The 57,671-nt window shown below is 35.3% G+C and carries 49 protein-coding genes, 1 tRNA gene and 7 pseudogenes (2 of these 57 running past the window's edge); 35 read left to right on the top strand and 22 right to left on the bottom strand.

Features of this window, described 5'->3' with window-relative positions; genetic code table 11:
- Nucleotides 1-1,520, bottom strand: partial view of an AIR synthase-related protein gene (locus NMD99_RS04660; RefSeq protein ID WP_309165652.1) — the start only. 1,603 nt of this gene lie to the left of the window's left edge; the window shows 1,520 of its 3,123 coding nt (coding positions 1-1,520); the start codon lies at nt 1,518-1,520; its stop codon lies off the left edge, out of view.
- A gap of 107 nt (nt 1,521-1,627) precedes the next feature.
- Between NMD99_RS04660 and NMD99_RS04655 the strand changes: the two genes are divergently transcribed.
- The 5 genes and pseudogenes from NMD99_RS04655 to NMD99_RS04635 all read left to right on the top strand — a co-directional run bounded on the left by NMD99_RS04655 (nt 1,628) and on the right by NMD99_RS04635 (nt 6,726).
- Entirely contained in the window at nt 1,628-4,453 is a 2,826-nt protein-coding gene (locus tag NMD99_RS04655) for a WPE palindromic element domain-containing protein (protein WP_264687843.1), read from the top strand.
- A 19-nt stretch (nt 4,454-4,472) separates the two neighbouring features.
- Nucleotides 4,473-4,610, top strand: a complete 138-nt coding sequence (locus NMD99_RS04650; RefSeq protein ID WP_309165651.1) for a hypothetical protein — start codon at nt 4,473-4,475, stop codon at nt 4,608-4,610.
- Nucleotides 4,549-4,734, top strand: coding sequence for a hypothetical protein (locus NMD99_RS04645; RefSeq protein ID WP_264732356.1), 186 nt, complete (start codon nt 4,549-4,551; stop codon nt 4,732-4,734). Before NMD99_RS04650 ends, NMD99_RS04645 begins: the two co-directional genes overlap by 62 nt.
- A gap of 92 nt (nt 4,735-4,826) precedes the next feature.
- Nucleotides 4,827-5,063, top strand: a complete 237-nt coding sequence (locus tag NMD99_RS04640; protein WP_309165649.1) for a hypothetical protein — start codon at nt 4,827-4,829, stop codon at nt 5,061-5,063.
- 648 nt (nt 5,064-5,711) lie between these two features.
- Nucleotides 5,712-6,726: pseudogene (locus tag NMD99_RS04635) on the top strand (IS110 family RNA-guided transposase).
- 1,143 nt (nt 6,727-7,869) lie between these two features.
- Here NMD99_RS04635 and NMD99_RS04630 read toward each other — a convergent pair.
- On the bottom strand, nt 7,870-8,280 hold the full coding sequence (locus NMD99_RS04630) for a DUF1284 domain-containing protein (protein ID WP_309165647.1): 411 nt from the start codon (nt 8,278-8,280) through the stop codon (nt 7,870-7,872).
- Complete coding sequence (locus tag NMD99_RS04625; RefSeq protein ID WP_264687867.1) at nt 8,277-8,804, bottom strand: biotin transporter BioY; 528 nt, start codon at nt 8,802-8,804, stop codon at nt 8,277-8,279. Before NMD99_RS04625 ends, NMD99_RS04630 begins: the two co-directional genes overlap by 4 nt.
- 81 nt (nt 8,805-8,885) lie before the next feature.
- On the opposite strand from NMD99_RS04625, the gene NMD99_RS04620 reads away from it, so the two are divergent.
- From NMD99_RS04620 to dnaN, 6 genes and pseudogenes are all read left to right on the top strand, one after another.
- A complete protein-coding gene (locus NMD99_RS04620; RefSeq protein ID WP_253309416.1) occupies nt 8,886-9,473 on the top strand; it encodes a nitroreductase family protein in 588 nt (195 codons plus the stop codon).
- Nucleotides 9,454-10,242 (top strand): diaminopimelate epimerase, encoded by a 789-nt coding sequence (gene dapF, locus NMD99_RS04615; protein WP_253309959.1) that lies wholly within the window; start codon nt 9,454-9,456, stop codon nt 10,240-10,242. Before NMD99_RS04620 ends, dapF begins: the two co-directional genes overlap by 20 nt.
- A 995-nt stretch (nt 10,243-11,237) precedes the next feature.
- Nucleotides 11,238-12,109, top strand: a pseudogene (locus tag NMD99_RS08120) (transposase).
- Between the two features lie 305 nt (nt 12,110-12,414).
- Nucleotides 12,415-13,307, top strand: a pseudogene (locus NMD99_RS04595) (RNA polymerase factor sigma-32).
- Complete coding sequence (locus tag NMD99_RS04590; protein ID WP_164225010.1) at nt 13,300-13,797, top strand: invasion associated locus B family protein; 498 nt, start codon at nt 13,300-13,302, stop codon at nt 13,795-13,797. Before NMD99_RS04595 ends, NMD99_RS04590 begins: the two are co-directional and overlap by 8 nt.
- Nucleotides 13,798-13,920: 123 nt before the next feature.
- Nucleotides 13,921-15,078, top strand: a complete 1,158-nt coding sequence (gene dnaN / locus NMD99_RS04585) for a DNA polymerase III subunit beta (protein ID WP_253309419.1) — start codon at nt 13,921-13,923, stop codon at nt 15,076-15,078.
- An 88-nt stretch (nt 15,079-15,166) separates the two neighbouring features.
- Here the strand turns inward: dnaN and truA are convergent, their stop codons facing one another.
- Nucleotides 15,167-15,904 carry a tRNA pseudouridine(38-40) synthase TruA gene (truA, locus tag NMD99_RS04580; protein WP_096617503.1) on the bottom strand — a complete coding sequence of 246 codons (738 nt, stop codon included), beginning with the start codon at nt 15,902-15,904 and terminating at the stop codon, nt 15,167-15,169.
- A 141-nt stretch (nt 15,905-16,045) separates the two neighbouring features.
- On the opposite strand from truA, the pseudogene recA reads away from it, so the two are divergent.
- From recA to plsY, 6 genes and pseudogenes are all read left to right on the top strand, one after another.
- A pseudogene (recA, locus tag NMD99_RS04575) lies at nt 16,046-17,112 on the top strand (recombinase RecA).
- 164 nt (nt 17,113-17,276) lie between these two features.
- Nucleotides 17,277-17,969 carry a phosphatidylserine decarboxylase gene (locus NMD99_RS04570; RefSeq protein ID WP_253309960.1) on the top strand — a complete coding sequence of 231 codons (693 nt, stop codon included), beginning with the start codon at nt 17,277-17,279 and terminating at the stop codon, nt 17,967-17,969.
- The gene (locus NMD99_RS04565; RefSeq protein WP_182183504.1) at nt 17,966-18,736 is read left to right on the top strand and encodes a CDP-alcohol phosphatidyltransferase family protein; all 771 of its coding nucleotides are present in this window, start codon (nt 17,966-17,968) and stop codon (nt 18,734-18,736) included. Before NMD99_RS04570 ends, NMD99_RS04565 begins: the two co-directional genes overlap by 4 nt.
- Before the next feature lie 31 nt (nt 18,737-18,767).
- Nucleotides 18,768-20,111, top strand: coding sequence for an alanine/glycine:cation symporter family protein (locus tag NMD99_RS04560; protein WP_253309421.1), 1,344 nt, complete (start codon nt 18,768-18,770; stop codon nt 20,109-20,111).
- 1 nt (nt 20,112) lies between these two features.
- Nucleotides 20,113-21,579 (top strand): alanine/glycine:cation symporter family protein, encoded by a 1,467-nt coding sequence (locus NMD99_RS04555; RefSeq protein WP_253309422.1) that lies wholly within the window; start codon nt 20,113-20,115, stop codon nt 21,577-21,579.
- 12 nt (nt 21,580-21,591) lie between these two features.
- A complete protein-coding gene (plsY, locus tag NMD99_RS04550) occupies nt 21,592-22,167 on the top strand; it encodes a glycerol-3-phosphate 1-O-acyltransferase PlsY (RefSeq protein WP_309165635.1) in 576 nt (191 codons plus the stop codon).
- A gap of 1 nt (nt 22,168) precedes the next feature.
- On the opposite strand, the gene NMD99_RS04545 is transcribed toward plsY, so the two are convergent.
- The 3 genes from NMD99_RS04545 to NMD99_RS04535 all read right to left on the bottom strand — a co-directional run bounded on the left by NMD99_RS04545 (nt 22,169) and on the right by NMD99_RS04535 (nt 24,455).
- Entirely contained in the window at nt 22,169-23,407 is a 1,239-nt protein-coding gene (locus NMD99_RS04545; protein ID WP_309165634.1) for a hypothetical protein, read from the bottom strand.
- 52 nt (nt 23,408-23,459) lie between these two features.
- Nucleotides 23,460-24,371 (bottom strand): cation diffusion facilitator family transporter, encoded by a 912-nt coding sequence (locus NMD99_RS04540; protein WP_265017443.1) that lies wholly within the window; start codon nt 24,369-24,371, stop codon nt 23,460-23,462.
- Nucleotides 24,372-24,382: 11 nt separating this feature from the next.
- Nucleotides 24,383-24,455, bottom strand: a tRNA-Val gene (locus NMD99_RS04535).
- Nucleotides 24,456-24,852: 397 nt separating this feature from the next.
- Here NMD99_RS04535 and NMD99_RS04530 point away from each other — a divergent pair.
- From NMD99_RS04530 to NMD99_RS04475, 11 genes and pseudogenes are all read left to right on the top strand, one after another.
- Complete coding sequence (locus NMD99_RS04530; RefSeq protein WP_309165632.1) at nt 24,853-28,446, top strand: peptidase M2; 3,594 nt, start codon at nt 24,853-24,855, stop codon at nt 28,444-28,446.
- 497 nt (nt 28,447-28,943) lie between these two features.
- Nucleotides 28,944-29,108, top strand: a complete 165-nt coding sequence (locus NMD99_RS04525; RefSeq protein WP_309165630.1) for a hypothetical protein — start codon at nt 28,944-28,946, stop codon at nt 29,106-29,108.
- A 74-nt stretch (nt 29,109-29,182) separates the two neighbouring features.
- On the top strand, nt 29,183-29,662 hold the full coding sequence (locus tag NMD99_RS04520) for a collagen-like domain-containing protein (protein WP_309165628.1): 480 nt from the start codon (nt 29,183-29,185) through the stop codon (nt 29,660-29,662).
- A gap of 1,558 nt (nt 29,663-31,220) precedes the next feature.
- Complete coding sequence (locus tag NMD99_RS04515) at nt 31,221-31,742, top strand: cytochrome b (protein WP_253307207.1); 522 nt, start codon at nt 31,221-31,223, stop codon at nt 31,740-31,742.
- Nucleotides 31,743-31,747: 5 nt separating this feature from the next.
- A pseudogene (locus NMD99_RS04510) lies at nt 31,748-32,742 on the top strand (NAD(P)H-dependent flavin oxidoreductase).
- A 107-nt stretch (nt 32,743-32,849) separates the two neighbouring features.
- Nucleotides 32,850-34,030, top strand: a pseudogene (locus NMD99_RS04505) (hypothetical protein).
- Between the two features lie 101 nt (nt 34,031-34,131).
- The gene (locus NMD99_RS04495; protein WP_187297371.1) at nt 34,132-34,503 is read left to right on the top strand and encodes a hypothetical protein; all 372 of its coding nucleotides are present in this window, start codon (nt 34,132-34,134) and stop codon (nt 34,501-34,503) included.
- A 44-nt stretch (nt 34,504-34,547) separates the two neighbouring features.
- Entirely contained in the window at nt 34,548-36,902 is a 2,355-nt protein-coding gene (locus NMD99_RS04490) for a VirB4 family type IV secretion/conjugal transfer ATPase (RefSeq protein WP_264687856.1), read from the top strand.
- The gene (locus NMD99_RS04485; RefSeq protein ID WP_309165621.1) at nt 36,862-39,765 is read left to right on the top strand and encodes a hypothetical protein; all 2,904 of its coding nucleotides are present in this window, start codon (nt 36,862-36,864) and stop codon (nt 39,763-39,765) included. The genes NMD99_RS04490 and NMD99_RS04485 overlap by 41 nt, the downstream gene beginning before the upstream one ends.
- Nucleotides 39,766-39,876: 111 nt before the next feature.
- On the top strand, nt 39,877-40,041 hold the full coding sequence (locus NMD99_RS04480; RefSeq protein WP_265016560.1) for a hypothetical protein: 165 nt from the start codon (nt 39,877-39,879) through the stop codon (nt 40,039-40,041).
- Nucleotides 40,042-40,167: 126 nt separating this feature from the next.
- Complete coding sequence (locus NMD99_RS04475) at nt 40,168-40,380, top strand: hypothetical protein (RefSeq protein ID WP_253307210.1); 213 nt, start codon at nt 40,168-40,170, stop codon at nt 40,378-40,380.
- Here the strand turns inward: NMD99_RS04475 and NMD99_RS04470 are convergent.
- The gene (locus NMD99_RS04470) at nt 40,377-40,865 is read right to left on the bottom strand and encodes an SH3 domain-containing protein (protein ID WP_265017449.1); all 489 of its coding nucleotides are present in this window, start codon (nt 40,863-40,865) and stop codon (nt 40,377-40,379) included. The genes NMD99_RS04475 and NMD99_RS04470 overlap by 4 nt on opposite strands.
- Nucleotides 40,866-40,938: 73 nt before the next feature.
- Here NMD99_RS04470 and NMD99_RS04465 point away from each other — a divergent pair, with 73 nt between their 5' ends.
- Both NMD99_RS04465 and NMD99_RS04460 read left to right on the top strand, forming a co-directional pair.
- Nucleotides 40,939-42,249, top strand: a complete 1,311-nt coding sequence (locus NMD99_RS04465) for a pyruvate dehydrogenase complex dihydrolipoamide acetyltransferase (RefSeq protein WP_253310000.1) — start codon at nt 40,939-40,941, stop codon at nt 42,247-42,249.
- Nucleotides 42,250-42,328: 79 nt separating this feature from the next.
- Nucleotides 42,329-43,045, top strand: a complete 717-nt coding sequence (locus NMD99_RS04460; RefSeq protein ID WP_253307212.1) for a hypothetical protein — start codon at nt 42,329-42,331, stop codon at nt 43,043-43,045.
- A gap of 45 nt (nt 43,046-43,090) precedes the next feature.
- Here the strand turns inward: NMD99_RS04460 and NMD99_RS04455 are convergent, their stop codons facing one another.
- The 11 genes from NMD99_RS04455 to trmD form a co-directional block, all read right to left on the bottom strand.
- Nucleotides 43,091-44,311, bottom strand: coding sequence for a KAP family P-loop NTPase fold protein (locus NMD99_RS04455; RefSeq protein ID WP_253307213.1), 1,221 nt, complete (start codon nt 44,309-44,311; stop codon nt 43,091-43,093).
- Between the two features lie 3 nt (nt 44,312-44,314).
- Nucleotides 44,315-44,914: a recombination mediator RecR gene (gene recR / locus NMD99_RS04450; RefSeq protein ID WP_253310001.1), complete on the bottom strand. Its 600-nt coding sequence runs from the start codon at nt 44,912-44,914 to the stop codon at nt 44,315-44,317.
- A gap of 248 nt (nt 44,915-45,162) precedes the next feature.
- On the bottom strand, nt 45,163-45,579 hold the full coding sequence (locus tag NMD99_RS04445) for a hypothetical protein (RefSeq protein WP_253307214.1): 417 nt from the start codon (nt 45,577-45,579) through the stop codon (nt 45,163-45,165).
- Nucleotides 45,572-45,859: a recombinase zinc ribbon domain-containing protein gene (locus NMD99_RS04440; RefSeq protein WP_253307215.1), complete on the bottom strand. Its 288-nt coding sequence runs from the start codon at nt 45,857-45,859 to the stop codon at nt 45,572-45,574. Before NMD99_RS04440 ends, NMD99_RS04445 begins: the two co-directional genes overlap by 8 nt.
- An 89-nt stretch (nt 45,860-45,948) precedes the next feature.
- The gene (locus tag NMD99_RS04435; protein WP_264328685.1) at nt 45,949-46,437 is read right to left on the bottom strand and encodes a recombinase family protein; all 489 of its coding nucleotides are present in this window, start codon (nt 46,435-46,437) and stop codon (nt 45,949-45,951) included.
- A 31-nt stretch (nt 46,438-46,468) separates the two neighbouring features.
- On the bottom strand, nt 46,469-46,786 hold the full coding sequence (locus NMD99_RS04430) for a recombinase family protein (RefSeq protein ID WP_264687852.1): 318 nt from the start codon (nt 46,784-46,786) through the stop codon (nt 46,469-46,471).
- Nucleotides 46,780-46,956, bottom strand: coding sequence for a hypothetical protein (locus NMD99_RS04425; RefSeq protein ID WP_264687851.1), 177 nt, complete (start codon nt 46,954-46,956; stop codon nt 46,780-46,782). Before NMD99_RS04425 ends, NMD99_RS04430 begins: the two co-directional genes overlap by 7 nt.
- Before the next feature lie 705 nt (nt 46,957-47,661).
- Entirely contained in the window at nt 47,662-48,459 is a 798-nt protein-coding gene (locus tag NMD99_RS04420) for a phosphoribosylformylglycinamidine synthase subunit PurQ (protein ID WP_264687850.1), read from the bottom strand.
- Nucleotides 48,460-48,465: 6 nt separating this feature from the next.
- Nucleotides 48,466-49,716, bottom strand: coding sequence for a PstA family ABC transporter permease (locus NMD99_RS04415; protein ID WP_253307221.1), 1,251 nt, complete (start codon nt 49,714-49,716; stop codon nt 48,466-48,468).
- 249 nt (nt 49,717-49,965) lie between these two features.
- Complete coding sequence (gene rplS, locus NMD99_RS04410; protein ID WP_253307222.1) at nt 49,966-50,343, bottom strand: 50S ribosomal protein L19; 378 nt, start codon at nt 50,341-50,343, stop codon at nt 49,966-49,968.
- Complete coding sequence (gene trmD, locus NMD99_RS04405; protein WP_264328690.1) at nt 50,327-51,037, bottom strand: tRNA (guanosine(37)-N1)-methyltransferase TrmD; 711 nt, start codon at nt 51,035-51,037, stop codon at nt 50,327-50,329. Before trmD ends, rplS begins: the two co-directional genes overlap by 17 nt.
- A gap of 74 nt (nt 51,038-51,111) precedes the next feature.
- On the opposite strand from trmD, the gene purC reads away from it, so the two are divergent.
- Complete coding sequence (gene purC, locus NMD99_RS04400; RefSeq protein WP_253307224.1) at nt 51,112-51,834, top strand: phosphoribosylaminoimidazolesuccinocarboxamide synthase; 723 nt, start codon at nt 51,112-51,114, stop codon at nt 51,832-51,834.
- On the opposite strand, the gene purM is transcribed toward purC, so the two are convergent.
- Nucleotides 51,831-52,868, bottom strand: coding sequence for a phosphoribosylformylglycinamidine cyclo-ligase (gene purM, locus NMD99_RS04395; RefSeq protein ID WP_253307225.1), 1,038 nt, complete (start codon nt 52,866-52,868; stop codon nt 51,831-51,833). The genes purC and purM overlap by 4 nt on opposite strands.
- Nucleotides 52,869-53,001: 133 nt before the next feature.
- Between purM and NMD99_RS04390 the strand changes: the two genes are divergently transcribed.
- Both NMD99_RS04390 and NMD99_RS04385 read left to right on the top strand, forming a co-directional pair.
- A complete protein-coding gene (locus NMD99_RS04390; protein WP_253307226.1) occupies nt 53,002-53,295 on the top strand; it encodes a hypothetical protein in 294 nt (97 codons plus the stop codon).
- Between the two features lie 80 nt (nt 53,296-53,375).
- A complete protein-coding gene (locus tag NMD99_RS04385; RefSeq protein WP_373457540.1) occupies nt 53,376-53,654 on the top strand; it encodes a hypothetical protein in 279 nt (92 codons plus the stop codon).
- A 71-nt stretch (nt 53,655-53,725) separates the two neighbouring features.
- Here the strand turns inward: NMD99_RS04385 and NMD99_RS04380 are convergent, their stop codons facing one another.
- Nucleotides 53,726-54,544, bottom strand: a complete 819-nt coding sequence (locus NMD99_RS04380) for a transporter associated domain-containing protein (protein ID WP_309165617.1) — start codon at nt 54,542-54,544, stop codon at nt 53,726-53,728.
- A 402-nt stretch (nt 54,545-54,946) separates the two neighbouring features.
- Here NMD99_RS04380 and hemE point away from each other — a divergent pair, with 402 nt between their 5' ends.
- A complete protein-coding gene (hemE, locus tag NMD99_RS04375; RefSeq protein ID WP_264687846.1) occupies nt 54,947-55,963 on the top strand; it encodes a uroporphyrinogen decarboxylase in 1,017 nt (338 codons plus the stop codon).
- 69 nt (nt 55,964-56,032) lie between these two features.
- Nucleotides 56,033-57,226 carry a pyridoxal phosphate-dependent aminotransferase gene (locus NMD99_RS04370; protein ID WP_264687845.1) on the top strand — a complete coding sequence of 398 codons (1,194 nt, stop codon included), beginning with the start codon at nt 56,033-56,035 and terminating at the stop codon, nt 57,224-57,226.
- Between the two features lie 85 nt (nt 57,227-57,311).
- On the opposite strand, the pseudogene NMD99_RS04365 reads toward NMD99_RS04370, so the two are convergent.
- Nucleotides 57,312-57,671, bottom strand: a pseudogene (locus NMD99_RS04365) (IS256-like element ISWpi15 family transposase); it runs 871 nt beyond the window's last position.

Here is a 57,671-nt window from a genome sequence, read left to right as displayed (position 1 = left end):
AGACCAAGATCTCTTGCTTTTATGACGGCATTGGATAGTTTTTTTTGTGTTATGGGGTCACCAATTTGCACAATCGTTGAAGGGCTGTTTCCCGACAAAGCCTCTGAAGAAAACGTTGCACCGTGAATTCCATCTCTTCCAACTCTTCCACCAATAATTACGATTTTATCGCCATTTTTTGGTCCTTTAATGTGTGAAGGTGCATTATTTATATTGCGTGGAATAATTCCGACACTTCCAACAAAGACTAATGGCTTGCCACAAAATCTATCGTCAAAATATACCGATCCAAGTTGCGTTGGAATGCCAGAACAGTTACCAGCAACATTAACGCCATGAATCACTTCTTTCATTATATATTTTGGCGGTAAGATCTCATCAGTGCGCTCCTTGTCCCTATAAAATTTGCCTTTTGCTTCTTTGGCAAAGCAAAAGTAATAGGTATTCATTATAGGCTCCGCGCCTTTCCCGAAACCCACTATATCACGATTAACTCCAAGCACTCCGGTCATTGCTCCACCAAATGGATCAAGAGCTGAAGGGCTATTGTGAGTTTCAACTTTATCGACAATCAAGTAATCGTCATCAAAAATTATTCCTCCTGCGTTGTCGGAGAAAACTGACACGCATATGTCAGAATTTATCTCACGCGTTGCACGCTTAATATAATGAGCATATAGACCGTCTTTTATTTCATCAATAGGGGAGCAAAAAATATTGTGTTTACAATGTTCAGACCAAGTCTGTGCCAGAGACTCAAGTTCAATATCATATGGATTTCTACCGAGTTTTTTAAAGTAATCCTTTATAGCTTTCATTGCTGCCAGCGAGAGCCCTAAAGTGCCATTACCATCGATTCCATCTCTGCTGATTTTTTCAAGCTCTTGGTCACTCACATTGAGGTCAACAGACTTAGTACTATCCTCTGTCATCCCAACCCTACCTTCTGTCATTCCAGTGCTTGACACTGGAATCCAGTTTGCATTATACAATTGCTTGAAATTTTCTGGATCCCAGTGTCGGGGCACTGGGATGACACCAGGTGTTGTATTCGATTTACCATAATATTTCCAGCTATAGTTCTTACAGATAAGTGTGCAATATTCAGTGATAGGGTTGAATTCTTGCTTTATATCATCTTCGGTTGGCATGCTTCCTTTACCCAAAATCAGCTTTGAACTTCTTGCTTTGATATGAACGCCTTCATCAATGTGGCCCTTGCTAATTAAATACTCTCTAACAATTTGTTTCGCTGTGTTGCCCACATTGTCAGTCATACCAGGTAAAAAGCTTATTTCCAAGCCCCACTTTGCTTGTGGTTCTATGAAGTCATATTGAAGGTTTTCATTGTAGGAATAATAACGGCAGTCTTGTATGACTTTATTATAAAATAGCCCACAAATTTCTTCATGTAATTTTGATGGTAATTCTTTGCTTATGTAAATCAAGTAAACATTAACTATCCTTCTGCGGCCAACTTGTTCACATTTATTTAAAACTTCTATTCTGATGTTTGCCATGTAATATTGTGAAAGACTTTAATATATCATAGCATAAGAAACTGCGAGCACATTTATATTTTGAGTGATTTCTATATAATAAAATATTGTATTAATTGTTACTGTTAGTGGGAAGAGTTTTTACCGTTAATGTGGATGAGTCCTTTTTCAATGTATTGGTTCAGCACATATTTTCTGAATATGAAAGAGAAAAAATTCCCGAGATAAAGATCATACTTCCCTGCAAAAGGGATGTAATAGCGCTGCTGAGTGCGTTCAAGAATTATAACGCTAAAAAATGCATAATTTTGCCAGAGATAGTTTCACTGGAAAACATTGATGAAGAGGATTTAATATTAAATCTTGATAGAGTTAAAGTTATCAATCCAACAAAGAGGACGCTGCTACTCATTCAATTCATATTGGAGTGGAATAGAAAAAATAATGATAATTTCCCCATTGATTTAGCTTATAGCCTGCCATCATTGCTTGATAAAATTCAATCTACCCAAACAACGGATTGTTATCAATTCGATGAACATTCAAAAAAAATAGAGAATTTCATAAGCTTACTCATTGAGAGTTGGAATAAAATTTTAAAAGATTTAGGAGTAGTAGATATATTAGAACATAAGAGTGATTACATAAACAATATGATAATCTCTTTACAAAAAGACCAACATATAATCTTTGTTGGAATTGGAAAGGATAAGTCGTTAATTAAGGCTATATATGACCTGCCGTTTGGAAAAATAATTTTTCCTAATCTGAATTTGAAAATTAAAGAGAAAGATTGGCAATCACTTGATAAAAAACATTATCAATATTGCCTGAAAGATCTACTCGATTATTTAAATGTAGATAGAAGAGATGTGAGTTTTCTGCCAGAAGCGTGTTCTCCAGTGCCCAGACACTGGGATCCAGAAAACTTAACTTTAAATGAGCGCACCAGGTGGCTGTATAATGAAAACTGGATCCCAGTGTCAAGCACTGGGATGACAGAAGAAAGGGCTGGGATAACAGGAAGTCCTGAGGAATATCTAGATTACATTTTTGATACAACTGCCGATCTAAGCAAAGTTAGTAATGGACATATTGGCAATATTGAAGTCATCACTTGTGATTCCAGAGAGGAAGAAGCACAAGTGACATCATTAATTATAGAGAATGAAGGTTATGAAAACGTTTCTTTGGTTGTCTTTGATAAATTACTTGCAGCTCGTATAGCATGTTTATCAAGGCAACACAGTGCCATACCGGAAAATTATCCTTATATAACACTCCTACTTTATAGTATCGAAGTTTTGACCTCAAATTGGAGCAGTGTGTCATTACTTTCGCTCCTTAAACATAGGCTAGTGACTTTTGGTTACACTCAAGAAGAGTACACTCGGATTTTATCTGAATTTGAAATAGAGATATTACGCAACTTTAGTACAAATGGCCTTAAAGATATTATAGATGCTATTAATACCTATAAAAAGCTAAAACATAAAGAGGATATATTGCTTATTATCAATAGGTTAGAGGCTATACTTAATCTTTTACTTAACTCTATAAATTGCCCTATTTCTGATGTGGTGGCAACTCATTTGCAGTGTATTAATGTGCTATCTGGTATAAATTTTTCAGAGCTAAATAGTGAAATAGGTAATTTCACCTGTAATTTCTTGAATGCATGTGAGGGTATAGAAATTAAGTGCTCCTTAGAGTTATATAGCCAAATTCTGACCTTATTTTTAGAGAAAGAGTTTTTCTCTGTAGCAAATGACTTGAATAAATTCAGCTTATATCACAACAAAGTTGTAATACTCGCTGGATTTAATGAAGCGCCAAGCTTTCAAAGTCCGCTTTTGAATGCACTTACGAGAGAAAAATTTAACCTTCCTTCTGCGCAAGAAGAGCAGGGGTATTTTTTTTATACTTTACACAATTTGTTTTGTGCAAGTAAGGTTTATATTACAAGATCGCTAAGCCATAGAAAACCAATTCTATTGCAGCGTTTGGAAATTCTGCTCAAGGAGGGGAAACAGCCGTATCGCGATTGGCTGAGGATATTAAATACGCCTGAATGTACTGTTCCATGTACTCAGCCTATGCCAAAACCTCAAACCGAAGTTAGAAAAGAAAAAATGCAGGTGATGTCTTGCAGTGCAATAGAAAAGCTAATTCGTAATCCTTATTCATTTTACGTTGAATATATACTGGGCCTTAAACAATTAAGAGACTTGAATTTTAAGCCATCGATATTGGAATTTGGCACTATGGTGCACAACATTCTTGCAAGATATTTACGCAACAAAAAGTCGCCAATGAGCATTGCACGAAAAGCATTCTCGACTAGTCAGTTTAATTTTTCAAATATGTGGTGGGTAAGACTGCAAAGGATAATTCAATCTTTTGTCGAATTTGATGAAACTCGAAGCAATTATGTTGAGTTGGAAAAGAGTTTTACCTGTCCGATATTTCATATTCCAGCGCGTGACGCTGGAATCTATATTTCTTGTGATGATGTATCCCAGTATGAAACTGCTTGGATGACAAATAGAGATCTGATCCCACAAGAAATTTTACTGACAGCAAGATGTGATAGAGTTGAGTATCTACCAAGTGGGCAAGTAGCAATTATAGACTATAAACTTGGTTCACCACCTTCCAACGAAGAAGTGATGTCGGGGTTTTTTCCACAGTTAATTTTGCAAGCCTTAGCGGTAGAACATATAACAAAAAGAGAAGTTTCAGAACTTGCTTATTGGAAACTTGATTATGATAAAATAAAAGTTATTTCTATACAAAATTATAGATACAAAATGCAAGAATTAAAAAATGATCTGCCTGGTTTTTTATCTAATTATTTAAGTAATTCCACACCCTTTATTGCCTCTCCATATTTTGATAAATTCCTGAGATTTAATAGCTATAAACAGCTAGAAAGGGTAGGGGAGTGGTTGTAAATGGTGTCATCCGAGTAGCTTGACTACTTGGATTCAGGAAAAAGAATGGTGTCATGCAAGTAGCCTCCTTCTCCTGTCATCCCAGTGCCCCTATGATGTCATCCCAGTGCCCCGACACTGGGATCCAGAAAAGTTTGCTTGTAAGCAAGCAAACTAGCATAGAAAGTGGTTACAACATTTTCGATGAGATTATATGGAAAACTGGATCCCAGTGTCTGGGCACTGGGATGACAGCAGTCCTACGTCATACCGCGATTCATTCGCGGTATCTCTTAACATAGATCCCGCTAACAAGCAGCGGGATGACGGTTGTCAGGGTGTCATCCGAGTAGCCTCTTTCTTGTTATCCGAGTAGCCCCTTTTTGTCATCCCAGTGCCCCGACACTGGGATCCAGGAAAAAGAATGGTGTCATCCCAGTGCCCCGACACTGGGATCCAGAAAAGTTTGCTTGTAAGCAAGCAAACTAGCATAGAAAGTGGTTACAACATTTTCGATGAGATTATATGGAAAACTGGATCCCAGTGTCTGGGCACTGGGATGACAGCAGTCCTACGTCATACCGCGATTCATTCCTACGTCATACCGCGATTCATTCGCGGTATCTCTTAACATAGATCCCGCTAACAAGCAGCGGGATGACGGTTGTCAGGGTGTCATCCGAGTAGCCTCTTTTGTTATCCGAGTAGCCCCTTCTCCTGTCATCCCAGTGCTCTTTTTTGTCATCCGAGTAGCCCCTTTTTGTCATCCCAGTGCCCAGACACTGGGATCCAGGAATTTTATTAAGTTGGTAAGCATAAAAATAGATGTTTTACGTTAAAATACAACGTTTTCGATGAGGTTATATGGAAAACTGGATCCCAGTGTCGGGGCACTGGGATGACAGCAGTCCTACGTCATACCGCGATTCATTCCTACGTCATACCGCGATTCATTCGCGGTATCTCTTAACATAGATCCCGCTAACAAGCAGCGGGATGACGGTTGTCAGGGTGTCATCCGAGTAGCCTCTTTCTTGTTATCCGAGTAGCCCCTTCTTGTATCTTGTCAAAAGCATCTAATGTTTTAAGCTTAAGCATTAGGTGGAGAAGGGAGGAACTCTGTGCTTCTTCTTAGATATAAAATCTGTAGAGGAGATAAGAATTCCCTTCTCAAAAGTATAGGCTGGACGGTATCGTAGAAAGACCTGAATGGTTCTAATTCTGTATTCACAAGACTAGCCTTACTTTTCATTTTTAATGGTAACGTATGGGGTTATATATGATCAACAACTTTTTGGGCATAGATATATCAAAAGATCGCTTTGATGTTTTTCTCTCATTTATAAGCAAAAAAGGAAAGCGTGAAACTAGAAAAAGAAGCTTTAAGAACGATGGTTTCAAAGTCTACTGAATTTTCTACACAAACATAATGTAGAAAAAGTAAAAACCTGCATGGAATCTACTGGTTGTTATAGCGAAGCACTGGCTGAATTTCTACACAATGCTGGACATTTTGTAAGTGTTGTAAATCCTTATTGCATAAAATCTTATGCAAGGAGTAAGCTGATACGACAAAAGAATGATCAGACCGATGCAGAAGTTATTGCTGATTATTGCCAAAGACAGGAACCTTCTAGTTGGACACCACCTTCTCCTGAAATGAAAAAATTAAAACATCTTTATCGTTGCTCAGTTGCGTTAAAAGATGAGTTAACATTAGTAAATAACCACTTAGAAAAAAAGAGAGACTGCCTAAAGAAGTTGCAAATGCTTGGGAAGACCTTGCAATGAATATAGCTCAAAAAATAGAAACAATAAAAAACTCCGTACGTGAACTATTAAATCAACACAAAGAATTGTTGGAAAATTTTCAACTTCTATTGACTATTCCAGGCATAGGAGAAGAATCAGCAATAGCTATTTTAGCTGAAGTTTCTGATATAGAGGTTTTTAGAGATGCCAGGCAATTGGCAGCATATACAGGAGTTATACCACGAAATATGACGTCAGGTTCCTCTGTATATGCCAAACCCAGATTAAGTAAATCCGGTTCACAAACATTACGTAAGGCACTTTTCTTTCCTGCCATAGTAGCTAAGAATCACAATCCTATCATTATGAGCTTTTGCCAAAGATTAAAGGAAAAGGGTAAGCATAATATGGCCATCGTTGGTGCTGCAATGCGTAAGCTACTCCATATCATTTTCGGTATTCTGACATCCAAAAGTGCTTTTGATCCTAACCATATCAAAAACTACAGGGCTAGGAGGTTGACTGAAGGTTTAGTACTTTAAAATCAAAAATGCTTCCTATCTATCTTATGTAAAGTGGTATCTTACACAAATTTATTGAATGTTGTTGGTTAGTGGATATGTTGATAAGTAAATTAGTTTTATACGCACAAAACAGATGAAGTTTACTTATCAACATATCCACTAACTATAATCTGTGTACTGTTACACAATTGGAAGTATTTTTTGATTTTATGATGCAACTTGGGAAATTTTTATAATTTTTTTGTTGACTAACAAGACGGTATCTCCTGTCATCCCAGCACCTTCTTCCTGTTATCTGAGTAGCTGACACTGTACGAACATTGTCTATCAGGAAGGTGTCATGCAAGTAGCTGACACTGGTTCTTTTATGACGGTGTCATTCTAGTCTGGAATCCAGGAAACTTAATTGCAAGTAATGCATTGGGTTTGGTGAGTATAAAAGTGTTGTGTTATGGCTAACGCTGGCTAGGTTTTCCTGCATCATACCGCCGCGGTATCTCTAGATCCCGCTAACAAGTAGCGGGATGACGATTGTCAGGGTGTCATTCCAGCGCCCCTATAATGTCATCCCAGTACTCCTATAATGTCATCCCAGTGCTCCTATAATGTCATCCCAGTGCTCCTATAATGTCATCCCAGTGCTCCTATAATGTCATCCCAGTGCTCCTATAATGTCATCCCAGTGCGTGACACTGGGATCTCATTTCACTCTATAATAGCAGTGCTCCTTTCTTGTCATCCCAGTACTGATTAGCTATAAAATTTAAGAAGATATTTAAGAAATTTACCAAGCGGAAAAAAAGGCAAAAGAAGCCCCGTGGTGCGAGTTTTGACTCTATATTACTGTAAGTGGCGCTGTAATAATGTGCTAACGCTTAAAATAAGCGCGATTTGGCTGAATGTAGAAAAAATAAAAAAGACATGCAGCCGCTATAATTTTATGTAATCCGCCAATAAATACCCTGAGTTTTTACTGAATTTTGTCATTGAGCCTGCAGGTCAAAAACAAGTTTTGAGTCATGAATACCCTTATTATTATAATAAGGGGGCTGGCGGAGTTTGTCAAGCAAGTTTTTTTTCTACTGAATGACAGTTGTGGCTTGGGAGGTAGTGCAAGAAGTCTATTTCCACAAAAATGCTTCAATTTATCTTAACATTTTGTCAACTACCTTTATAGGAACGACAATTTAAAAGGGCATTTTTACATATTCCATATGGCTGCCAGTTGCACCCCTCACATGCGTAATCAAATTTCTTTAAAGACATTTTCTCTCTAATCTTTTTTACCGCCTCATTCCAAGTTAAAGTCTCGCCAATTTTTATTCCTAAAATTCCCATATGCCTTCTATCTAGCTCTAAAACTTTAGCTTGTTCGGTGCATTTACCTTGTTTAGTCTGGTTTGGGCAAGCACTACAAATACTATCAAGATTGCCAACTACTTTGATTTGAGTATTAGGATCACTCATTACTTTGCTTGCTATCTTTTTATAATTTTCTACAAAACCCTGAGAATACCCATATCCCCGAAACGCGAGGGTGCACATGAAATGATGAGGACGAAACCTTATCACTTTTTCAAATACTGCAAAACCGCTACGAGTAGAAAAATTTTTACCAAACCAGGAAGGATAAATGGTAAAACACCCACCATTATTGCTTGTCCCAGACCCAAGTAAACAGCAAGCCAACTAACACCACAAATAAAGATTACAACTGTACCAGCCAGACAACTTAAAGAATTGCGCGCGAGTAATTCACATTTAAGGCTTAAGAGTTCATTTACTTCACCCATCACTATGACAGCAGCTAAAAAGCCAATTAAATATCCACCTGTTGGTCCGAGAAAAATGTGATAACCACCAGAAAAATTCGCAAAAACAGGAAATCCTGCTGCACCAAGTGATAGATATGTAAGCACAGAATAGAATGCTGTTCTGCGGTTAAATTTAAGCCCAATAAGCATTACTCCTAAAGTTTGCAATGTGATAGGCACAGGCTGCAATGGTACGCTTATTTGAGCCATCAAGAATAAAAGTAAAACGCAAGACAATATTTCAGCCAGTGTTGATCTACTGCTAGATTGTGTTATAAACATACCTTCCCAATAAAAATAACTTATAAAATATAATATATATAAGAGGTTTTGCAATTTAAATTTTGCTTATATTGTGCTACAATGAATTATTTATGCACTATTAAATTAAAAATGATAAGTAAACAAGATCTATTATCGTTGATGAAAGCAAGACACAGCGGACGTTCATACGATACTACAAGAGCAATATCTCAGGAAGACATGGATATTTTAATGGAAGCTGTAAGGCTGACTCCCTCATGTTTTGGTGATGAACCTTGGAGATATGTGATATGCAACAAACAGAACAATCAAAGCGCATGGGAAAAGCTGCTAAATTGTCTTGATGAATCTAATCAAAAATGGGCAAAAGATGCACAAGTGTTAATCATATCTTTCAGTGCTAAAAACTTCCGTAAACGAGGTAAAGGAGAAAATCTTTGGGCTAGTCATGATACTGGTGCAGCAAATTATGCACTTATGCTACAGGCTGCATCTGTGAACTTAATGGCTCATCAAATGGGTGGATTTGATAGAGATAAAATAGTAGAAAGATTCAACATATCCGATGATTTTAATGTAATGTCAGTGATAGCGGTTGGTTACGAAGAAGAGGGTGCTGAAACAAGTAAGAAAAAAAGAAGACCAATAGAAGAAATATTTTTTTATGATGAGTGGCCAAGGTCCTAAAAATTTTATCAAGATGCACGGTACTGGCAATAATTTTGTTATCATAGACTCACGTTCAACAAACAATTTAGACTGGAACTATAGACAAATTGCTGATCAAAGCAGTTGTGATCAAGTGATAATTATAACAATGTCTAATGCTGCAGACTGCTTTATACATATCTATAATGCTGATGGTAGTCGAGCTGAAATGTGCGGAAACGCAGCACGCTGTGTTGGATATTTGATAATGTCAGAAAAAGGTACTGAGTATATCACTATTGAGCTGGTAAACAAACGCATTTTAGAGTGTTTTAAAGTTGGTGATAAATCCATAAAGGTTAACATGGGTAAACCTTTGCTAAAATGGCATGAAATTCCCTTGTCTACTGAGTGTGACACTCTTCACTTACCTATAGAGCTTGAAATGCTAAAAGATCCTGTTGCAGTAAATATTGGTAACCCTCATATAGTTTTTTTTGTTGATAACATAAGTGAAATACCATTGCGAAATTTAGGACCAAAGCTAGAAAATCACGTACTATTTCCTCAGAAAATTAATATTAGTATTGCACAAGTTGAAAAGTCTGGAGAAATAGCTTTAAGAGTTTGGGAAAGAGGTACAGGCATTACTGCATCATGCGGTAGTGCAGCCTGTGCAGCACTTGTTGCATCCACACTACGTGGATATCTGACTGCCCAACAGACTTCAGTAGATTTACCAGGAGGTAAGTTATTAATCGAATGGGCAAATAACGTATTCATGACCGGTGATATAGGATTTTTGTGATCGTTGTTTTCACAATGCAAAACTACTTGACAAACTCCGCCAGCCCCCTTATTATGATAGTGAAGGTATTCAGTTATCTTCATCTGTGCAGATTAAACAGCAAGAAAACAACGTAGTTGGCGTCTTATTTTTAATTTTTTGCACTATGTGCACCTTATGTCTTCACAACATTTCTGGGTTTTTACCTATATAAGCTGAAACGCGCTTATAAGTCGTTTAAGACAGTATAGTACGCCAATTTGCAGGATTAGAGAGTGACAACTAGCTAACACGGGATTTCTTTTGCCTTTTTTTCTGCTTAGTAAATTTCTTAAACATTTGAACTAAGGTGAGCTGCACTTAAAAGCAGCTAAATTGCAGTGTTTAAGACTTAAAAAAACGCCAATACAGAAAATAGACAATGACCAGGGCTTCTTTTGCCTTTTTTTTCGTTTGGTAAATTTCTTAACGTTTGTAGCTAAAAGAGCCCAAGAGAGGTGTCATCCCGCTGCTTGTTAGCGGGATCTATGTTAAGAGATACCGCGAATGAATCGCGGTATGACGTAGGAATGAATCGCGGTATGACGTAGGACTGCTGTCATCCCAGTGCCCAGACACTGGGATCCAGCTAAGTTAGTGAGTGTAAACAGTAGCCAACCTTACGTTAAAACACAACGTTCTTGATGAGATTGCATAAAAACTGGATTCCTTACATCATAGAGGCACTGCCATTATAGAGTGAACCAGTGTCTGGGCACTGGGATGACAAAAAAAGGGGCTACTTGGATGACAAAAAAGAGGCACTGGGATGACACCCTGACAATCGTCATCCCGCTGCTTGTTAGCGGGATCTGCTGAGATACCGTGGCGGCATGACGCAGAGCTCACGTTAGCTATACTTTTATACTCACCAACTCAGTATCCAATCTGGATCCCAGTGGGCTTTGTTGCATAGCAGCAGAAAAGCTAGTGATTACTGACTAAATTCATTATAAAATGACGATTTAAGGATAAATATGCCACAAAAAATGAGAGTCAGTAACCATAGAGAATATAACAAATTTCTAGAAAAAAGAGGAAATATTTTTCATTATATCAACGAAGCCATAGAAAATTGGTATGAAATTGGGCCAAAAATGTAGGGTGGCAACAATATTTACAGCAACAAAGTGGTAATTTTGATACATATAATAACCCATCTATTCAGAATAGGTTTGAGTGGGATTTTTAGAGGGATACATTGAACAAATAGGAAAAAATTTGCAGCTATTCACAAGCATCAAAAGAAACTTGATATTAAGATCAATGATTGCAGAGTTGATAAAAATAACATGGAAGATATCGAAATTGCTATAGACAGTACAGGAATTAGTATATACAACAACACACAGCAAAGAGAATAGCAAAGATAGAGAGTACCGCGGCTATAAACAAGTAAGAAAATTGCACATAATGTTGAGCAAACAAGTCATAGCTACAAAATACAGTAATGGCGTTTACTCTGATCACTATGGAGCATTGGGGAAATTTGATGTTAAATATGCTATAAAAGCTCTATAAGCTGTGTAATCAATATGGCATAAAAACGAAAATTCCTCCGAAAAACAACGCAGCAGAGCATCCAAAATTGGATTATATGCTTGATAGAAATGCCGCTATTCAGTTAATGAAATTACATGGTGAGAATGGTATAAAAAGATGGAAAGAAGAAGTAAATTACGGAAAAAGATCGTATATTGAAGGATTTTTCTCAAGGTTGAAGCGAATATTTGGGTTTAGTTTTAAGAATAAATCTGAGACAAATAGAGAGAAGAAACTGCTTATTAAATGCTACTTAATGAACAAATTTACTGCAATTGGTATGCCTAAATTTGAAATAGTCGCATAAAATTATTTACTCTGGAAAAAACTTACGTTGCTATGCAACAAAGCCCACTGGGATCTAGAAAAAAGAAATGTGGATTCCAGTGTCAAGGCACTGGAATAACACCACTTACTAAGTATTTAAACTATAATGTTCATCATTACACGCTGGCAGGATGTCATATATAGTGTTACCCAGGTAGCTGTGCTGGGGCTTATCGTCTTTAAGATCCCAATTAGATAGAAGGTTTATACTTTTTTCAAATCAAAGCTTGAATTTTTGCTTGAAAATCAATATATTATATATATGAAATTTTAATTTAAGTTGTTATGTTGACCCCAATGGCAAGCTTATGTGTTGATAGCAGAACCAATCTCATGCAATATATTGCTAGAGTGCAAAAATTTCCTATGCTGTCTCAAGAGGAAGAGGTACGATTAGCAAAAAATTGGAACCAATATAAGGATATTTCTTCTGCTCATAAATTGATTACCAGCCATTTGAATTTGGTAGTGAAAATTGCAATGAAATTCAAAAATTATGGACTATTGTTGATGGACCTGGTCATGGAAGGGAATATGGGTTTAATGCATGCAGTAAAAAAGTTTAATCCTGATTTAGGGTTTCGTTTTTCAACTTATGCAGTGTGGTGGATTGAAGCTTCAATAAAAGACTTTATATTGAAATCTTGGTCGTTCGTGAAAATAGGCACAACGCAAGCACAAAGAAGATTATTTTTTAGTTTACGTAAAATAAAAAAAGAATTTTACAGTATACAAACAGAGAGACTTTAAGCAATGAAGAAATAAAAGCAATATCTAATGAGCTTTCTGTATCCGAAGGAGATGTTCTGCAGATGAATTACCGTTTGGCTTGTAAGGATCAGTCGCTAAACGATTGCATAAAAATAGGTGATGACTCTAAAAGGGAGTTGCAAGATATGATCCCATGTAACTTGGTCAGTCAAGAAGTAACCTATCAGAATCATGAAGAAAAAGAATTAAAAGAAACAATTTTAAACAATGCACTAGCAAGCCTTAACGAAAGGGCAAGAGACATTTTTATCAGTAGATATTTGTCTGAAAACACTCAAACTCTAGATGAACTTAGTAAAAAATATTGTGTTTCAAGAGAAAGAATAAGACAGTTGGCTGAGCAGGCGATGGCTAAGGTAAAACAATATATACAATCAGAAAGTTTGAAATTTGGTTTGCATGCGTAGTTTTTTTATATTTCTAATATTTTTTTCAATAGGCGCTTTTGCATCGGTTAGTGATGTGCAATTGAAGGAAAAATACAAAGACTGGCTTGTATATACTGCATCAGAAGATGGAGAGAAAGTGTGTTACATTGTATCTTACCCTAAGACAAAAAGCGAGCATTATACAACCAATCGCAAGCCGTATGTAATGGTCAGTTATGTTGATAAAAAAGCAGATGAGGTAAGCGTTACCTCTGGTTTTCAGTATGATAAGGAGCCTGTAGCTCTCAATATCGACAAAAAAATTAAATATACACTGCCTATAATACAGGGAAGTTTTGCGTGGGCAGAGCATACAAAAATAGATCAAGATCTCATTCTAAAAATGAAGCAGGGATTATCAATGGTAGTTAATGGAAAAACAAAAACAGTGACCATTGATGATACTTATTCCCTACTTGGTTTTCAAAAAGCGTATCAAAAAATGCATGATTTATGTCATACAAAGTAAATCATTGTAACAAAATACCCAGCTATAGTATAAACTGGACTACTCTTTCAATGGAAATATAAATAGCACTTTACTTTATATAGGATGTGGATATCATTTAAAATATATTTTTGAGAGTTAGCAATGTCAGAGGTTGCAGGTGTAGATACAGAAATCAAAAAGCAAAATTCTGTGTGCGAGCAGATGCGTTTTAGCGTGAGCCGTACAAGTCTTTTAAATACATTATCCAGAGTAAGTGGAGTGGTTGAAAGGCGTAATGCAATAGATGTTTTGGCATGTATAAATATCAAAGCACAACACGGCAGCATAAAATTAATGGCAACTGATCTTGACATTTCAATGTTTGCCTCACTTGCTGCAACCGTATTAACAGAAGGAGAAGTAAAAATTTCAGCGCATACTTTACATGACATAGTGAAGAAGTTACCCGCTGATTTGGATGTCAATTTTGAAGTAAACAACCAAAGAAAATTATTGATGTCTTGCGGAAATGCAAACTTTTCTTTACCGAATGTAGTTTCAAGCAGCTTTCCTGCTCTTGAAGAAGACAATTATAAACATGATTTTATTCTACTAAATACGGACCTGATAGACTTATTAACTAAAACAAAATTTGCTGTATCACTAGATGATACAAGGTATAATTTAAATGGAATATATCTACATACAGACGAGCAGTTTCTGTACTGCGTTGCAACTGATGGTCACCGTTTATCATGTATAAAGAGACCAAAGCCTGGGAACATCAATGGCGAATTTGGTGTGATCATTCCACGTAAAACTGTTATGGAGCTGTTAAAAATATTGGACGACTGTAATGAAATTAATGTAAAACTCTCAGACAGAAAAATCAAGTTTACATGCGGTGAATATATTCTAATATCAAAATTAATAGATGGGACTTTTCCAAATTATAAAGCAGTTATTCCAGCATCTCAAGATAAGCATATGATTATTGAAAGTAAAAAACTTTCAGATGTTATAGATCGAGTTTCCGTTGTTGTATCTGATAAAGTAAAATCCATTAAATTCTCACTACAAGAAAAGCTGCTGACTCTGCATTCAAACTCTCAAGAGTGCAATGATGCAACTGAATCCATAGAAGTGGACTACAATGAAGCCCCTATAGAAATAGGGTTTAACTCGCGTTATTTACTTGATGTTCTATCCTGCATAAAAAATAAATGTAAGTTTAGCTTAGCCGATGGTAATAGTGCTACAATTATCACTGATGAAGACGATTCAAGTGTATTATATGTAGTGATGCCAATGAGAACTTAAACTTGTCATCCCGCTTCTTGTTAGCAGGATCTGGAGATACCGTGGCGGTATGACACTTATTTCACTAAGAACGTTACTTTTTATTAAATTAGTAATCTATCTTTACCAAATATAAGCCAAAAGGTGGTGCAGTAACTCCAGCTGCATTTCTTTTGCATTGGTTTAATATATTTAGCATTTCTTGTGGATTAGTTCTATTTTTTCCAAATTCAACTAAAGTACCCACAATGATCCTCACTTGGTTATGTAAAAAGGAAATAGCAGATATTTTGATGTGTATATGATTCCCATTTTGTATTATATCGATATCATCAATTGTTCTCATCGGATTTGCGGCTTGACAATCTTTTGAACGAAAACTTGAAAAGTCATGTTTTCCAAGTAGATGTTTAGCAGCTTCACGCATAATATTTACATCAAGTGGGTTAAACACTTGCCATACATAACCTGTCTCCAGAGCGGCAGGAGCATAGCGATTAACTATTCTGTATTCGTAATATCTTTTTTTTGCTGAAAACCGTGCGTGAAACGCATCATCTACAACTTCTGCATTCAGTACAACTATGGGAATTGATTTTAAATGATAATTTATTGCGTTTCTTATTCTATAAAGCTCAAATTCCTTTTCCATATCAAAATGAGCAATTTGTCCTAAAGCATGAACCCCTGCATCAGTCCTGCCACCGCAGTACAAAGTAACTTTCTCACCACTAAAATTAAATATAGCATTTTCTATGGCTTCCTGGATTGAATTAGCAGAATGTTGCTGCTTCTGCCAGCCAGAGAAACTACTACCATTGTATTCTATCGTTATTTTGTATCGCACTGCAGAGTCTATCTAACTTTCTATCTTAATATAATTTAGGTAGCTAATTTTTCTACGATAACGTTCTTCGTTATTAAAAAACCCTTGGCAGGTTGTTCACGTTTGATTATCATGGAAGTTATACAAGTTAATAAATGATCCATGGCAAACAACTCAGAAGAAAGAAATAATGATAAGCAAAAAGCATTAGATAACGCAATAAGCCAGATTGAAAAAGCATTTGGTAAAGGTGCAATAATGAAGTTGAAGCAAAACCCTGTAGAGAAAATAGACACAATATCCACAGGATCAATTGCGCTTGATTCGGCTCTAGGTGTTGGAGGTCTGCCAAAAGGACGTATAATTGAAATATTTGGTCCCGAGAGTTCTGGTAAAACCACTCTTGCCTTGCACGTGATTGCTGAAGCACAAAAAAAGGAGGATCATGCGCATTTATCGATGCAGAACATGCATTGGATGTCTTATATGCTCGTAAACTTGGGGTAAGCACTGATGATTTAGTAATTTCGCAACCAGACACTGGGGAACAAGCATTACACATTGTTGAGTACTTAGTGTGTTCTGGTGCGGTTGATGTGATAGTTATTGACTCTGTTGCAGCGTTAACTCCAAGAGCTGAAATTGAAGGTGATATGGGTGATCAACATATGGGGCTGCAAGCAAGGCTTCTAAGTCACGGGCTACGAAAGCTAACCTCTGCCGTTTCAAAAGCGAACTGTATATTGATATTTATTAATCAAATTCGTATGAAAATAGGAGTAGTGTATGGAAATCCTGAAACTACCACGGGTGGAAATGCATTAAAATTCTATACTTCTGTAAGGCTTGACATAAGAAAAGTTGGTGTAATAAAAGACAAAGAAAATATTACAGGCAATGAAACAAGAGTTAAAGTTGTAAAAAATAAAGTTGCTCCTCCATTTAGAGAAGCGAAATTTGATATAATGTACAATGAAGGTATATCAAAACTCGGAGAAATAATAGATATGGGAGCAAAGCTTGGTGTGCTTGAAAAAGCAGGTGCTTACTATTCATATAACAATACACGTCTTGGACAAGGAAGAGAGAATGTAAAAACTTACCTAAAAACAAACAAAGAAGTCGCAAATGAAATAGAAATGAAAATCAGAGATTTACTCAGAAATCATGATAATTCTATTATAATAGACGAGGATAGTGAGCAACTTTTAGAAGAATCAGTGTTCTGATCTAAACTTAGTTTGTGTTGGATGGGTTGTTACAGTATGACGGTGTGTGCTAATCTGTAATGTTACCTTGTATCAAGAGGACTTTGCTGAAGCAGTTAAAAAAAGCTTTTCATGAGAAATTATAAATGATAAATTGTTAACAATAGGTTATTGTGAATAAGATTATGTGTTTTAGTTTACCTAATATAAACAGGGAAGGTTATTTATTTATAGTCGTTGCCTTTATAGTAACGTGTATAGCATTCTCTATATCTTGGGGGTTTGGTGTTACGTGCTTGTTTCCGACATTATTGTGTACTTATTTCTTTCGCGATCCAACAAGAGCTGTGCCAAACAACAAGGATCTTATATTAAGTCCTGCTGATGGTGTGATTTCAAAAATTGAAGAAGTTAATTATCCTTTATCGGCAGAAAATGGAGAAGAGAAGAAGTTCACGCTTGTTAGCATATTTTTAAGTGTTTTGAACGTCCATGTGAACCGTATACCAATATCTGGTACGATAAAGGAAATGAATTATAAAAAAGGCAAGTTTGTATCCGCAATGAGCAATAGGTCTAGTAATGAAAATGAAAAGCAGGTTATTGTGATTGAATACGAAAAGGGAAAAGAAATTATTGTGGAGCAAATAGCTGGATTAATTGCACGTCGTATCGTTTGTAATTTAGGAGTATCCCAGAATGTGAAAGCAGGTGAAAGGTTTGGAATTATAAGATTTGGTAGTAGAGTGAATATTTATGTTCCTGCTGATATAGAAGTCAGAGTTTCAGAAGGGCAAACTGTTATTGGTGGTGAAACAATTATAGCAAACTTAAATAAGGAAAACGTTCAAGAGAAGCTTACTTTTGACGTTATATGAATAACGATGGAAGTAACAGTAGATTCTTACCTATTACTAAATTATTCCCAAACTTTATAACTTTATTGGGTTTATGTTCTGGTCTCACTTCACTTAAATTTACATTTAATGAACAATGGGAATTCTCAGTAATTTTTATCATCATTGCAGCAATAATAGATGGAATGGATGGCAGAATAGCTAGAATTCTAAAATCAACTAGCGATTTTGGAGCCCAGCTTGATTCTTTTGCAGATTTTCTAAATTTTGGTGCAGCGCCTGCATTTCTTTTGTATTTTTGGAAGCTAAACGAAATCAAAGTCATAGGTTGGATTTTAGTAATGATATACGTAATCTGCATATCAATAAGACTTGCAAGATTTAATGTTTCGCTACACTCAGAACAATCACACTGGGAAAAATTTTTCTTTTCTGGTGTTCCAGCTCCAGTGTGTGCTTTACTTTCTTTGTTACCAATAATTATTACCTTTCAATCTCATGAGAGTGAATACTTACTTCTCATAGAGCGATTTTTTAACACAAGAAACGTAGCTTGTTACTTTCTGGCCATTTCATTTTTTTCGATAAGTCACATTCCAACCTTCTCTGCAAAATATATTTATGTTCCCAAAAGCCTATCCTATATATTTGTGTCATTTTTTGGAGTACTTATTATATTTTTCATCAGTAAGCCCTGGATGACGCTACCAATTTTAGGTGTAGTGTATGTACTTACTATTCCAGTAAGCACTGGGCTTTATATATATTACTCGTATAAAGCTCGTTAGCTATAAGTTGTAATAAAAAGTAGTGAGCAGCATGATTGTAAAAATAAGTGAACTGTTAAATTCATTTCTGTACATAAAGATATTCAACATTCCATTTATAATTATTTGGGTAATTGCAACTGGGGTTTTTTGTACCATCCAATTCAAATTCACTAACTTTAGATTGTTCAAGCATGGAATACAGACGCTATTCAATCTAAAGTGTAATAACAATAACAATGGCATAATCACTCATATTCAAGCGTTTGCAACAGTAATTTCAGGAACAGTTGGTCTTGGAACAATATCAGGAGTTGCAATAGCTATCACAATAGGGGGCCCAAGTGCAGTTTTTTGGATGGTAATTACCGGAATACTTGGTATGTCGATAAAGTTTGCCGAGGTGGTGCTTGCATTCACCTATCGCTCTGAAAATGCAACTGGCGGGGCTTTTTATTACATGAAGTACGGGCTTGCAAAAATTGGATTTGCAAAAACTGGTAGATTTCTTGCCTTTACTTATGCGATTATGCTACTTATTGCAATGATTTTGGGCGGTATACCATTTCAAGCGAATCAGATAGCAGCATTGTCAAATAACCTCTTCGAATACAACGCATCTATTATTATATCCCTGCTTGTCTTTATTGTAATATTGGGAGGAATAAAGCGCATTGCTTTCGTTTCAACGAGCTTAGCACCAATTATGATAGTGCTATATATGGGTATGTGTATATATTTAATTTATGTAAACAGAAGTAATTTGCTGAATGCTCTATCCATAATATTCCAAGACATCTTCAATAAATCAGCTATAGGAGGCGGAGTATTGAGCGGATTAATAGCAGGAGTGAGAAGATCAGTGTTTGCTAACGAAGCAGGTACCGGAACAGCAGCTATAGCACATTCAGCTGTAAAAGAAGAAGATCCAATTAAAGTTGGATGCGTTGCAATGATTGCACCACTTATAGACACAATACTAATCTCATTTTTGACTGGTATCGTGATAATTATTACTGGTATGCATAGCACTGATAACGTGGGTGATATTACACTAATTAGTTCGGTATTTTCAACAGTTTTGCCCTTGTTCAGCAAGTTAGTTTTTCCGCTAATGATGTTTTCCTTTGCATTTTCTACAATAATAGCTTATTGTTACTACTGTGAAGTTGCTCTGCTGTATTTATTTGGTAATAAAAAAATACTGATACCGTTCCAAATTCTTATAGTGGTTTCAGTATATATCAGTTGTATGTCAAAAAATATAGAATTTATATCTTACCTAGGCGACAGTTTGTTCATGTGCCTTATGATTCCAAATGCTGTTGCAATATATCTACTAAGAAGGGAAGTTTTGAATACAATAGATTCTTATTACAATTCTAAAGGGTATTAACATGATTTATAGATTACTTTGTATGGTGTTATTTTGCCTATTGTTTAATGATGTGTACGCTGCTTCAGGTTTTTATGAAAGTTATGATGCTGTGTTGAATGGAATAAATAACTTCATGAATGAAGTGCTGTTTTTCAAAATCCTTTACGTGCCATTTATAATCTTTCTACTAGCTTTTGGTTATGTGTTTCTAACATTACGTTTTGGATTTCTCAACATAAGAATGTTTAAGCATGCGTTTGCTATTTTATGTGGAAAATATGACACGAATCACCATGATGGTCATATTACGCATTTTCAGGCATTTATGACTGCACTTTCAAGCACAGTAGGCCTTGGAACTGTTGCTGGAGTCGCAATTGCAGTTTCAATGGGAGGGCCAGGAGCGGTGCCTTGGATGATGATTACAGGTTTTTTTGGTATGTCAGCAAAATTTGCCGAAGTGACTTTAGCATTTAGACATAGAACAGAAGATCAGGAGCAATTGTTTAGTGGTCCCTTTCAGTATATAAGGAATGGTCTGGAGGAATTTGGATTTAAAAAACTTGGTATTGTTTTAGCTGCAATATATGCAGTATTCTTTGTATTATCAGGTCTTGGTGGAAGTGTAGCGTTTCAAACCAACCAAATGGTTTCAATATTATCTGGCTATTCAAGTTGGGTAGATGGTCACTCTTGGTTTCTTTCTTCCATAATCTCTGCGCTGCTTGCTCTAGTGATTATTGGCGGAATTAAAAGGATAGCTAGAGTATCTTCTGCACTAGTGCCTATTATGTCACTCATATATATATGTAGCTGCCTTATTATTATTGGATTTAATATCCACAATCTTGGTCACACATTTAAGATATTATTTTCCAGCATGATAGATTTTAATGCTGTTGGCGGAGGGATGGTAGGAGCATTTGTTGCTGGAATTCAAAGAGCAATTTTTGCCAGCGAAGCTGGTGTCGGCTCTGCTGCAATTACTCATGCAACAACTAAAGATGAAGAACCAGTAAGAACTGGGCTTGTTGCTATGATAGAACCGTGTTTTGATACAATGCTCACTTGCTGTTTAACTGGAATAACGATAGTAATAACAGGTGCATACCAGACTAGTGTTGGTGAAGGGATATTAATCACTCAAAAGGCATTTGAAACTGTTTCTTCATGGTTTCCTATACTTTTAACCATAGCTGCACCTTTGTTTGCATTTTCTTCAGTAATTTCGTTTGTATATTGTTGTGAAATGGGGTGGCTATATTTATTCGGTGCAAAAAGTATAGTGATATATCGCATAGCAGTAATAATTGTAGCGTTTTTTTCTGCTCTTTCTAAAGATATAATGGCTATTGCCAATATCGGTGGAACTTTGTTCTCTTGTTTAGCTCTCATCAATATGACAGCGCTTATACTGTTTAGTAATCAGATTAACGATGAAGTTCAGTGCTACCTAAAAAGGCTGAGGAATAATAAAATTAATTAGGTTCTTGGTATAATGGAAAAGCATGTAGTCCTTATACTATCCTACATATTAGGTTCAATACCGTTTAGCTTAATCATTACAAAAATAAAAGGGATAAACTTAAGAGAAGTAGGTTCAGGAAACATTGGCGCTACAAACGTTGCAAGAACAGGAAATAAATGTCTTGCTGCTCTGGCATTACTTCTGGATTCCTTAAAAGGATTCATCGCAGTTTATATAGCACAACAATTTTGTGATAATAACGATTTTTATATATATGTATCTGCAATTTTAGCAGTTTTAGGGCACATGTTTCCTATTTGGCTAAAATTTAAAGGAGGTAAAGGAGTTGCAACAACTCTGGGAGTGTTGATAGCGTTTAACATACCTGCGGCATTAGTGTTTATATTTGCCTGGATAGTGGTATTTTTTATCTTTAGATACTCTTCTCTTGCTTCTTTGACTGCTACTTCAACGGTTGTAGCATGGTCCTTTTTTTTTCAGAGGAATTTGTTCTTAACATTACTAGTTATAGGAACACTAGTTTTTCTCAAGCACTACAAGAATATTATGAATCTTCTGCAAGGCAAGGAACATAAATTTTTATAATTCATGTGCTGACCCTGTTGCTTCTTATATTATCGATGTTTGGGTCGGTTAATTTTCCTGGATTAATATATTCAAGATTTTCTATTGTATCTACTACATTCTGTTCACTACAATCCAAGCTAAACAAATTTCTCATTAAAGGTATCTTGATTTCTTGAATAAAATTAGAAGTTATTTGGTTACTGCTATCATCTGACTTATCCCAGGCATTGAGGATTTCTTTATGATTCTTCTTTTTTTGCAGCTCTTTCTTAATAAACTCACATGCCTCATCTTCTGCACATATTCCAATTCTATCTTCTACAAGGTATTCTACTCTAATACCAGGGTGTATTCCTTCTAATGACTTTAACATTGCACCAATAATACCAGTAAAGCAGGTTTCAGGAACAATTGTTCCTTTAGCATAGTTCATGGCATACATTAAAGACTTTACTAACTCTTGCCTTTTTACTGCAACTGATTCACTATCTCCACTATTACAAGCCTTTAGAACCAAATATAAAATTTGCCCCCCCATGAGTCCAGAAACATGAACTTGTTCATCATTATTGCACCATTCATTAAGAAAGTTAATAAATTCTTTTTTATTATTGTTTCCAAGCTCTTTTTCCCCTTCTACGAACTTAATAAACTTAACAAATTCATCATTATGTATAACACCATTAGGTTCTGGTATCTTCTCACCATATTTATCTTTTAGTGTATTAATACTGTCAATAATGCTATCATTTGCCATATGAGGCATCATATGTTCTTTCATAGCATTTATTACATTTTTTGTACCAACTAAATTCTCATACAAACCATCGGAAAGTAGCTTTAATGAAGCTTTAAGTAAGGCTATAGGGTTAAGTGTTGCTGGCCTTGTTTCGGGCTGCAATAGGATTATTCCAATTGCCAATGGTATCGGCGCCAGCAGCCAAGCTAATATTAAAGACTTAGAGAAAAAATAATAAATTGTTAGCCCAGCAATACATGAAACTGCGATTGACTTGATTATGTTACCTTGACCAAATATTTTCCAATATTCTTTATTACTTATTTTTTCCCCACCTTTTATTTTTTTATATCCAAGAAATGTTTTAATTTCTGTATCATATAGAGTAGATACTAAGCTAGCTATTATCGAAGTAGGAATGGTTACTATAGTTAACGCATAATAAAAAGATAAATAGAGAGCAATTCTAACTTTACTGGAACCACTGCAAGGAAATTGTATTTGAGAGATACCTATCATAGCTTACCTTCAACATCATTACGCTCTAGTAATAGCATAGTAATTTAAAACGTCAATGTTTAAGTATCTTATTATCCGCACACTCATCGTATTCGATCTCGACTGTAGAGTGTGCTATCTCGAACCTATTTAGTAGTATTTTTTTTATCTCATACAAAATATCAGTGTGTTGTGCATCTTGCTTTACTTTGGCATGCATGGTAATTATAAAATAATTATCAGACAGTGACCATGCATGTATGTGGTGCACATCTATCACTTCAGATAATTCTGATGTGATCTTACTTTTTATTTCCTCAGTAGATATCCCTTCAGGTGTGCCTTCAAGAAGTATGTGGCAAGAATTCTTTAGAATTTTGTAGCCACTATTCAAAATGATTATACTGACAAATACCGATAAAATCGGATCCACCATTTGCCATCCAGTAAACATGATAATTATGGATGCAAGTATAGCAGCTACAGAACCTAAAATATCTCCTATAACGTGTAGTACAGCACTTTTTATGTTTATATTGCTCTCGCATTTACTATGTAATATAAAAAAGACTATAATATTAGAGATCAGGCCAAGTGTAGCAATTACTAACATTACTTTCCACTCAACATTTACCGGAAAAATAAATCTTTTTATTGACTCAATTATAATGATTACTGCAATGAAGAATAAAGTTAAACCATTAACAAATGCTGCAATTATCTGCAACCGATGATACCCGTATGATCTTTGCAAATCAGATTTCTTAGCTGAAAATTTGTGTGCTAACCAGCTTAAAACTAAGGCAAAGAGGTCAGTGAGCATATGCCCTGCATCTGATAGTAGAGCAAGCGAATGTGAAATTATTCCACCTACTATTTCCATAAACATTGTTATCGCAACTATTATTATGGAATAGATTAAGCGCTTGGACTGTGCTGCTGAGTGTTTGCCGTTATGCACTGCTGTCATATAAAATCTTTTCATGAACAAAAACGTGGGTAACACTGGGTTCGAACCAGCGACCGCTTGCACGTCAAGCAAGTGCTCTACCAACTGAGCTAATTACCCATCGTGGTTTTAGTATAGTGCTTTGGTGGAATGAAAGTCAATTTGCTTTTAAATTCTTACCCTATCCTAATGTAACGTTAGAATTTAGATTTTTTTTGTGGTCAAGCTATAGAGCCTATAGCTAGTGCAGGTCAGGTTTTCCTACGTCATACCGCGATTCATTCGCGGTATCTCAGCATAGATTCCGCTAACACGTAGCGGAATGACGAGTTCATAGCTTACCAAATTATCGGTAAATCTAAATTGCTTTAGTTATAGCTATATCTTATATTGTTCATATTAAATTAATTACTTATATTTCTTCACTAAGATATAGATTATACCAATATGAAAATTCACACTTTTTTAGTAGAGATCACCTTATATTTGAAGAGTTAATAAATTAGAGGTTAGAATTATGACAATCAATCAACAAATAAATAAAAATATAACTAAAGAAGAATACTTTAACAATAACGGCAAAGGGTTTAATTCGCCACATGTTGTAGAAGTTAAAGATTTAAATATTAAAGTAGAAGTTTATTCTCATAATTTAAGAGCAAGTAAAATTGCAACAATTGAAAGTGAGATAAAAGAAACAGCTACTAGTTTTAAAGATACATTCAAGTTAGAACACAGCAACTCAGAACAAACATTTAAAATTTATATGTTTGATGACAAGGATGATTACACTCACCTTGGCGGAAGCGAGCGTTTCGGTTCTTACCTTGGAGATGAGGGTGGTAAATGTTACTACAAAGGGGAAGCTGATGTTTTTGCTGAAATGTATGTCTATCAGCAAGGTGGCGTTCATAACCTTCAGCATGAATTTGCACATGGTTTAACTTACTTGGCTACAGGAGGTAAGCACCTACCTACAGTATTAATGGAAGGAATTGCAGATTACTTTGAGCATCATTCAGATCATAAATTCAATTCTCAAGGATCAAGTATCGATAAAACTGAAGCTGCAAATTTGGATTTAGATAAAATTTTAAGTTTAGAATATTCAAAGGACAGCGAAGCAAATAGCCTGGTTTATAAAACAGGTCATGCGTTGATAATGTACTTACAGGAAAAAGATCCTAGTTTATTAAGAGACTACCTAGATGCTTTACGTCAAGGTAACTCAGATGAGTCAAAAAGTTTCTTGAAAGACATAAAAGGACATGATGCTGACTTCAAAAGTTGGCTTGCTGAGAATGATACAGAAACTGCTATGGAAGAAATTAATGCCCTACAAGTTACAAAAGGAGATTTTATAGCAACTGGTCAAGAAATAGTTGGTGGAGAAATTAAAAACATATCCTACTATAAAGCAAATATAGAAAAAATAGATGGAGAAAACGTTGGAAGTTTTTCTCCTGTAGAACATGTGTCGTTTTATGATTATGCTCGTGCTGTTAATAGGGCAACAAATGATAACCTCGATATATCAAAGGAATATCATTTCTTAAAGGCAGTAAAAACTGCTGATGGGCAGGTTAAGCTGACTTACTCTGACCAACAAGGTAATGAATATCAAAACAGTCAAGAGTATAAAATGCAAGCTTTAAGGATGCTATCAAAATATGGTGAAGATCTAAGAAAATCTTACTCTAATGGGAAAGAAGACTTAGAAAAAATACGTGCGAGCGAGCTAGAAGACTTAGATAAGCAGAAGGATATAGAATATGATGATGTGTTGAAAGGCCTGCGTGAACAGGAAGAAACACAGCATCATGATGCATACGAGCAACACAAAAGAGGAGAGATCTCTTATGAGAAATTTGTAGAAAAATGCAATTCAGCCAGCACTAATTATTGTAATGAAGATAAGAGATTATATAGTGCTACACAAGACAAATATACACAACTGAAAGATGCAATACTAGATAAGTATGAAAATTTAAAAAGTACCTTGCTTGATAAAACCATAAACACTGGCTTAGAACAAGTAAAAGCGACTAAGAACATCGATGTAGAAAAGATGTTAGAAGAGATGATCAATATCGATCCAAACTTAATCAGAGGTACTCACATTAATCTACAAGAAGGTAAGATTTTTTCTATGCAAGCTCATGGTCAAGGAGATATGGGTGCACTGTCTATATATGACGGAAATACAAAGCTTGGAGAATTATTGAGCGAATCAGGATTTTTTAAGCAAGTTGAAGGCCAAACTAAAGAAACTTTTGTTTTTGAGGACATATTGCACAACTTAAATGTTCAATATGATGGTGGTGCTTATATGGCGGTTACAAAAGAAAATGGTCATTATAAAGCTTCTCTGATAGATGGCAGAACAGTTGAACGCGATGAATACTTTGATGAAGCACATTTACATGAAAATGAATTGTTGCATCCTAGCACTGGACACATCCAAAAAGATTTAGATTCTCTGCTCCTTAGAGGTACCAAAATTTTGAATCATCAGGATTCAAAGCATGCACAATATTCTGATGAGCAAAAGGCAAATGGAGTAATCGTGGAAAAAGGAAAATTACTGGATAATAAGGGAACAGATAGGACAGACGACGATGTATACGAAGCGGTTGTAAAGCAAGGAGACGAGCGCTTACATGAATTCAAAAATATGGGCTTTTATATTACCGAAGAGGTGAAAAATGAAAGAGGTGAAATTACAAATGGAAGTAACTTGTTCATTCATGATCACGGAAAAAATGTGCGCTATGAGTTACCTGAAAAAGTTACTCATCTAAAGTTAGTGCAAAAGGATGGACAATATAAGTTAGCACCATCTGATTCTGAAGGGAGAGAGTATAATGGCATACCAGATGAATATAGATATATAGATCCAATATTTGCACATGAATATGAGAAGAGAGATTATTCCCATAAACATGTAAATGTGGGCCTTATAAACTTAGAGAAATATGGCTCTGGCAAACTTTTTGCTATAAAGTACGATCCAAATGATTACCAAATACAAAGAAACTCTAGCGGTGAAATAGTTAGAATAAAAGATCAAGCATATTTCACTAAAGTAAAACTATTTGATGGTGATACTGATGAAGAAATTGGAATGTTATCTAATAATTTCCATAACTTCAAAGGGAAAATATTCTTTTCTGCTGATTATAACTACAGTTATAACGACTTCCTCGCATCTGTTTCTCCTCAAGTTGAAATTGAGGACATGGGGAATGGAAGTAAAAAAATAACTTTCGATCAAGGTGATGGTGATATCGGTGACACTAATAGAGGCTACACGGACTATCAGAGAATATTCACAAAAGAGAAACAAACCGAAAGTCCAAAAGGGCAAGTAAGTGAAACTAAGACAGAAGTTGATACATCACACATAAGTCACAATACTACTAATGTTGTTGCACAAGCTGCTGAAGAGAGAACTGTATCAAACGACAATAGTGAAATGCAGTCTGATCAGCCAATTCCATCACAAAGTTTAACAAGAACGAAAAGAACAGCTTCAGTGGAGGAGAAAGAGCAAGAACAGGTAGTATTAAAAGACACAATTCTCAAAATAGAAAAGAGTCGCGAGCAGGACTCAGAAGGGAAGCACAAGGCAAATGTAACCATAGATTATAATGATGTGAAAGCCTTGTATGATAGAGCGGAAGGAGCAGAAAAGCAATCTGTGTTAAAGTTTTGGCACAAATTGGCTGAATCAGGATATAAGGTTGGTGCTTTGCCGGAAGACAAATACTATTTTGAAAAAGGCAAATTCGTAATCCACGATAGTGGCACAAAGAAGCTTATAGTGTTACCTGAAGATAAGGTGTCCATCAAAATAATGAAGGATGGTGATAGTTATAGTTTAGCTATATCAAGTGGTAATGGCAAAGTAATAAGCAGCATTAGTAAAATAGATAATCCAAATTACGAATTGCTGTCAGATTCAAGTCATTTCAATTTAGGGGAGCAAGATAATATTGTATTATCAGATCAACATCACGAATATAATCTTTATCTAGAGAATGGCTTTGTGAAAATGTTTGATTACACAAGCGACCACATTTATCACGACCACAACTCAGCCTACATCTAATACATACAAGGAGGCAAGTATAGCTGACCCAAGCAACACGTCATACCGCGATTCATTCGCGGTATCTCTTAGCCGCTAACAAGTAGCGGGATGACAGCAGTCCTACGTCATACCACCGCGAACCGTCATACCGCAGCGGTATCTCTAGATCCCGCTAACAAGTAGCGGGATGACGGTTGTCAGGCTAGCTGTCATCCAAGTAGCCCCTTCGGTGTCATGCGAGTAGCCCCTTCGGTGTCATCCCAGTGCCCAGACACTGGGATCTAGTTAAGTTGATGAGCATAAAAGTAGCCGTTTTATATTAAAGTACAACGTTTCTGATGATGGAAAAATGGATCCCAGTGTCATGCACTGGGATGACAGGAGAGGGGAGTGGGATGACAAGAGAAGAATTCTAAAATGAAAAGTTTCAAGGAAATCTTATGTAAAATCTAGCATTAACGAAAATTATACTATTTTCATGCATGCTATGGTTTTTGTAATTAATGGAGGGTGATATGTCGGCTAGTTTAAAATTTGAAAGCGCTGTAGGAACAGCAGCAACAGATTTAAGTCATGTTAAAATTATAACTTTAGCAGATAAGAAGGGTAATAAATATACTTTAGACGTAACAGGAGATGATCTTAAATTGGAATATACACCAGATAAAAACCTGCAGTAGAGTACAAGGTAGATGGTTTAGCAACAGCTCTTGGAAGTTTACTTAGTACAAAAGATAATAATAAATCAGTTCTAGTGGGTACATTAGGAGAATTTCTTGGTAGCTCAGACAAAGCAAAGTATGATGGTACAAATGACCAAACAGCAAAGGCGTTCTTAGGAGGTAAAGGGCTACAAGGAGCAGATGGAGCTCAAGGCCCAAAAGGAGAGAAAGGGGATCCAGGAAAAGATGGTAAAGATGGAGTTCAAGGCCCACAAGGAGAGAAAGGCCTACAAGGAGAGAAAGGGGATCCAGGAAAAGATGGTAAAGATGGAGTTCAAGGCCCACAAGGAGAGAAAGGCCTACAAGGAGAGAAAGGGGATCCAGGAAAAGATGGTAAAGATGGAACAAGTCCATCAGCTGCTGAAATAGCTGCTGATCAAGCCTTACAAAAGCATATAGCAGCGATAAATATAAAAAGTCCAGAATTTAAAGAAGCTGTGCAAGAGGAAATGTCACAACCGTCCTTTGACATTCCACCAAGTGATGATGCTGCACTTAATTGGACTTGGTAATACAGCAAGTAGTCACGCTACTTGGATAACACCTAACACCCCACAATGTCATTCCAGCGCGTGACGCTGGAATCTAGGAAAGTTTGCTTGTAAGCAAGCAAACTTATTTGGTGAGTATAAAAGCATAGCTAACGCGAGCTCTACGCCATACCGCCACGGTATCTCTAGATCCCGCTAACAAGCAGCGGGATGACGATTGTCAGGGTGTCATCCCAGCGCCTCTCTATAATGTCATCCCAGTGCCCATACACTGGGATCCAGATTGGACACTAAGTTGGTGAGTATAAAAGCATAGCTAATGCGAGCTCTACGTCATACCGCCGCGGTATCTCTAGATCCCGCTAACAAGCAGCGGGATGACGATTGTCAGGGTGTCATCCCAGCGCCTCTATGATGTCATCCCAGTGCGTGACACTGGGATCTCATTTTACTTTATGATGATGTCATGAAAGTAGCCTCCTTCTCCTGTCATCCCAGTGCTTGACACTGGGATCCAGATTGGACACTAAGTTGGTGAGTATAAAAGCATAGCTAACGCGAGCTCTACGTCATACCGCCGCGGTATCTCTAGATCCCGCTAACAAGCAGCGGGATGACGATTGTCAGGGCGTCATCCCAGCGCCTCTATGATGTCATCCCAGTGCCCAGACACTGGGATCCAGATTGGACACTAAGTTGGTGAGTATAAAAGCATAGCTAACGCGAGCTCTACGTCATACCGCCGCGGTATCTCTAGATCCCGCTAACAAGCAGCGGGATGACGATTGTCAGGGTGTCATCCCAGCGCCTCTCTATAATGTCATCCCAGTAGCCCCTATAATGTCATCCCAGTGCGTGACACTGGGATCTCATTTTACTTTATGATGATGTCATGAAAGTAACTGACACTGGGATCCAGAAGACTTAATTTCAACCAAATAATAAAGGCTAGATCCCAGACTGGAATGACATCATAGGGGCACTGGGATGACAGCAGTCCTACGTCATACCGCGATTCATTCCTACGTCATACCGCGATTCATTCGCGGTATCTCTTAACATAGATCCCGCTAACAAGCAGCGGGATGACACCTCTCTTGGGCTCTTTTAGCTACAAACATTAAGAAATTTACCAAACGAAAAAAAAGGCAAAAGAAGCCCCGTGGTGCGAGTTTTGACTCTATATTACTGTAAGTGGCGCTGTAATAATGTGCTAACGCTTAAAATAAGCGCGATTTGGCTGAATGTAGAAAAAATTTAAAAGACATGCAGCCGCTATAATTTTATGTAATCCGCCAAAAAATACCCTAAGTTTTTTACTGAATTTTGTCATTGAGCCTGCAGGTCAAAAACAAGTTTTGAGTCAGAAATACCCTTAATACTACAATAAGGGGGTTGGCGGAGTTTGTCAAGGAAGTTTTGCATTTAATCCGTTTATGGCTTAGGTGCCGGCCAGCTACTTGACTCCCGGCTGGGTCGAATTTGTATAGCTACATTGTCGGTAAATCTAAATTGCTTTAATAATTTTGATTGAAAAATAGTTTTTCTATTATATAAATGCTACTTTAGGGTAATCAAAATGGAAGACGATAAATATAGCCTAGGTTTAAGAGTTATCCATTGGTTGATGGCTGTTTTTATTATTGGTATGCTTTGCTCTGGACTTTATATGAAAAGCTTACCACTTAGCAATGAGATTAAGTTCAACATATACGCTATTCATAAGGCTTGCGGTATCACTATTCTTGGACTAATCATAGTACGCATATTTTTTCGCGTCTTTACTTATGTTCCACGACTTCCAGCAAATTTTTCTCGATTTGTAATCAATGCAAGTAAAACAGTACACTTTGGTTTATATTCTTTAATGGTGCTAATGCCACTATCTGGCTATGTTATGTCTTCTGCTTCTGGCAAAAAGATCAAGTATTTTTTTCATATCCCTTTGTTGATTAATCAAAACAAAGATCTAGCTAACACGGCTAATCAGCTACATTCGATGCTTGCATGTTTTATGGTACTCTTTATAATCTTGCATATACTTGGCGCTTTGAAACACACATTTATAGATAAGCAAAACATTTTTAAACGTATGATATAGGTTATATGTTAAGTAGCCTCTGGAAAAAAGGAACAGATTTTCTTGGTAGTGAGTTTGCGATAATGGGTGGTGCTATGAGCTGGGTTTCAGAGAGAAACTTGGTTTCGGCAATCTCAAACGCTGGTGGTTTTGGTGTAATTGCATGTGGTGCAATGTTTCCAGACCTATTGAAAAAAGAAATCATAGAGACACAGAAATTAACTAACAAATCATTTGGTGTAAACCTAATTACTATGCACCCAAAGTTGAGTGAGTTGATAGATGTGTGCATTGAAACGAAAGTGAGCCATATAGTGCTTGCTGGCGGATTACCAACGAAGCCTAATATAGAAAAAATCAAGAGTGCAGGCATTAAAGTTATGTGCTTTGCACCAGCATTAAGCCTTGCGAAAAGGTTAGTAAAAATGGGAGTAGATGCGTTAATAATAGAGGGAATGGAAGCAGGCGGGCACATAGGGCCAGTTAGCACTTCTGTTCTCGCACAAGAGATATTGCCTCATTTAAAAAATGAACAAATACCAGTGTTTGTTGCAGGTGGAATAGGAAGAGGTGAAATGATAGTTAATTACTTAGAAATGGGGGCAAGTGGCTGTCAAATAGGTACATTATTTGTCTGCACTAATGAGTCAATTGCCCACAAAAATTTTAAGAAAGTGTTTATTAAATCAGCCGCACGTAATGCAATACCTTCTGTACAGATAAGTGCTGATTTTCCTGTAATTCCAGTAAGAGCTATAGCCAACAAAGCAAGTGATGATTTTATGAAGCATCAAAAAAAGTTATTGATGAATACCAAAAGGGACAGATCTCAAAAGAAGATGGGCAGCTTGAAATAGAAAAGTTCTGGGCTGGAGCTTTAAGAAGAGCAGTAATTGATGGAGATGTTGAAACGGGATCTTTAATGGCCGGTCAAAGTGTTGGCATGGTTGATAGGGAAAAGCCTGTAAAAGAAGTGATAGACATATTAATTCAACAGGCAAACAATTATATTGAAATGTAGAAGTAGAAGAGCAAATAATTATCCATAATACGGCATAATTGCCCAGTTTTAATGTAAAATTAACGCTAAAAAGGTATCTATACATTTTATTATGTATGGAGAAGTCTATGCCAAGTTCTAAAAAAGATATTAACCAACAATTGCGCGACACTATATACAAAAAGGTAACAAAAAAAACACATAGTAATCAAAGTCCAAAAAAAAATGGAGATGGAACTATCGCAAAATGCATAGAGTTGTTCAACAAAGGAGCTGACCCTAACGTATTAATTCAATTAGAAAAATCACTGAGAGAGCAAGAAAAATATCAAAAATACTATAATTATTACACCGAGAAATTTCTTCCAGCATTGGAAGTAGAAATAACAAACTCAAAAAAACTAACTACAGCAAAAAGAACGGAAATAGAAAAAATAATTATGGAACTAATAACTTTAGATGTTGTTAGCAAGAGCAGCAGTGTAAGCTCAATACCAAGTGCTGTTAAAGAAAATATTGAAGATCAAATGCAGCTAGGACATATTGAAGAGCAAAACAACACACAAGAAACACCCTTGAATATAGCTGAGAAAAAAAGTGGTGATAATAAAATACTTAGTAATTTAGGTATTACAGAAGAAATACTTGAAAAAGATAGCAAGGTTGTGGAAGAAATAAAGGAGCATAAGCAGACTTCTGAACTCAGTAATGATAATGATTCAGATAGTAGAATAGATTCACCTAGAAAGAGTGAAGAAAGTTTGGAATTACCAGTAAGGAGCAGTATAAGCTCTACTGAAGAAGATAGTAATCCACAAAAAGCAGAAACTGAAAATAAAGTGCTGCTAGAACAGACCACAGAAAAAAAGCCAGCTCAGGTGTCATACCAGTGCGTGACACTGGGATCCAAAAAAAAGAAAATATGGACCCAAGTGGTCAGGCTACTCAGAGGACAGGTAGTCAGCCAGTGAAATCTGAAGAACAAAAGGACAAAAAAAATACCATTACAACCATGCAGAAACCTCCTGTGAATGAGAAAAAGGGTGAAGATACTCCACTTAAACAACCCAATAACAGAAATCTTCACGTTGCACTTGTAGCAGGTTGTGCTCTCTCTACAATAGGGTGCATTGTTGCAGGAGCAATGACATCAGGACTGGTAGGAGCAGGACTACTTGCTATGGCTGCAGTGTTTGCTATAGCAGCAGTAGCTGAATTGCATTCAAACTTCCTATCAAGTAAATTAACATCCATTAATGTGGAACCTCTTGTTGATGATAAAAAGCTTACAGCATGTTCACATCTGTAAAAATTAAATATGTGTTACTTGTAGTGGATAAGTGAATTCAGTTCTTGCCTATTGATATAAAAGTTGTTATATTTGAGGAATATTTAAAGGGTATTTAGTTGATGCGCATTCAATTGAATAAAGTTTTGGTTTTTATAGCCTTATTAAGTTTCATTTTTGCATCATATTCTAGCGAAGCTTCGGTGAGTGATGAATTAAAGGATGTACAAGAAACAGTAAAAGATTTTATTTCTTCATTTTCAATTAAAGATACTGTAGAAAATATGAGTCCTTCAACAATCATAGGGTTGTGTATAGCTGCGGTGATACTTGCAGTAGTGTTCAGAGGTCTAATCTTTTTTATGATAATGTTTGGTGTACTGATCATGATGTTTGGTAGTACAGAAAAGGCAACAGACTACTTAAAAGAAAAATTTAATTTTGCAAAAGATATAAAATTACAATCCGATAGCGAAAAAAAAGATAAAAATTAAGATAGTATTTTTATCTTTTTTAATTATCTTTATTGAATACGCATATGCAGCTAAAAGTACAAGCAATTAACTCTAAGTTTGAAAAAAAGAACAACTTAGCATTACTAGAGAGCATTGATTTAGATTTCATTCCTTATGCTTGTCATTACAATGAAGAAACTATACTAACAAAACAGGGAGAGTTGTTAAAAATAATCAAGTTAGAAGATTATTCTTCTGTTGATAATTACAGCGACCTTAGAACTGAAATTAGAAAAAGCATATCAAAAAATATTAATAGCCTATATTTTACCGTTTGGATTCATACTGTCCGAAAGCGCAATAAATTGAGCTTAAAATGGAATAAAACTGAAGACTTCTCTGATAAGCTACATTCAGCGCGGTTTGATAAACTCACTGATAGTAAATTACAGTATATAAATGAATTATATATTGTAATATTGTTTAGCGATTTTGGTAAGCATACTAATAATTCATTTTTTTTTAATAGAATAAAGAATAAGCATAAGCTGTCTTTACAAGAAAGCCACCAGGAGTTGCAAAAGATAACTGACTTAATTCACGATGATTTAGGACCTTTTGGAGCTAAAAAACTGGGTCTAAGATTTAGTGAAGGTAAAATATATTCTGAAATGATAGAATTTCTCCACTATATTGTTACATTAACGCACAAAGATTATCCAATACATGAAAGGGACCTGTCGCAATATATTAGAAATTTTAAAATAGCTTTTGGTTTCAATACGTTTCAGACAATCTTTGAAAATCAACAGAAATTTGGCTCTGTTTTCAGCATAAAGGAATACCGAGAAATCTCCTTAGGCAATATAGATAGGTGCTTGCAGCTTGAATCTGAATTTATCATTACAGAAATAATGATATTTACTAGTAATAGTAAGGCAATAAAAGAATTTAATAAACAAATTAACATGCTGCAAATTAGTGAGGATAATACCTTACTTAAAAGCTCAGGAATTGAAGAAATAATAGAGCTTGAAAAGACCTCTAGTCTAGACTTCTGCCAACAGAAAATTATTTTTACAATATTTGCAGACGATAGGAATAAGTTAGCCGAAAATATTAGTGATTTATCTTCTATAATGTCATTAATTGGCTTCATGATATTTAGAACTGATCTACATATGGAAAGTCATTTTTGGGCACAACTTCCGGGCAATTTTACCTTTATTACACAACCGAAAAATATATTAGCAAAATATGCTTGCAGTTTTGCTATGCTGCATGATTTTACGTCAGGTACATTAAAAGGAGGAAGGTGGAAAGAAGCGGTAACAGTTTTTTTCTCAAAAGAAGGAAATCCTTACTTCTTTAATTTCTATGGAAAAAGAAATAATGGCCATACTACGATACTTGGAGCTCCAAATTCAGGCAGAACTTCACTCATTAATTTCCTATTATCAGAATCAAGAAAGTTTAACCCAAGAATTGTCATATTGGATAACACTGGAAAGTCGATAATTTTTACTAAAGCAGTGAGTGGTAAATATTATATAATCGATCCGAAGTATAAGGACAAAAGCCTAAAATTTAATCCACTAAACATTGAAGATAGTGCTTCCAATCGCAATATGTTGGTTGAACTGATCAAAAGAATGGTAGCCGATACGAGCTTGGTGGACGTAGAAGAAAAGATAAGAAAAATTGTGGATTCTATATTTGCTATACCCAAGGAGTCACGTTCTATTGCGCAAATTTCTGAGGTGCTTTTGCTCCTCGGGGGTAAAATAAGTAGATGGTGTGACGGTGGTGAGTTTGCTTACTTATTTCAAGATGGTAATGAATCAGATATTGACTGGGAAACAAAAATTATATCTCTCAACACCGCAAACCTCACAAAACGAAAAGAATGTATGTCCGTGATACTTTACTATTTTTTATATTCTTTTGAGGCAAAATGTGATGGCTCGCCTGCAATACTTGTTTTGGATGAAGCATGGGAGATAAGTAATATCTTTCCTACAGAGAAAGAGTTTGATAACTGGATGCAAAGAATGACGGAACTAAATGTTGTAGTAATCCTAAGTACTGAAAACTTAAACCTCGCATTTGCTAGCAAATTTACTCAATATTTAGATAAACATGTTGATACAAGGATCTTGATGCCAAACGTCAATGCAAATAGGTTATACATGAAAGCATTTTCTTTATCGAAAGAGGAGCTGAATATAATTCTGCAGACGCCAACACAGGAAGGTTTATTTTTGATAAAGCAGTATAAAGGGTTAGTAACTTTAAATTTAGATTTAAAGAATATGCAAGAAATACATGTACTTTCAGCTAACAAAGAGACGATAAAGTATATGTACGAGGCAATAAAGGAAAAAGGAGAAGAAGTTAATGAGTGGTTACCGGTGTTTTATGAGAAGTGTAAAGCTTAATTTCTTATTGATGTTCTTTTTGATACTTGGTCTTTCGTATCAAGGATATGCTGATTGTCCGAATTTTGTAACGAGTAATACTTGGTTCGAAGCAATAGTTAGCGGAGATTGGGTAAAAGAAATTAAAGTACAAGCAATAAAAGATCAAGGAGTTGATGGCTATTTTAATCCTAAAATTAGAGTATGTGCTTATGATGGAAAAAGTTATTGTTATGACTTACAAAGCGGGGAATCCTGCCGCCAAATATATGGAACACAAAGTACAGGTGGGGGTGTTTCTGCTGCAGCTTTTATTGACTGGGGAGGGGATAAAATGCTGAATGGTGGAAAAATTCATGGACAGGTGACACGGGGTCTTGAGTGGGAATGGGCAGATGGTGTTACTGATGAGGAAAAAAGAAGATTCGCTAACTCTCCTAAAATATGCGCTTGCAGTCAAAAGGGTGCTTGTATATCAGGTATTTCTGCATGTGGTTCTAGAGTTTTTTCAGGGGAAAATATCTTTCGCCCTGGAGAAATGGAAAATGTTTGTGATACTTGCTATCAGGAAAAAGTAAAATGTGCCCCTGTGCCACTTGCACCTGGCCCCCCTCCGTTCTGTGAGCAACTTGCGATGTCACCTCCACAAGTTAGAATTGTTCCTATAACAGATGAAGACAATGATTACTTTAACCCTAAAGTTAAGGTAATCATTGGTGATCTGAAAGGAGGAGACGGAGAGATTGGAGAAAAATTAGATTTCCCTAAAGGGTATGGAGAAGATAAAGCTGAGTGGCGCTCTATTTTAGACAAAGATGGCATCACGTACTACTTCAAAACTTATAGAGAAAAAGATAAGCTCTGCGCTGAATACCTTGGAACTCAAAGTATAGATGAAAAAAATCCACAGTTCGTCCGCTGTTTCCCGGCACCACCTACTCCAGAGCCTGAAGTAGTAGAGATAGTAAAAAGTAACACGCCTGGAAAACAGAGTAACACGTTAAAGATAAGAATGAAGATGAGTGAGAACACTTGTACTTATGAAGCACGTGGAACCTACAGCAATGGTTTATGTACTTTTAATGTTAATGCTGGTTCTTCTACAAACATTGGCCCTCTATCTTTAAAGGTAGTAAAACCGAGAATAGTTAAAAAAACAACTGATAGTAATAACGAAAAAAGTTATATTGATAATATTATAGAAGGTATATTAGAAAGTAATCCGCAACAATTTAAAGTTCTGAAAGAATATGACTATGTTCCTGATATTGAAACAGAATGTAAAGAGTTTCAAGGAAATAAATGCAAATTGAACAGCTTAGGACAACCAGAAGTAGAAATAAAATATAAAGAAAATTCTAACAGTAGAATGCTTTGTCTTTCTGGATGGCAGCCAGAACCAGAAGAGTTTGTTCTTGAAAGAGAAAATAAAATAATACCACTAAAATTAATGGGAACAAAATATATTAAATACAATGCTGTTTATTCAAAGGAATCAAATCGGTTCTATTATCTTCCAAGCAAGGAAAGGGAAACAGTCGACCTCTTAAAAATAAAAAGACTTCAAGATCAGTTGGATAAAATAATATTTAATAAGCAAGGGTATGTTTTCTTCCCTGACGACAATAAACAGGAAAAGGGGAAATGCAGTTACTGTGTAAAAAGAAATGATGAGATAGACAAGGCATTTAAATCTGGTAAAGGACTGAAAGTAGTATACAAATTGACGGATGTAGAGCATAGAGAAAAATGTAATCAAGGTGATGATGGTTGCATCTGCTCTGATGGAAAATGCAGCCGTTCAAAACAATATTTGAATAAAAATGAAAATGATAAGCCATTCTACTTAAGGTATGAGGAAGTGGATTGTAAAGATAAGGATGGTAAAGTATTAAGAGATGAAAAAAATGAAGTACAAAAGTGTACACAATTAAAAGATCAACTGATTAAAGCAGATAGAACAGAGGTCTTTTACGCTGATAAATTGTGTAGGTTCGATTTAGAAGGTCTCAAAAAGAAATTAAAAGAAAAATTAAAAGAGATAATCAAGGAACAGCTGAAAAATAAGAAACCAGATCTTGAAAAAAATAATGAAAAATCCTATGATCATGAAAATAAAGATGTTTATACAGATGACTTATCAATAAAATTTGATCGTGTTGAAATAGAAGCGTGGGGAAGTGGTGAAGCAGGTCATATAAAAGATACACCTATTAACTGCGAATCTTCTGTATGTTCCACTGAAAGTAGAGCAGGAATGCCAGGCGATTATATTAAAGCTAAACTGAAAATTGACCCTAATTATCCTGTAATTAAGGTGAAAGTTACAGAGGGAGGGGGTAACCAGGAAAATAACTCCTCAGATAAGGACGGAGGACCTATTTTTATAAAAATGTGTCGTTCAGACAAACAAGATTGCAAGCCATTAATCACTGTTGCAGGTGGAGGTATGTATAGAACATATGGTCCTGAACGTACAAGTTATCGGGACACAATAATTCATGAACCGAGTTTAGAGTTAGAAAAAACAGTCATACCAGCAAGTGCATTGAAGTTTACTGAAGATAATAAAATAACATATATAGAAGATGGTCAAGTCAAGTATGAAATAATAGAGTGTGGAAGTGGTTTGAGAAGCAGTAAACCTGGTGCAGGTGGTTGCATTTATAAAAGCAAAGAAATTTATGGTAAAGGCTCTCCAGGGTATGTGAAGATTAGACCTATTATAAAGGAATTTGACAAAGAAGAAATAAATGATGCTATTGAAAAAGTGACAAGAGATCTATATGATCTTGAAGCTATGACTGATTTTTCGACGAAGGACCTTAATGTGAATATAAGAGAGAAAGTTGAAGAGGAAATCAAAAAAGAATTGTTAAGGTAAAAAGATATAACTCTGAAAATTATGCTCTCGTTTTAATAATTAATTAAAGTAAAGCATGTAGTAAATGGTGTATCTTAACAAAAAGGTATAACGAATGTAGGAGGGTGCTTTATGTCTCTAAAGAATAAAATTTCTGAGCTAATAGAACAACAATTTAGCATTAAATACCATGACAATTATTTGGCTACCACTATACATAAGTGGGCTGCAAATGAAATATCTAATTCTATTGCTTTTTGCATAATTGGTTGTGGAAATTGCAAGATTGGATATTAAGATGTTGCAAATTCATTCAACATAACAAAAGAAGAAATTGATCAAGGTAATATTGCAAGCATAGAAAGCAAAATAAAAAGTGAAGCTGAAAAATCAGGTAGTGAGTTTCTTAAGTTGATTTCTAGAATGGATCAATCGCTAAGAGAACAAAGTGAAAAGTCTATTGTACAAATTTTAAACTCATCTGCTGAGGAGATGTTACAGAGTTTTTGTGACAGCACTATATGGCAAAATAATTCTCCAGAACCTCAAGAAGTTAGTGCAACTCCTGCTTCATCTGAAGAGTCTGCTACAGAAGGTCCGGAAACTAGTGTTAATCCAGATCCTTTATCAACCTAATCAACCCCATATATATGTTTTTTTTGTACCCATGCTTTACGTTTTGGGGTGGAAAGAAAGCACCATTCTTCGTTGCATTTTTCTATTTTCATTACAACGAACTTGTCTATTTTCATAGTAATCTTGCTGTCTACACTCTGTTTTTGATATCCATAAGTATCTTCTTTTATCATTGCGTGGTGCTTATCACTAAGCAGATTGCCTTTTATCCATCCGCAGTCTTCATCTATATCGCAGACCTTTTTCCAACTCTCAAACTCTTCTATCACTTTCAGGGGCAGATTTTTGCAAGTGTATATCCATTTTACAGGATAGTGAAACCCTGGCCCTGTTCTCATGTTGATTTTGTTTGACTTTGTTGAAACAAAGTTATTAGCAAACAAGCTATGACTAAATAATAAAAACAATAGGATAATAGTACTGAACCAAGATCCCAGTGTCACGCACTGGGATGACGTGAGGGATAGTGTAACAGACTTATTCATCATAATTCACGATTAGATTGACATAAGATAAAGAGTAAATTAAAAATTGAATAGATCTTTAAATGCAAAATCAATGCCTATAGAAATATTAATGCCTGCTCTTTCACCGACAATGAGCAAAACTGGAGGAAAAATTGTCAAGTGGCATAAAAAAGAACAAGACAAAGTTGAAGTAGGCGACGTAATTGCTGAGATAGAGACTGATAAAGCCATAATGGAGTTTGAATCTATAGATGAAGGAGTTTTAGCAAAAATTTTAGTAACAGAAGGAACAAGTGGCGTGCCTGTAAATCAACCAATAGCTTTAATGCTGGAAGAAGGAGAAGATGAAAGTGCACTTAACAACTATACTTCAACTTCCATCAATAGTGCAGTTAAAAAGGAAGTGACAAAAAGTGCTGTTGATAATCAAAAATCAGAACACCAAGATTTAAACGGAAAGCCAACAAGTCATTCTTCGGTGTCATTCCAGCGCGTGACGCTGGAATCCAGAAGAAAAGAACCAGTGTCAGCTACTCAGATGACAGAGGGTTATGTAGAAGGTAGAATAAAAATAAGCCCATTAGCTAAGAAAATAGCTCAAAATGAAGGGGTTAATGTGCAGCAATTAAAAGGTACAGGACCATATGGTCGCATAATTAAGGCTGATGTGTTGGAGTCTTTAGGTAGTGGTACACGCATTGAAAGTCGTGAAAGGCCCGAGGAAGATACCATGGTTGAAGTAAGCAATATGCGCCAAGTGATAGCACAGCGCTTAACTGAATCCAAACAGAATGTTCCACATTTTTATTTAACTGTAGACTGCCAGGTTGATAAGTTAATATCGTTAAAAAACGAGATTAGCTCAGCAGATGAAAATAACAAAGTAACAATTAATGACCTAATCATAAAAGCTGCAGCTTTCAGCATGAAAAAATTTCCTGATATAAATTCTTCGTGGATAGATAATAAAATACTTAAATACTCGAATGTAGACATTTCAATCGCTGTTGCACTTGAAGATGGGCTAATTACTCCTATAGTAAAAAATGCTGATAAAAAGGGTATTTTATCTATATCAAAAGAAGTGAAAGATTTAGTAAGCAGAGCAAGATCTGGAAAATTAAGGCCAGAAGAATTTCAAGGAGGTGGGTTTACTATTTCCAATTTAGGAATGTTTGGTATAAAAGCCTTCAGTGCTATAATCAATCCGCCGCAATCTTGCATTATGGCAGTTGGTGCATCCAAAAAACAACCAATTGTTATGAATGAGAAAATAGAGATAGCAGAAATAATGACAGTAACACTTTCTGTTGACCATAGAGCAGTTGATGGAGCATTAGGAGCAAAATTTTTAAATGCCTTTAAGCATTATATAGAGAGTCCTCTGGCGATGCTTATTTGAAACCTATTAGCATCGTTATTACAAAATTAATACCTCTAAGTTTATAATTCTACTAGTTAATAGGCTTAGAGGTAAAAAAATGAATACTACAGTAGAAAAAAATAATCCAAAAATTTTTCCTAAAAATGAAGGAAAGATTAACTCAAAAGGCATGGTTGCCCCACCGGTACCACCAAGAGCACCAGAGACCAAGTTATCGTCGCAGAATGAGTTAGAAAAAATAGTAAAGCTTAAGAAAGTTGCTCCACCTGTTCCTCCGAAATCTTCCCAAGCTAAATTTGCTGGAATAAAAGCGATTTTTGAGCGAAATGCATCTCATTCCCAAGCAAATGATAGTAATAAAACAGTAAGTAGCAATCTTGGAAGAACATTTGGCCCAACAATGCAAAAACTCATGAAAGACAATATTCATAGCACTTCTAACAAACAACGCCGTGATTCAGGGGATAGTGGTATCAGTGATGTTAGTAGCAGTACTCTTGATAAAAAAGCTAAAGCTTACAATCCACTTGATTGGAATCCAATCTATCAAGGTAAAAAGCGCTTTAGCTTAGACAATATGTCGAGTAATTCGTCTTCATGTAGTGAAAAAAGCAATATTTCAGATATAAGCGATAAGTCTAATAATTCAAACATTGTCAGATGTAATATTACTAGGAGTAACAGTAAGGAAGACCTTCGTAAACCTGATGCTTCACATAATGACAAATCTGCAGGTAAAAAATTATCTAATGTCAACGTAAGCGAATTAATCAGAAAGTTTGAACAAGGTAATAACATAGTAAAGGGGCGTTAATCAAATATTACCCTATCTTTGTATATGCAAAGGTAGGGTATCTTTTCAAAATATTATATCCTTTATAGCTTTGTTAATTTTTGATTCCTTCTCTGCAAAAGCAGCTTCTAGAGAGGTTTTAAGTTTTTCCCATTCCTCTTGACCATTTAGAATTAAAGATTTATATTCATTTTCAATTTTTTCCAATGCTCTTTGACATGAGGAATCTAACTCCTCATACAAATCAGTATTTACTGATTGCAGTATTACCAAAAACGAAAACAAATTTGGAGCAGGTAATTCTTCTCTTGTGTAATTCAGAAGACACAGCTTTATTTTTTTTACGCAGTATTCTATTGTTTTTAACGATAGTAAAAGGCTTTCTGCATAAAATATAAAACTATCTACAATCAAATTTTTTGACTTTTTCGGTAATTTAATATTTTCAAATAGTTCTTTTGTAAATTTTTCTATCGGTTGCTTCGGTAAATGTAAAGAGAGATCAGTAAAAGATTTTAGGTCAAAATTTGGTCCAAGTATCGTGCTAATGGCTTTATGCACATTGCTCTTATCTTTACTTACAGAAATAATGAAAACCAGCCCCTCCACATCAAGCATATACTTTATAGATTCCAAAAAATCGACAACGAATTTAGGGCGGCACACATCAAGATTATCCACCATTATATAAATGTTTTTGTCTTTTCTAATTCTATTAACTACTTTTGCCAATTGTGTTTTAAAATCCTTAATGTTTTCTTCTCTTCTTTGAAGAGTATTCAACTCTCTCAGTACAGAACCAATATCTTTCCTATCAGCCTCTTTTGTAGCGTCAAGCAATACGGAAAGCATAGCAAGTGGAGATTTACTGATCAGCTTTCCTAGTGTGTTTAGAGAAAATAGTTCTTGGTTTATGTTCTTGAACTGTTGTATAACGCTTCTTTTTACTTCATACGATGCAAATAAATCTTCAAATAGAAAATTTAAAAAAGAAGGAAGTGGTTGATCCAGTGCATTGATATCCCATGCGTTATAGTAAGCTGCAATTTCATTTTGCTGTTTTAACTCTTTTACCCACTCTTTCAGAAAAAACGTCTTACCCCATCCGTCATATCCTTCTAAAGATATTATTGTAAAAAACTGATCAATCGTTTTAATTATAGTGTTGAATTTGCCTGAAAATTGCTTATAGTTTAGACGGTCATTTTCCCAAGCCGCCACTTGAAGTGGTGGCGCTGTTTCTTTCTTCTTGAACGTTATTAACGATGCAAGTTTTTTTAAGCACATACCTTATTTTATATTTAACTCATATTCTTGTCTTGAAGTGAGGGCTGCTTTTAACGTTCCTTCATCTAGATAGTCAATTTCTCCGCCCATTGGTATGCCGCAAGCAAGACGTGATATTTTCACATCCAAATTTTTTAGCAATTCAATTATATATTGTGCAGTAACTTGACCCTCTAATGTCGGATTAATTGCAATAATTATCTCTTCAACTTTAGATTTTGTCACTCTTTCCAGAATAGTATCAAGATTAAGTTCTTTTGGACCTATGCCGTTTATTGCAGACAATCTGCCCCCCAAAACATGGTATAAACCTGAATATATATTTCCTTTTTCAAACGCCCATAGATCACCCAATTCTTCTACTACACACAGTAACTTAGTGTCACGTTTTGGGTTAGTACAAATAGAACAAGGTGATTTAGTATCTAGATTTCCGCAAATCTCACATTCTACTATAAGATCTGCTAGCTCTTTAATCAAAGATACAAGTGGTAGCATAACTTTCTCTTTGTTTTGGAGTAAATGTATAACCAACCTGCGTGATGATGATGGTCCTAAACTTGGCAATTTAGAAAAAGCATGAACTAGATTCTTTATGTTAATGTTCATTCAATAAATTCAGAATAGTTCATCAAATGGTAACATCAAACCCTTTGTAAAGAAAGTGGTAAGTTTCTCTTGATCCCACTTTGATTAGCTATAGAAAAAATTTTTTACTCTAATGCAAAAAATTACTTCCGCACACTTAAAGCCTGATTATAATAGACTTCTTGCATAACCCAAACTAAGTAGAAAAAAGGTATAGCTGACCCAAGCGAGACGTCATACCGCCGCAGTATCTCTAGATCCCGCTAACAAGTAGCGGGATGACTACCCCTACAACAACATTGCAAGTATTGATTTTTCTCCCCATGAGAAGAGTCTGGAAGCTCTTTCACTCTAAACACGATGTTCACATCCTCAAAATTAATCTCAATTCGCTTAACTAACGTTCTAATAATATCACGTTTAGTTAGCCAGTCTGCATTATCAAGACTTGAGTTAATACTAGAGGAAAATCCCTCTAAATTTGTTACTACTAGAGTGAACTCTTGTGTGAGTTTTTTCTGATCAAATGTTTTTTTCTTTTGTTCTTCAACCATTTTTAAGTTTTGTTTCATTGCTTTAATTCTTGGCTCAAATTCTTCTTGATCAATATATTCTTGAGCATCACTATCAATTAACCTTGCAATACCACGTTTTAATTTATCTTCTTGTGCTTCAAGCAAAGCGCTTTTTTGATCTAGTGGTAAGTTCTGAAAGTCTTCGTTTATACTCCTCTAATATTCTATTCGGATTTTTTAATAGATGCTTTACTTCTTCCCACACAGCTATGTCTAATGTATCTGTACGAATTAATTTGTTGTTACACATTTTATTACCACCAAAACGGCGTGCCAATACAACGATAATACACCTGATTATTAGTTTTTTTCCCTCCTTATTCCTTGCAGTGCTAGTACCATAATATGCATAATTACAAAGCTTACATACTACTAAACCTTGCAATAAATATCTTGCTCCTCTTTGTCTTGTTCTTGCTATTTTTCTATTCTCTGCTAATTGTTCTTGAACTATATCAAATAAATCTTCGTTTACTATACTAGGTACTTTAATATAAATCCAATCCTCTTTTGGAACAGGATAAGTAGAATAATTATCTTTTGGTTGCTCGCAGGAGTTTTTTTTGGTCTTATATGTTTTAATTTTACGCCTAACCTTGTTTTACCAAAAGCTGCTTGTCCTCTATAAGCAGAGTTTTTTAACATACTCAAAACTACAGCCCTATCCCAATATTCTTTTCCTGTTCGCGTCATAACGGACATAGCACTTAGCCCACGACATACTTCTCCTATACTCGCTCTTTCTCTTCCTACCCAAAAAAATACTTTACGCACAACTTCAGCTTCTTCTTCATAAATTTCAAATAAGGCTTGTCCTGTCTCTGTATTTTTATTTATATAATGATAGCCATAAGGAGCAGCTCTCATTACACTTATATAACCCTTATTGGCTGCATAAATCTTTCCTCGGCAGCTTCCTTCCATGATTTTTGCACGTTCATATTCTGCTATCATACCTTGCATTTGTAATAGTAATTGAGATTCTGGATTATCGCTAATTAAAAAAAATGACTTCTACTCCTAGTTTCTTGAACTCTTCAAGTAATACCATCTGATATGCATACTTGCGAGATAAACGATCAGGAGAATGAATATAAACCTTATCAATGCTACCTTCTGCTATTTTATCACGTAATTTTTCTAAACCAGGACGGATTATATTAGAACCATTATCAATAAATTTATATTCATTTAATAATTTATGTCCGTCCATACTAATTTGATTCTCTATAGCAGCAATTTGACTTGCTATTGTACCTTCTTGTGCTTGTCTCCCTGAAGAAACTCTTGCATATAATCTAACTGTTACCATTTAACCCTCCTCAAATCTACTTTCTTACATTCAGAGTTTTCTTCCTTTTTGCTCACTTTTATTGGTTTACTTAACACTAATTTTTCATATGCATCTAATAGATACAACTCTGCTAATCTATTCACTTCATAACTACAACGAATACAAACTATTAATTTCTTGTTGCCCATTAGCTCTCCCATTTATTATTCATCGAGACATATGGTTATTTGATCACTAGCTCTATAAATAAATTCAACTCTCTGTTCTTTTTGTAGAAGCTTTCGGGAAATAGTTTTCTCAAGTTTCAGATTTCTTCCAATATTGTTGGCGGAGTCCCTACGTCATACCGCCGCGGTATCTCTTAGCCGCTAACAAGTAGCGGGATGACGATTCTTCAAATCGTCAAGGTGTCATCCCAGTGCCCTGACTACTTGGATCCAGAAAACTTAACTTTAAATAAGTGGCTGCATAATAAAGACTAGATTCCAGCGTCACGCGCTGGAATGACACCATTTTCGGTCTCTTAAGTTGCTTTAGCTACAAACATTAAGAAATTTACCAAATAAAAAAAAAGGCAAAGAACTCCCGTGGTGCGAGTTTTGACTCTATATTACTGTAAGTGGCGCTGTAATAATGTGCTAACGCTTAAAATAAGCGCGATTTGGCTGAATGTAGAAAAAATAAAAAAGACATGCAGCCGCTATAATTTTATGTAATCCGCCAATAAATACCCTGAGTTTTTTACTGAATTTTGTCATTGAGCCTGCAGGTCAAAAACAAGTTTTGAGTCATAAATACCCTTATTATCATAATAAGGGGACTGGCGAAACTTGTAAAGTAATTTTTTGCAATATCAGGGGATAATTTCGACCATAAACCCCTACCAATAAATTTTAACAAAAATACTTTAGTGCATTTTCAAATATAAGCATTCCATCACCATATTTTGGCACAGCAATACCTAAACGCTTGCTCTTTTCTTTTTCAAGAGGCCAATTATCTTGCTGAGTAAAAAATATTCCCCTCTCTGGATGGGGCATTAAAGCTAGCACTCTTCCACTTTTATCTGATAAAGCTGCTAGGTCGTATGTAGATCCGTTCGGATTGTAAGGAAATTGTAGGTTAGCATAGTTGCCATTTTCATCAATGTAACGTAATGCGGTGGAATTGCTCTCAATCAATTGGTTCAAAATATCTTGATCCATAAAAAATTTGCCTTCCCCATGAGCAATAGGGAGATATAGTTCACTCAGGCCCCGTAGCCAAACAGAATTACTCTGCGGATTAACTCCCACTCTAATCCAACGGCATTGATAATTGCCTATATCATTATGGATTAAAGCTAGACTAGAGAACTCTGGAATTAATTTTACTAATATCTGACAACCATTACATATTCCTATAATCAGCTTGTCCTGAGATAAAAACTCTTGAAACTCATCCAACAAGTTGTTTTTAATACGTAAAGCAAACGCATTACCAGCACCAGTGTTATCACCATAGGAAAAACCTCCTGGAATTGCAAGTATATTGCTTAATTTCAGTTCACTTGGATTATCTATGATATCATTAATGTGAACGATTTTTACTTCAATATTACTAATACCAAGTTTTCTGCTGCATTCCATAAATGCAAATGCGGTTTCTTTTTCGCAATTTAAGCCATAACCAGATAGGACTGTGATTTTCATGAATTGCTAAAAATTAAAAAATTCGAATTTCTTTTTTACAAAATTTGCTACTAAATTTAACGCAAATAACACCAATAATAAAGCTATAATTGCAATAGCAGCAAGTTCAATAAATGCAATTTCAGGACTACTTGACCATATGTATATTTGCACAGGCAGAACAGTCGCCGGATCGAAAAAGGACGTAGGTGTATCAGCAATAAATGCCACCATACCTATCATAAGTAAAGGGGAAGATTCACCTAAAATCCTTGCAATTGCAAGCACAGTACCATGTATTATTCTTGGTAACGCAATCGGTAAAGAGTGATCTAATATCACCTTGATGTGAGGCGCACCGAGCGCAAACGCTGCATCTTTTATCGTAATAGGAACATTCGCAAAGGCATTTTTTGTTGCAATTATAATATTAGGTAACATCATAAATGAAAGAGTCATTCCACCAACAAGTGGTGAAGAGCGCGGTAGCCCAAATATGCCAAGATAGAGAGTTAAGCCCACTACACCAAATATTATTGAAGGCACTGCAGCAAGATTATTCATGCTAATTTCTACAATATTAGTCATTAGCCTATTTTTAGGCATAAATTCGTAAAGACAGATGCCCGACATAATTCCTATTGGTAATGCTAATGCTAGGCACACTATAATTGTCATTAATGAACCGATAAATGCCCCTAAAATCCCTGCATTCTCAGGTTCACGAGAGTCAGATTTAAGGAATAAAGACTTATTAAAAAATTTTTTCACTCTCCTCTTTTCTTTTAGCCAATCAAGTAATTTAGCATAACGATCATTCAAATGTTTATCTTTATTTATTGAATTAATTATACTTGACGCGGTAAACCAGATCTCATATTCACCACTATCTTTTACTTTCTTACGAAAAAATTTCTCTAGTTCTTTGTAAGAATTACGACTTAAAATTTCGTCACTGTCTTTAAAATCAGTTCCTTTAAACACCTTACGTAAAGAATCGTTGAGTAAGCCAATGGACTTATACCGCAAATCACTAGGATTATTTGTTAAAGTAAGATCAGCACTTATTTCAATTGGCAATAAAATTTTCGTTACTGTTAAGGCACTGTAAGAGTTAACTAATATACTCAACAATATACACACAGGACAGCCAAGTGAGATAACTAGTGCCGTGAAAGAGCAAAAGCGTAACGCTCTGTTCTTTTTATTTTTCCTTTTTATACGAGCATGTACACGCCTTGACTGAAGTAATTTAAGGAATTTTTTCTTTATACTCATTTATTTTCCCTGGATCCTATCGTCAAGCCCACAGCTGTACAAACGTCCAGTTTAATAAACGTTGATGTCATTCCAGTGCTTGACACTGGAATCCAGTTATAAAAATATTTACAAATCAGGCAATTGGTAACAGACTCCATGCTAAAAATAACATCCATGATATAGAATAAGGTAGATCCCAGTATCAGCTACTTGGATGACACTGGGGAAGTGCTGGGATGACACAATTGACATCACTCCCTATTGTATCTACTTAGATTTCTTTTTAACATAAGTAGTACGCTCTTTGATCCTTGCAGCTTTTCCAAATAGTTTGCATAGATAATACAGTTTTGCTCTACGAACCTTTCCTTTTCTTGTCACTTGCACTGAAACCAGTGCAGGAGAATAAACAAAAAATTGAGACACTATACTTTCTCCATGGCTCACTTTTCTGACTGCAAAAGAAGAATGCAACCCGCGGTTCCTTTTTGATATACATACACCTCCAAATATCTGTATACGTTCACTTGCACCGTCAACTACTTTAAAAGTGACCTTCAAATCATCACCAGGACGAAATTCTGGTATTTCTTTAGCTAACACTTGCATTTGCTGTTCGTTAAATTTTTTAAGTAAATTTGTCATTTATCTCTCCATTCAATAATTCAGGCCTACGCTTTTTTGTTATAACATGAGACTGCTTCTGCCTCCAATCACTTATTTTTTTGTGATTGCCAGATAACAAAACCTCAGGTACTTTATATCCCTTCCACTGCTCAGGTCTAGTATATTGAGGATATTCAAGCATACCACCATCATAACTAAAACTTTCTTCAATAATACTATCGGAATTATTTACTACACCTGGAAGAAGTCTAATGCATGCATCGAGAACCACCATCGCAGCTGGCTCACCTCCTGAAAGTATATAATCTCCGATACTTAATTCATAAGGAGTATACGCATCAATTATCCTTTGGTCAATACCTTCAAATCGACCACACAATATTGTTATATGAGGAAACTCTAATAATTCTCTGGCAATATTCTGATTAAACTTAGTTCCAGATGGAGTCATGTAAATAAACTTAGTGTTTTTATGAACAGAGAGCATACTATCTACTGCATCACCAACTACATCAGAACGCATAACCATTCCTGCTCCACCTCCATATGGAACATCATCCACAGTTGAATGTTTATCTTTCGCAAAAGAACGAATATTTATTACTTCAAGGTTCCATATTTTTTTTTCTAACGCTTTTCCGGCAAGAGAATAGTTCAAAAACCCGGGGAACATTTCTGGAAATATGGTTAATATTGTAACATTGAATGCCATTAAGGTTTATTTTAAGTTATTTGGAGCTATACTCTAAGAACAGTAAATTGATATAATATATAGTTAAATTAAGCATGTCACTGAATAAAACAATATACGAAGGTAAAGCGAAAGCCATTATTGAAACTGAAGACTCATCAACTGTTATACAGCACTTTAAAGATGATGTTACAGCATTCAATAAGAAAAAATATGAAATTATTGAGGGCAAAGGAATAATTAATAATCATGTTAGTGCTTTTATCATGGAAAAGCTTGAAGAAGCAGGAACTAGCACGCACTTTATAAAAACTCTAAACGAAAGAGAACAGCTAGTCAAAAAGCTCAAGATAATACCTCTTGAGGTGGTAGTTAGAAATGTTGCAGCTGGCAGCTTTTGCAAACGTTTTAATATCAAAGAAGGTGAGGCACTTACATCTCCTATAATCGAGTTTTTTTACAAAAATGATGACCTAGCCGACCCAATGGTGAATGAAAATCACATACTGTATTTTGATTGGCTATCTAGCAAAGAAATGGATGAAGTTAAAACTACAACTTTAAAAATCAACGAAATCTTAGTCCACCTATTTTCAAATGCAAGTATATATTTAGTTGATCTCAAGTTAGAATTTGGCAGATTAATAAATGACAGTACTAAAATCATTTTAGCCGATGAAATCAGCCCTGATAACTGCAGGTTATGGGATAAAAATACTTATAAAAAGCTAGATAAAGACGTCTTTCGTTTGAATTTAGGAGATTTAAAGGAAGCGTACCTAGAAGTTGCAAAAAGACTGTCAGTAAAGTTAGACTAACTAAATACTACTCTATCAAGTGGAGGGTTACATGCCTCATCAAGTTTTCCAATAATTTCAATTTTTTCTCCACGTTTTTGGAAATGATTTTTCACGTTTTGCATATTCTCAGGACTTACGATCAATACCATGCCAATACCACAATTAAATGTTTTTAGCATTTCTTTCTTCTCTATTTTACCCTCCTTTGTTAGCCATAAAAATATATCTGGCCATTTCCAGGAATTAATGTCTATGTTTGCAAATAAGTTTTTTGGAAGAATCCGCGGAATATTATCTATCAAGCCACCACCTGTTATATGTGCAATGCCTTTTACCTTTGGCATAATAGGCAACAAAGAATCAACATATATTTTTGTTGGTTCGAGCAACACTTCTTTCCAAAGCTGATTATTCCATGGAGATGAGTCGTTATAATTTATACCTAAGCCTTTGAAAATATGGCGCACCAAAGAAAACCCATTTGAGTGAATTCCACTTGACTCTAAGCCAACTATATAATCACCTACTTTCATCATGCTACAGTTTGGAAGAATTTGCTTTCGATCAACTACACCAACCACAAACCCTGCAAGGTCATAGTGATTATTATCATACATTCCAGGCATTTCTGCAGTTTCCCCACCAACCAATGCTATTTTAGCTTGCTTGCACCCCTTTGCAATGCCTTGGACCACAGATAATAAAACGTCCTTGCTCAAAACACCTGTTGCAAAGTAATCAAGGAAAAATAAAGGCGTTGCTCCTTGTGCAAGTAAGTCATTTACACACATTGCAACTAAATCTATACCTATAGTATCATGCCTATTCACTTCTTGAGCTATCAATAGTTTCGTACCTACTCCATCAGTTGAGGAAACAAGTACTGGATGGTCATATTTCTTACTTAGTGCAGCAAAATCAAACAACGCAGAAAATGAACCTATTTCGCTGATTACTTCTTCTCTAGTAGTTTCTTGAGCAATAGGCTTGACTTCTTTTATTAACTTATTATATAGTTCAAGATCTATTCCTGATCTGATATAAGTATTCATAATCCTTCTATAAATTTTAAAATTGTTAATACTATATTAATGCCTTGATATAAAAAGTGCAACGAAACTTTCTCTTAATTGACTATTATATGTTTACCAATATAGGGTAACTTAAATCATTTATAATTATCCAATGAACAAAAACATCAAAAACATACTGTTAATAACGGAGCTGCTATCAGGACGGCTGCTTCATGACTTTGCTAACTCTATGAATGGAATAATGTTTGGCTTAGAAGAGCTTGAAGTAATAGATAAGAACGATGCTGATGCGCAGAAGGAAGCGTTGTCGTTTCTTAAAGAAAGCTCCGATGATTTAATATATAAACATAAAGTTATGAAGCAGGCATATTCTTCTTCAGCAGATAATTACAGCTTTGATCAGACCAAATCTAATATCGAAAATTATTTATTAAAAAAAAAGTAAAGCTTACGTGGAAAATAGACGCATACTCTGCAAAAAATAAGGAAGATTTAATTGAAAAGATAAATAAGATAATTTCTAATATGGTGCTAACTATAGCCAGCGCAGTGGCGGAAGTTGAACTAGTGTCTGTTTTACTGAGTCAAACAGAAGATAAAATGCTATTAACTATAAAAATTCTAAATGAACACAAACCAATAAGCAAATCATTAGTAGACAAATTAATCAAAAAAAATGACACTAATTTAAATACAAAAGATATTAATATCTATATGACCTCTTTATTATTAGAGTACTATAAAACTGAAATGCATTGTACTTGCGAAAATAATTTGCTGGAGATAGGTTTAACTATACCTTGAGTTGCATATTTGGTTATTACAACTTTTTCTTCGTTTCAAGGCAAGACATTCCTCGACAAGGGGTACCAAATCTAATTTTTGTAATCACTTAAGTCTAGTACTATTTTATTAATGTAGCGCTCATTTGCATCTTTGATGATAAACTTCATACCATTTTTATATTTAATGACTTCATCTACAGAAGGCACTTTACCAGCAATCGAAAGAATCAAACCACCAAGTGTAACATAGTCTTCTTCAGGGTCACGTAATTCTATTTTTAGATCCTCTTCTATATCCTTTATAAGAACCCTTGCTGACACTTCAAACTTATTTTGAGACAATTCAGTAATGGTATATTCTGAATTTATTTCGTTCTCACTATCAATGTTTGGTATTAGCTCCTCTATAAGATCGGTCATTGAAATTAAACCATCAGTTCCACCATATTCATCCAATACAATAGCTAAGTATGACTTAGAAGATTTCATCCTAACAAAAAGATTAGTTGTCTTCATCGAGGGCGGAACAAATATTACGCTTTGTATAATATTTCTCAGATTAAAATTTTTATCCCTATTAAAAATAACATCTTTTACATAAAAAAAGCCTATTACGTTATCAAAGTTATTTCTATAAATTGGTATTTTAGTGTGGCAAGTGTTTTTTATCTTCTTTATTATTTCACGCTCGCTTGACTCAATGTCTACTGCGCATATCTCTGTACGTGGAGTCATTATATCCATTATACCACAATCGCGGAATTTTAATAGACCATTAAATATATTAAGGTCTGGCAGATCTTTCATTAATGCTTCAGTCGCACGCTTTTTCAACACAGAAGCTTTTTTGAAAAGGAAGAGAAAAATTCTATATGCTATTTTTTCTACTAAGGTTCCTTTTTTACTCAATTTATTCCCTGTAATGGCAAAAACGTTTTCAGATCAGATTTATCAAGAAAACTGTTATTAAATGTTTAATAAGCATGTGAATAATGTCAAATTAATTTGTGAATTATTTGTTGATATAAAATACCAACAATTGATCAACGGTTTTTTCAACGACATATACATAGTTATGTAACAATGCATGATGGTAAAATGTTTTCCATAAAAGAAAATTACTAACACTCTGAACATCTTACTTATACACATAAATCATAACAGAAAATCAATAGCATATAGAAGTTGTTAACATATTTATCCACAAATTAAACAACGCCAATTTTTACTGAATTTTAAGTTAGTAACAAGTTGTTGATAGAACTATTATTACTACTATACTTTAGTATACAGAAAAATAGATAAAATAGATTGGAAAGCAGCAAAACAACAATAGTAGAAGTTATCAAACAAAATGAGCCAGGTGAAAGAGTGCCTATTTGGCTAATGCGTCAGGCTGGCAGGTCTCTTCCTGAGTACCGCAAAGCAGTGGAAAATATGAATAATTTTATGGAGATATGCTACAACACAGATTTAGTGACAGAATTGACGTTACAGCCAGTGACAAGATTTGACGTGGATGCGGCGATAATTTTTTCAGACATTTTAATAATAGCTGATGTTTTGGGTTGTGACGTGAATTTCCTGCGCAATGTGGGCCCGAGAATAAAACCTATAAAGAATCCTAAAGAATTGAAAAGTCCACAAGACATTGAAGCTAAAATTTTACCAATTCTAAACGCTATAAAGAAAGTCAGAAGTCAGCTATCAAAAAAAAAGTCTCTTATAGGATTTGCTGGTGGCCCATGGACAGTAGCTTCATATATCATAGAAGGTGGAAGCAGCAAAACTTTTTCCAAAGTATTAAATTTTTACCCTTCGTATTTGAAGGAAATAATTGAACGAATAACGGAAGCAACGATTATTTATCTAATTAAACAGATAGAATTTGGAGCAGATGTTATTCAGCTATTTGACAGTAATGCTGGTGCATTATCGGAACCATTGTTTAAAGAATATGTTATCGAACCAACAAAGAGAATTACCTTGGCAATAAAGGATAGATTTTCTGATTTTCCAATAATAGGATTTCCAAGGTCTGCTGGAAATCTTTATAAGGATTACTGCGAACAAACAGGTGTATCTGCAGTAAGTATAGATTATAATGTCCCAATAGAATGGGCGAAAGCGAATCTAAAAATCCCTCTACAAGGAAATCTTGATCCTAATCTTTTAGCCTATAATAAAACGGAAGCAATAAAAGAAGCAAAACGTATAATAGATTGCTTTAGAGATTCACCCTTCATATTTAATCTCGGACATGGAGTACTCCCTGATACTCCAGTTGAAAATATCACTGCGTTGGTGAATTTGGTAAAGAGCTACTAATACAATACACAAAATTCCTAGCTTTTTTGCTGTACAGGGTTTATCATTTGAATTTAGCTTCAGTAAGATATGTCAGACCTTGCAAAAAGAATGTCCCTAATAAAACCATCACCTACGATTGCTGTAACTGATAAGGCAAATAAGTTGAAAAATAAAGGAAAAAAGATCTGTGTTTTAGCTGCAGGAGAACCGGATTTTGATACTCCAGATCATATAAAAAAAGCAGCTATTCAAGCAATAAGTGAAGGTAAAACTAAGTATACTGCTGTTGATGGAACGCGTGAGCTGAAAGAAGCAATAATTAATAAGTTAAGAAGGGATAATAACCTCGAGTACACGTTTAACCAAATCTGTGTTGGTACTGGCGCTAAGCAGGTGTTATTCAATTTGTTTATGGCAACAATTAACTCTGGAGATGAAGTTATTATTCCAGCTCCTTATTGGGTTTCATATGTTGATATGGTAAATCTTTTTGGGGGCTTACCAGTTGTAGTGGAATGCAAACAAAATTTTAAACTGACAGCGGAATTATTGAAAAGCAGGATAACTAAAAAAACTAAATGGTTAATTCTTAACTCACCGAACAATCCTGCAGGAGTTGTGTACACATATGATGAATTGAAAGACATAGCACAAATATTGCTTGAATATCCACATGTGAATGTCGTTACAGATGATATTTATGAGCATATAATATACGACGAAAAGTTTTTTACTATCACTCAGGTTGAGCCAAAGCTTTACAACAGAGTTTTTGTAGTCAATGGAGTGTCAAAAGCCTATGCAATGACAGGCTGGAGAATAGGGTATATTGCAGGTAGAAGTGATGTAGTAAAAGCTATCTCTACGCTGCAGTCTCAGAGCACTTCTAACCCAAATTCGATAGCACAAGCAGCAGCAGCAGCAGCATTAAACGGTGACCATAGTTTTTTGAAAGAAAGAACAAGGATTTTTAAGAGTCGTAGAGATTTTATGGTGAAAAAGCTAAATTCTGCTCCGGGATTATCAGCATCCATTCCGCAAGGCGCATTTTATTTATTTGTCTCGTGTGAAGGATTGCTCAGTAAGAGTACAAAAAGTGGTAAAGTAATAAATAATGATCTTGATTTCACTGAATACCTGCTAGAGGATCATTTAGTTGCTGTGGTTCCAGGAATTGCGTTTGGTCTAGAAAATTTTATCAGAATTTCTTATGCAACCTCTCAGGAACAATTAGAAATTGGATGTGATAGTATTACTAAAGCGTGCCAGGAGTTAAAATGAAATAGACTATCCATAAATTACCCATTTCACCGCGTCAAAAATATTCACTAAGGGAGTGTTAAATAAACTGTGTCAAACCGCATTTTTAGTTCAACTCAATTTTCAATCTGCCAGGAAAGAAAACATCAAGTTGAGAGATAGTTAATGCCCAATCATGTACAGGCATCGTCCACTTTTCCTCTGCCTTCTTTATAGCACAATATACCTGCTTATACAAGGCATTTATGCTGGTAAATGAGCCTTTGGTCTTAGTGAATTTCCTAATTTGCCTATGTAGCCCCTCTATGGGATTGGTGGTGTAGATTATCCTCCTAACTGGACCAGAATACTTAAAATAACCAGACAAGTTTTCCCAATTATTCTGCCAAGATTTTATAACCATAGGGTACTTTGTGCCCCATTTTTCATCCAATTCCAACAGATAATTCTCGGCAATTTCCTTGCT

The sequence above is a fragment of the Wolbachia endosymbiont of Listronotus oregonensis genome (genome assembly GCF_031205055.1).
Classification (GTDB): Bacteria; Pseudomonadota; Alphaproteobacteria; order Rickettsiales; family Anaplasmataceae; genus Wolbachia.
Note: the sequence above shows the minus strand (reverse complement) of the source record. Positions and strands in the feature narration are given on the sequence as shown.

Excerpts from the sequence above, each read along its gene's own strand:
- NMD99_RS04645 (WP_264732356.1), top strand. The coding sequence starts at position 4,549 with ATGTCATCCCAGTGCCCCGACACTGGGATCCAGAAAAGTTTGCTTGTA.
- NMD99_RS04475 (WP_253307210.1), top strand. The coding sequence starts at position 40,168 with ATGGATCAATCGCTAAGAGAACAAAGTGAAAAGTCTATTGTACAAATT.
- NMD99_RS04495 (WP_187297371.1), top strand. The coding sequence starts at position 34,132 with ATGCGCATTCAATTGAATAAAGTTTTGGTTTTTATAGCCTTATTAAGT.
- NMD99_RS04385 (WP_373457540.1), top strand. The coding sequence starts at position 53,376 with ATGGTGCTAACTATAGCCAGCGCAGTGGCGGAAGTTGAACTAGTGTCT.
- NMD99_RS04420 (WP_264687850.1), bottom strand. The coding sequence starts at position 48,459 with ATGAAAATCACAGTCCTATCTGGTTATGGCTTAAATTGCGAAAAAGAA.
- plsY (WP_309165635.1), top strand. The coding sequence starts at position 21,592 with ATGGAAAAGCATGTAGTCCTTATACTATCCTACATATTAGGTTCAATA.
- NMD99_RS04470 (WP_265017449.1), bottom strand. The coding sequence starts at position 40,865 with ATGAATAAGTCTGTTACACTATCCCTCACGTCATCCCAGTGCGTGACA.
- rplS (WP_253307222.1), bottom strand. The coding sequence starts at position 50,343 with ATGACAAATTTACTTAAAAAATTTAACGAACAGCAAATGCAAGTGTTA.
- purM (WP_253307225.1), bottom strand. The coding sequence starts at position 52,868 with ATGAATACTTATATCAGATCAGGAATAGATCTTGAACTATATAATAAG.
- dapF (WP_253309959.1), top strand. The coding sequence starts at position 9,454 with ATGAGTGGCCAAGGTCCTAAAAATTTTATCAAGATGCACGGTACTGGC.
- NMD99_RS04490 (WP_264687856.1), top strand. The coding sequence starts at position 34,548 with ATGCAGCTAAAAGTACAAGCAATTAACTCTAAGTTTGAAAAAAAGAAC.
- NMD99_RS04590 (WP_164225010.1), top strand. The coding sequence starts at position 13,300 with ATGCGTAGTTTTTTTATATTTCTAATATTTTTTTCAATAGGCGCTTTT.
- NMD99_RS04545 (WP_309165634.1), bottom strand. The coding sequence starts at position 23,407 with ATGATAGGTATCTCTCAAATACAATTTCCTTGCAGTGGTTCCAGTAAA.
- NMD99_RS04555 (WP_253309422.1), top strand. The coding sequence starts at position 20,113 with ATGATTTATAGATTACTTTGTATGGTGTTATTTTGCCTATTGTTTAAT.
- NMD99_RS04460 (WP_253307212.1), top strand. The coding sequence starts at position 42,329 with ATGAATACTACAGTAGAAAAAAATAATCCAAAAATTTTTCCTAAAAAT.
- NMD99_RS04540 (WP_265017443.1), bottom strand. The coding sequence starts at position 24,371 with ATGAAAAGATTTTATATGACAGCAGTGCATAACGGCAAACACTCAGCA.
- NMD99_RS04485 (WP_309165621.1), top strand. The coding sequence starts at position 36,862 with ATGAGTGGTTACCGGTGTTTTATGAGAAGTGTAAAGCTTAATTTCTTA.
- NMD99_RS04370 (WP_264687845.1), top strand. The coding sequence starts at position 56,033 with ATGTCAGACCTTGCAAAAAGAATGTCCCTAATAAAACCATCACCTACG.
- NMD99_RS04625 (WP_264687867.1), bottom strand. The coding sequence starts at position 8,804 with ATGTTTATAACACAATCTAGCAGTAGATCAACACTGGCTGAAATATTG.
- NMD99_RS04415 (WP_253307221.1), bottom strand. The coding sequence starts at position 49,716 with ATGAGTATAAAGAAAAAATTCCTTAAATTACTTCAGTCAAGGCGTGTA.
- NMD99_RS04560 (WP_253309421.1), top strand. The coding sequence starts at position 18,768 with ATGATTGTAAAAATAAGTGAACTGTTAAATTCATTTCTGTACATAAAG.
- NMD99_RS04465 (WP_253310000.1), top strand. The coding sequence starts at position 40,939 with ATGCCTATAGAAATATTAATGCCTGCTCTTTCACCGACAATGAGCAAA.
- trmD (WP_264328690.1), bottom strand. The coding sequence starts at position 51,037 with ATGGCATTCAATGTTACAATATTAACCATATTTCCAGAAATGTTCCCC.
- NMD99_RS04530 (WP_309165632.1), top strand. The coding sequence starts at position 24,853 with ATGACAATCAATCAACAAATAAATAAAAATATAACTAAAGAAGAATAC.
- NMD99_RS04565 (WP_182183504.1), top strand. The coding sequence starts at position 17,966 with ATGAATAACGATGGAAGTAACAGTAGATTCTTACCTATTACTAAATTA.
- NMD99_RS04430 (WP_264687852.1), bottom strand. The coding sequence starts at position 46,786 with ATGGTAACAGTTAGATTATATGCAAGAGTTTCTTCAGGGAGACAAGCA.
- NMD99_RS04455 (WP_253307213.1), bottom strand. The coding sequence starts at position 44,311 with ATGTGCTTAAAAAAACTTGCATCGTTAATAACGTTCAAGAAGAAAGAA.
- dnaN (WP_253309419.1), top strand. The coding sequence starts at position 13,921 with ATGTCAGAGGTTGCAGGTGTAGATACAGAAATCAAAAAGCAAAATTCT.
- NMD99_RS04425 (WP_264687851.1), bottom strand. The coding sequence starts at position 46,956 with ATGGGCAACAAGAAATTAATAGTTTGTATTCGTTGTAGTTATGAAGTG.
- NMD99_RS04570 (WP_253309960.1), top strand. The coding sequence starts at position 17,277 with ATGTGTTTTAGTTTACCTAATATAAACAGGGAAGGTTATTTATTTATA.
- NMD99_RS04390 (WP_253307226.1), top strand. The coding sequence starts at position 53,002 with ATGAACAAAAACATCAAAAACATACTGTTAATAACGGAGCTGCTATCA.
- NMD99_RS04620 (WP_253309416.1), top strand. The coding sequence starts at position 8,886 with ATGAATTATTTATGCACTATTAAATTAAAAATGATAAGTAAACAAGAT.
- purC (WP_253307224.1), top strand. The coding sequence starts at position 51,112 with ATGTCACTGAATAAAACAATATACGAAGGTAAAGCGAAAGCCATTATT.
- NMD99_RS04480 (WP_265016560.1), top strand. The coding sequence starts at position 39,877 with ATGTCTCTAAAGAATAAAATTTCTGAGCTAATAGAACAACAATTTAGC.
- NMD99_RS04435 (WP_264328685.1), bottom strand. The coding sequence starts at position 46,437 with ATGCAAGGTATGATAGCAGAATATGAACGTGCAAAAATCATGGAAGGA.
- NMD99_RS04525 (WP_309165630.1), top strand. The coding sequence starts at position 28,944 with ATGTCGGCTAGTTTAAAATTTGAAAGCGCTGTAGGAACAGCAGCAACA.
- NMD99_RS04515 (WP_253307207.1), top strand. The coding sequence starts at position 31,221 with ATGGAAGACGATAAATATAGCCTAGGTTTAAGAGTTATCCATTGGTTG.